Source organism: Ruegeria sp. YTSA105, from assembly GCF_059610225.1.
This window is the reverse complement of record NZ_JBXWNE010000021.1, coordinates 1-57671: the sequence shown is the minus strand read 5'-3', so window position 1 is coordinate 57671 and position 57671 is coordinate 1. Positions and strand designations below refer to the sequence as shown.

Annotated in this window: 52 protein-coding genes (1 of these 52 running past the window's edge); 39 read left to right on the top strand and 13 right to left on the bottom strand. The window is 58.4% G+C overall.

Going from position 1 to position 57671, the window contains the following annotated elements; genetic code table 11:
* Both fdhF and AC2FH2_RS19070 read left to right on the top strand, forming a co-directional pair.
* Positions 1–2122 carry the 3' portion of a formate dehydrogenase subunit alpha gene (gene fdhF, locus AC2FH2_RS19075; protein WP_496824858.1) on the top strand. 662 nt of this gene lie to the left of the window's left edge, so 2122 of the gene's 2784 nt are visible here — the last part of the coding sequence; its start codon lies beyond the left edge, outside the window; its stop codon occupies positions 2120–2122.
* A gap of 311 nt (positions 2123–2433) precedes the next feature.
* Positions 2434–3366: a LytTR family DNA-binding domain-containing protein gene (locus AC2FH2_RS19070; protein ID WP_271952328.1), complete on the top strand. Its 933-nt coding sequence runs from the start codon at positions 2434–2436 to the stop codon at positions 3364–3366.
* 457 nt (positions 3367–3823) lie between these two features.
* On the opposite strand, the gene AC2FH2_RS19065 is transcribed toward AC2FH2_RS19070, so the two are convergent.
* From AC2FH2_RS19065 to AC2FH2_RS19055, 3 genes are all read right to left on the bottom strand, one after another.
* Positions 3824–7897 carry a translocation/assembly module TamB domain-containing protein gene (locus AC2FH2_RS19065; RefSeq protein ID WP_496824856.1) on the bottom strand — a complete coding sequence of 1358 codons (4074 nt, stop codon included), beginning with the start codon at positions 7895–7897 and terminating at the stop codon, positions 3824–3826.
* Positions 7894–9699, bottom strand: coding sequence for an autotransporter assembly complex protein TamA (locus AC2FH2_RS19060; RefSeq protein WP_271952324.1), 1806 nt, complete (start codon positions 9697–9699; stop codon positions 7894–7896). Before AC2FH2_RS19060 ends, AC2FH2_RS19065 begins: the two co-directional genes overlap by 4 nt.
* A 156-nt stretch (positions 9700–9855) precedes the next feature.
* A complete protein-coding gene (locus AC2FH2_RS19055) occupies positions 9856–11079 on the bottom strand; it encodes a urate hydroxylase PuuD (protein WP_496824854.1) in 1224 nt (407 codons plus the stop codon).
* A 96-nt stretch (positions 11080–11175) separates the two neighbouring features.
* Here AC2FH2_RS19055 and AC2FH2_RS19050 point away from each other — a divergent pair, with 96 nt between their 5' ends.
* Positions 11176–12096, top strand: coding sequence for a LysR family transcriptional regulator (locus AC2FH2_RS19050; protein WP_281973831.1), 921 nt, complete (start codon positions 11176–11178; stop codon positions 12094–12096).
* Between the two features lie 141 nt (positions 12097–12237).
* Here the strand turns inward: AC2FH2_RS19050 and uraH are convergent, their stop codons facing one another.
* Positions 12238–12594: a hydroxyisourate hydrolase gene (uraH, locus tag AC2FH2_RS19045; RefSeq protein ID WP_142640109.1), complete on the bottom strand. Its 357-nt coding sequence runs from the start codon at positions 12592–12594 to the stop codon at positions 12238–12240.
* Positions 12595–12803: 209 nt separating this feature from the next.
* On the opposite strand from uraH, the gene puuE reads away from it, so the two are divergent.
* The 3 genes from puuE (at position 12804) to AC2FH2_RS19030 (ending at position 16192) form a co-directional block, all read left to right on the top strand.
* A complete protein-coding gene (gene puuE, locus AC2FH2_RS19040; RefSeq protein WP_496824852.1) occupies positions 12804–14222 on the top strand; it encodes an allantoinase PuuE in 1419 nt (472 codons plus the stop codon).
* On the top strand, positions 14219–14701 hold the full coding sequence (locus tag AC2FH2_RS19035) for an ureidoglycolate lyase (protein ID WP_496824850.1): 483 nt from the start codon (positions 14219–14221) through the stop codon (positions 14699–14701). Before puuE ends, AC2FH2_RS19035 begins: the two co-directional genes overlap by 4 nt.
* 63 nt (positions 14702–14764) lie before the next feature.
* On the top strand, positions 14765–16192 hold the full coding sequence (locus tag AC2FH2_RS19030; RefSeq protein ID WP_142640116.1) for a nucleobase:cation symporter-2 family protein: 1428 nt from the start codon (positions 14765–14767) through the stop codon (positions 16190–16192).
* A 40-nt stretch (positions 16193–16232) separates the two neighbouring features.
* On the opposite strand, the gene AC2FH2_RS19025 is transcribed toward AC2FH2_RS19030, so the two are convergent.
* From AC2FH2_RS19025 to AC2FH2_RS19015, 3 genes are all read right to left on the bottom strand, one after another.
* A complete protein-coding gene (locus AC2FH2_RS19025) occupies positions 16233–17219 on the bottom strand; it encodes a type I glyceraldehyde-3-phosphate dehydrogenase (protein WP_496714317.1) in 987 nt (328 codons plus the stop codon).
* 54 nt (positions 17220–17273) lie between these two features.
* Positions 17274–17594, bottom strand: a complete 321-nt coding sequence (locus tag AC2FH2_RS19020; RefSeq protein ID WP_142640120.1) for a hypothetical protein — start codon at positions 17592–17594, stop codon at positions 17274–17276.
* Positions 17595–17675: 81 nt separating this feature from the next.
* Positions 17676–18509, bottom strand: coding sequence for a bifunctional allantoicase/(S)-ureidoglycine aminohydrolase (locus AC2FH2_RS19015; protein WP_142640122.1), 834 nt, complete (start codon positions 18507–18509; stop codon positions 17676–17678).
* Between the two features lie 174 nt (positions 18510–18683).
* Here AC2FH2_RS19015 and AC2FH2_RS19010 point away from each other — a divergent pair, with 174 nt between their 5' ends.
* The 5 genes from AC2FH2_RS19010 to AC2FH2_RS18990 all read left to right on the top strand — a co-directional run bounded on the left by AC2FH2_RS19010 (position 18684) and on the right by AC2FH2_RS18990 (position 22888).
* Complete coding sequence (locus tag AC2FH2_RS19010) at positions 18684–19040, top strand: hypothetical protein (protein ID WP_496752551.1); 357 nt, start codon at positions 18684–18686, stop codon at positions 19038–19040.
* Positions 19041–19229: 189 nt separating this feature from the next.
* On the top strand, positions 19230–20465 hold the full coding sequence (locus AC2FH2_RS19005) for an acyl-CoA dehydrogenase family protein (RefSeq protein ID WP_496824847.1): 1236 nt from the start codon (positions 19230–19232) through the stop codon (positions 20463–20465).
* A 26-nt stretch (positions 20466–20491) separates the two neighbouring features.
* Complete coding sequence (locus AC2FH2_RS19000) at positions 20492–21280, top strand: thioesterase family protein (RefSeq protein ID WP_496824845.1); 789 nt, start codon at positions 20492–20494, stop codon at positions 21278–21280.
* A gap of 73 nt (positions 21281–21353) precedes the next feature.
* The gene (locus tag AC2FH2_RS18995; RefSeq protein ID WP_496709655.1) at positions 21354–22001 is read left to right on the top strand and encodes a DUF1007 family protein; all 648 of its coding nucleotides are present in this window, start codon (positions 21354–21356) and stop codon (positions 21999–22001) included.
* A complete protein-coding gene (locus tag AC2FH2_RS18990; protein WP_496709654.1) occupies positions 21986–22888 on the top strand; it encodes a nickel/cobalt transporter in 903 nt (300 codons plus the stop codon). The genes AC2FH2_RS18995 and AC2FH2_RS18990 overlap by 16 nt, the downstream gene beginning before the upstream one ends.
* Here the strand turns inward: AC2FH2_RS18990 and truA are convergent.
* The gene (truA, locus tag AC2FH2_RS18985; RefSeq protein WP_496824842.1) at positions 22885–23652 is read right to left on the bottom strand and encodes a tRNA pseudouridine(38-40) synthase TruA; all 768 of its coding nucleotides are present in this window, start codon (positions 23650–23652) and stop codon (positions 22885–22887) included. The genes AC2FH2_RS18990 and truA overlap by 4 nt on opposite strands.
* A 108-nt stretch (positions 23653–23760) precedes the next feature.
* On the opposite strand from truA, the gene AC2FH2_RS18980 reads away from it, so the two are divergent.
* The 10 genes from AC2FH2_RS18980 (at position 23761) to AC2FH2_RS18935 (ending at position 36247) form a co-directional block, all read left to right on the top strand.
* The gene (locus AC2FH2_RS18980; RefSeq protein ID WP_496824840.1) at positions 23761–25173 is read left to right on the top strand and encodes a YcjX family GTP-binding protein; all 1413 of its coding nucleotides are present in this window, start codon (positions 23761–23763) and stop codon (positions 25171–25173) included.
* Positions 25170–25625, top strand: coding sequence for a GNAT family N-acetyltransferase (locus tag AC2FH2_RS18975; RefSeq protein ID WP_142640138.1), 456 nt, complete (start codon positions 25170–25172; stop codon positions 25623–25625). The genes AC2FH2_RS18980 and AC2FH2_RS18975 overlap by 4 nt, the downstream gene beginning before the upstream one ends.
* Positions 25618–26607, top strand: a complete 990-nt coding sequence (locus tag AC2FH2_RS18970; RefSeq protein WP_496696951.1) for a YcjF family protein — start codon at positions 25618–25620, stop codon at positions 26605–26607. The genes AC2FH2_RS18975 and AC2FH2_RS18970 overlap by 8 nt, the downstream gene beginning before the upstream one ends.
* Positions 26608–26661: 54 nt before the next feature.
* Positions 26662–27372, top strand: coding sequence for a VIT1/CCC1 transporter family protein (locus AC2FH2_RS18965; protein ID WP_281973820.1), 711 nt, complete (start codon positions 26662–26664; stop codon positions 27370–27372).
* Between the two features lie 91 nt (positions 27373–27463).
* Positions 27464–28771 (top strand): SDR family oxidoreductase, encoded by a 1308-nt coding sequence (locus tag AC2FH2_RS18960; RefSeq protein WP_496824838.1) that lies wholly within the window; start codon positions 27464–27466, stop codon positions 28769–28771.
* On the top strand, positions 28771–29250 hold the full coding sequence (locus tag AC2FH2_RS18955; protein ID WP_282027840.1) for a DUF2269 family protein: 480 nt from the start codon (positions 28771–28773) through the stop codon (positions 29248–29250). Before AC2FH2_RS18960 ends, AC2FH2_RS18955 begins: the two co-directional genes overlap by 1 nt.
* A 95-nt stretch (positions 29251–29345) precedes the next feature.
* Positions 29346–32039, top strand: a complete 2694-nt coding sequence (locus AC2FH2_RS18950) for a DUF2339 domain-containing protein (RefSeq protein WP_496824836.1) — start codon at positions 29346–29348, stop codon at positions 32037–32039.
* Positions 32040–32202: 163 nt separating this feature from the next.
* A complete protein-coding gene (gene ileS / locus AC2FH2_RS18945; RefSeq protein WP_496824834.1) occupies positions 32203–35115 on the top strand; it encodes an isoleucine--tRNA ligase in 2913 nt (970 codons plus the stop codon).
* Between the two features lie 132 nt (positions 35116–35247).
* Positions 35248–35703 carry a methylated-DNA--[protein]-cysteine S-methyltransferase gene (locus AC2FH2_RS18940; RefSeq protein WP_281973816.1) on the top strand — a complete coding sequence of 152 codons (456 nt, stop codon included), beginning with the start codon at positions 35248–35250 and terminating at the stop codon, positions 35701–35703.
* 76 nt (positions 35704–35779) lie between these two features.
* Positions 35780–36247, top strand: a complete 468-nt coding sequence (locus tag AC2FH2_RS18935; RefSeq protein WP_496694658.1) for a hypothetical protein — start codon at positions 35780–35782, stop codon at positions 36245–36247.
* A gap of 2 nt (positions 36248–36249) precedes the next feature.
* On the opposite strand, the gene AC2FH2_RS18930 is transcribed toward AC2FH2_RS18935, so the two are convergent.
* From AC2FH2_RS18930 to fsa, 4 genes are all read right to left on the bottom strand, one after another.
* Positions 36250–36945, bottom strand: coding sequence for a CDP-alcohol phosphatidyltransferase family protein (locus AC2FH2_RS18930; protein ID WP_496694659.1), 696 nt, complete (start codon positions 36943–36945; stop codon positions 36250–36252).
* Positions 36946–37012: 67 nt separating this feature from the next.
* Positions 37013–37933, bottom strand: coding sequence for a tyrosine recombinase XerC (locus AC2FH2_RS18925; RefSeq protein ID WP_142640159.1), 921 nt, complete (start codon positions 37931–37933; stop codon positions 37013–37015).
* Positions 37930–38637, bottom strand: coding sequence for a DUF484 family protein (locus tag AC2FH2_RS18920; protein ID WP_142640161.1), 708 nt, complete (start codon positions 38635–38637; stop codon positions 37930–37932). Before AC2FH2_RS18920 ends, AC2FH2_RS18925 begins: the two co-directional genes overlap by 4 nt.
* Before the next feature lie 197 nt (positions 38638–38834).
* On the bottom strand, positions 38835–39488 hold the full coding sequence (gene fsa / locus AC2FH2_RS18915; RefSeq protein WP_142640163.1) for a fructose-6-phosphate aldolase: 654 nt from the start codon (positions 39486–39488) through the stop codon (positions 38835–38837).
* 88 nt (positions 39489–39576) lie between these two features.
* Here fsa and AC2FH2_RS18910 point away from each other — a divergent pair, with 88 nt between their 5' ends.
* The 4 genes from AC2FH2_RS18910 (at position 39577) to AC2FH2_RS18895 (ending at position 44476) form a co-directional block, all read left to right on the top strand.
* Positions 39577–41772 carry a primosomal protein N' gene (locus AC2FH2_RS18910; RefSeq protein ID WP_496824831.1) on the top strand — a complete coding sequence of 732 codons (2196 nt, stop codon included), beginning with the start codon at positions 39577–39579 and terminating at the stop codon, positions 41770–41772.
* An 80-nt stretch (positions 41773–41852) separates the two neighbouring features.
* On the top strand, positions 41853–43085 hold the full coding sequence (locus AC2FH2_RS18905; protein WP_271952281.1) for an MFS transporter: 1233 nt from the start codon (positions 41853–41855) through the stop codon (positions 43083–43085).
* A gap of 66 nt (positions 43086–43151) precedes the next feature.
* Entirely contained in the window at positions 43152–44024 is an 873-nt protein-coding gene (locus AC2FH2_RS18900) for a 50S ribosomal protein L11 methyltransferase (protein ID WP_142640169.1), read from the top strand.
* 107 nt (positions 44025–44131) lie between these two features.
* Complete coding sequence (locus AC2FH2_RS18895) at positions 44132–44476, top strand: hypothetical protein (protein ID WP_496824829.1); 345 nt, start codon at positions 44132–44134, stop codon at positions 44474–44476.
* A gap of 102 nt (positions 44477–44578) precedes the next feature.
* On the opposite strand, the gene AC2FH2_RS18890 is transcribed toward AC2FH2_RS18895, so the two are convergent.
* A complete protein-coding gene (locus tag AC2FH2_RS18890) occupies positions 44579–44791 on the bottom strand; it encodes a DUF1127 domain-containing protein (RefSeq protein ID WP_142640173.1) in 213 nt (70 codons plus the stop codon).
* Positions 44792–45124: 333 nt separating this feature from the next.
* On the opposite strand from AC2FH2_RS18890, the gene ruvC reads away from it, so the two are divergent.
* From ruvC to AC2FH2_RS18820, 14 genes are all read left to right on the top strand, one after another.
* Positions 45125–45622: a crossover junction endodeoxyribonuclease RuvC gene (gene ruvC / locus AC2FH2_RS18885; protein ID WP_496824827.1), complete on the top strand. Its 498-nt coding sequence runs from the start codon at positions 45125–45127 to the stop codon at positions 45620–45622.
* Positions 45619–46296: a Holliday junction branch migration protein RuvA gene (ruvA, locus tag AC2FH2_RS18880; protein WP_142640177.1), complete on the top strand. Its 678-nt coding sequence runs from the start codon at positions 45619–45621 to the stop codon at positions 46294–46296. The genes ruvC and ruvA overlap by 4 nt, the downstream gene beginning before the upstream one ends.
* A gap of 4 nt (positions 46297–46300) precedes the next feature.
* A complete protein-coding gene (gene ruvB / locus AC2FH2_RS18875; protein ID WP_142640179.1) occupies positions 46301–47320 on the top strand; it encodes a Holliday junction branch migration DNA helicase RuvB in 1020 nt (339 codons plus the stop codon).
* Positions 47321–47381: 61 nt separating this feature from the next.
* Positions 47382–48005 carry a hypothetical protein gene (locus AC2FH2_RS18870; RefSeq protein WP_142640181.1) on the top strand — a complete coding sequence of 208 codons (624 nt, stop codon included), beginning with the start codon at positions 47382–47384 and terminating at the stop codon, positions 48003–48005.
* On the top strand, positions 48002–48385 hold the full coding sequence (ybgC, locus tag AC2FH2_RS18865; protein ID WP_142640183.1) for a tol-pal system-associated acyl-CoA thioesterase: 384 nt from the start codon (positions 48002–48004) through the stop codon (positions 48383–48385). The genes AC2FH2_RS18870 and ybgC overlap by 4 nt, the downstream gene beginning before the upstream one ends.
* Positions 48386–48490: 105 nt before the next feature.
* Positions 48491–49186 (top strand): protein TolQ, encoded by a 696-nt coding sequence (tolQ, locus tag AC2FH2_RS18860; RefSeq protein WP_142640185.1) that lies wholly within the window; start codon positions 48491–48493, stop codon positions 49184–49186.
* 1 nt (position 49187) lies between these two features.
* Entirely contained in the window at positions 49188–49664 is a 477-nt protein-coding gene (gene tolR / locus AC2FH2_RS18855) for a protein TolR (protein ID WP_142640204.1), read from the top strand.
* Between the two features lie 9 nt (positions 49665–49673).
* Positions 49674–50777 carry a cell envelope integrity protein TolA gene (tolA, locus tag AC2FH2_RS18850; protein WP_496824825.1) on the top strand — a complete coding sequence of 368 codons (1104 nt, stop codon included), beginning with the start codon at positions 49674–49676 and terminating at the stop codon, positions 50775–50777.
* Positions 50774–52093, top strand: a complete 1320-nt coding sequence (gene tolB / locus AC2FH2_RS18845; RefSeq protein ID WP_281996068.1) for a Tol-Pal system beta propeller repeat protein TolB — start codon at positions 50774–50776, stop codon at positions 52091–52093. Before tolA ends, tolB begins: the two co-directional genes overlap by 4 nt.
* Before the next feature lie 88 nt (positions 52094–52181).
* On the top strand, positions 52182–52691 hold the full coding sequence (pal, locus tag AC2FH2_RS18840) for a peptidoglycan-associated lipoprotein Pal (protein ID WP_281973807.1): 510 nt from the start codon (positions 52182–52184) through the stop codon (positions 52689–52691).
* 4 nt (positions 52692–52695) lie between these two features.
* Positions 52696–53520, top strand: coding sequence for a tol-pal system protein YbgF (ybgF, locus tag AC2FH2_RS18835; RefSeq protein ID WP_496824822.1), 825 nt, complete (start codon positions 52696–52698; stop codon positions 53518–53520).
* 41 nt (positions 53521–53561) lie between these two features.
* On the top strand, positions 53562–54770 hold the full coding sequence (tilS, locus tag AC2FH2_RS18830; RefSeq protein ID WP_496824820.1) for a tRNA lysidine(34) synthetase TilS: 1209 nt from the start codon (positions 53562–53564) through the stop codon (positions 54768–54770).
* A gap of 76 nt (positions 54771–54846) precedes the next feature.
* Positions 54847–56763: an ATP-dependent zinc metalloprotease FtsH gene (ftsH, locus tag AC2FH2_RS18825; protein WP_142640196.1), complete on the top strand. Its 1917-nt coding sequence runs from the start codon at positions 54847–54849 to the stop codon at positions 56761–56763.
* Positions 56764–56864: 101 nt separating this feature from the next.
* Entirely contained in the window at positions 56865–57440 is a 576-nt protein-coding gene (locus AC2FH2_RS18820) for an MOSC domain-containing protein (protein WP_281973804.1), read from the top strand.
* The last annotated feature ends 231 nt before the right edge of the window (positions 57441–57671 follow it).

Below are 57671 nucleotides of genomic sequence, written 5' to 3'. Positions count from 1 at the left end.
GCAGGTTGGCGACAGCAAGGACTATGACAGCGAAACCGAAAGCGTCTGCCCGTTCTGTGGCGTTGGCTGTAAGGTCTCGCTAAAGGTCAAAGACGGCAAGGTGAAATATGTCGAGGGGATCAACGGCCCTGCCAATGAAGGCCGCCTGTGTGTTAAAGGCCGGTTTGGGTTCGACTATATCCACCATCCCCACCGCCTGACCAAGCCGCTGATCCGGCGCGAGGATGCGCCTGCCAAGGGGTTGAACGTCGATCCGTCAGACCTGTCGACCCATTTCCGCGAAGCGACCTGGGAAGAGGCGATGGACCTGGCGTCCTCCAGACTGAAGGCGCTGCGCGACCAGGACCCACGCAATGTCGCGGGCTTTGGCTCGGCCAAGTGTACCAACGAAGAAGCATATCTGTTCCAGAAGTTCATTCGTCAGGGATTTGGGCACAACAATGTCGACCACTGCACGCGTCTGTGCCATGCCTCATCGGTGGCGGCGCTGATTGAAAACGTCGGTTCGGGTGCTGTGACCGCAACCTTTAACGAGATCGAAAACGCGGATGTGGCTATCATCATCGGGGCCAACCCGATTGAGAATCACCCCGTTGCGGCGACCTATTTCAAGCAGTTCACCAAGCGCGGCGGCAAGCTGATCGTGATGGACCCGCGCGGCGTCGGTATGCGCAAGTTCGCAGACGAAATGCTGCAGTTCCGTCCGGGTGCTGATGTCTCGATGCTCAACGCGATCATGAACGTGATCGTCGAAGAGGAACTGTACGACAGCCAGTACATCCACCGCTGGACCGAGAACTGGGAAGCCGAAAAAGAGCATCTGCGCGCCTTCACACCCGAGGCGATGGCGCCGATCTGCGGCATTGAACCGGATCAACTGCGCCGTGTCGCGCGTACCTTCGCGCAGGCCAAGGCTGGTCTGATCTTCTGGGGTATGGGCGTCAGCCAGCACATTCACGGCACCGATAATTCCCGCTGCCTGATCTCGCTGGCATTGATGACCGGCAATGTTGGTAAACCCGGCGCGGGTCTGCACCCGCTGCGTGGCCAGAACAACGTGCAAGGCGCGTCTGACGCGGGTCTGATCCCGATGTTCCTGCCGGATTATCAGTCGGTTATGGATGACGGCATTCGGGCCAAGTTCAACAATGTCTGGGACTCGGACGACTTCTCTAACGAGAAGGGCCTGACCGTCACCGAGATCATCGATCAGGCCTATGCGGGCAACATCAAGGGCATGTATATTCAGGGCGAAAACCCGGCCATGTCCGACCCGGATGTTGGTCACGCACGGGAAGCATTGGCCAAGCTGGAGCTGATGATCGTGCAGGATATCTTCCTGACCGAAACGGCCAACTATGCCGACATCATCCTGCCCGCCTCGGCGCTGTATGAAAAGAACGGCACCGTGTCGAACACCAACCGTCAGGTTCAGCGTGTGCGTCCGGCTGTGGCACCTCCGGGTGAGGCGCGTGAGGACTGGAAAATCACCGTCGAGCTTGCGCAGCGCATCGGGCTGAACTGGGACTACACGGATGTGTCTCAGGTCTTTGCCGAGATGAAGCTGACCATGGCGTCACTCGACAACATCACCTGGGAGCGGCTTGAGACCGAGACGATCACCTATCCATCGCTCAGTGAGACCGATCCGGGTCAGGCGATCGTGTTCGGTGACGGCTTCCCGCGGACAGACGGACGGGCCAAGTTCACCCCGGCCAGTGTCATCCCGCCGGATGAAGCGCCGGATGAGGAATACCCGATGATTGCCACAACCGGCCGTCAGCTGGAACACTGGCACACCGGGTCGATGACTCGCCGGTCCAACGTTCTGGATGCTGTGGAACCGGAAGCAAACTGTTCGATGAACCCTCGTCAGCTGAAACTGATGGGGATCGAGCCGGGCGAAATGATCCGTCTCACCACCCGTCGTGGCTCGATCGAGATCATGGTTCGAGCCGACCGGGCGATCGCCGAAGATATGGTGTTCATTCCGTTCGCCTATGTCGAGGCGGCGGCGAACATTCTGACCAACTCGGCCATCGACCCTTATGGTAAAATCCCTGAGTTCAAATTCTCGGCCATTCGCGTTGAAAAGATCGAAGGCGTAATCGCGGCTGTGTAAGAGTGTCGGAGTAGAGTTTTTGAGGGCGGCCTTGCGAGGCCGCCCTTTTAGGTTTCCGCGACGTCAACGGGGAAATAGGCATTTCCCACTCAGCTTTGCGCCATTTGCGCCATATTTCTCTGGTTTCAGCAATTTTAAACCTAAGAAAACGCCACCAAGCGCCCATTTTGCGGTCGTGAGGTTAGGTCTTGATTGGGTTTGGAAACGAAATTGGGGAACCGATTGCGCAGGGCCCGAACCTGTGGGCAGTCGGGCCTAGGCGCCGAAGCCGAAATAGATGGTAGTAGTGCGATCAGAGCAACAAGGGCTGAATGAAACCGCAAGACGTGTATAACGATTTGAAACAGGCTGAGCTTTCGTTTGTCGTATTGCCGGGTATGTCGGTTGATGCGATCCTGAGCGAAGTCCTTAGTTTTTTCCTGTCCAGAAACTTCCTGATGTTTCTGCCCGCTTTGATGCTGTTGCTCCTTGGTGCGACGCCGTCATTGTTTGCTGAACCGCTAAACGGGCTGGGGCGATCGATCTATTGGATGTTCGGATTGCTGGGGTATATGGGTTCGGTGGTTCTGATGTTGCTTTTTGAAGCAGTCTGCAGCCGATATCTGGGCATCAAACGGTTTTTCACCCCGCTGACATGTTTTCCCGTTGCGTATGGGGCGATGAAGTTTGCCCAATTCGCAACGACAATGGTTTTCAGTACGTTTCTGTCTTTCAGCTTTGAAAACTCGCCGCTTTTGCTGCCTCAGTACTTTCTCGTCGTTGGAATTGAAGTGATCGTAATCGTTTGGGTTTTTCCACCTTATCTGGCCCGCCTGCGCGCCGGCGATCCGCAACCCGAGGACGAGCCGGATAGCAGAGTGGAATCCCGTGTTCCTGTGGCCAATGGTTTAGTGTCCGCCAATGGGCAAAATTTTTTGGCCAAGGATATCTTGTTCGTTCAGGCTCAGCAGCACTATGTCACCCTGCGTGTAGATGAAAAAGAAGTGCTGGTGCGTTCAACGTTCAAAGGCATCCTATCGCAAATGCCAGAATGCTATGGCCTACAGGTGCATCGGTCCTTTTGGGTTGCTAATCGGTGTGTGGATATTGCTAAAAGCCTGAATGAAGTCGGATATCTGGTTCTGGGCTGCGGCAAAAAGATCGCGATCGCCCGTAGCCGGCACGGCGCCGTGCGTGATTGGCTGTCCGAGATGGCGTCAGCGGAAAGCCCGGCAACAGTTAAAGCTTCACAACAACAAACCTGACATCGTTCGGCGGAAACATCCGGCTTATCGGTTCGTTTAGATAATCCACCTTCCCATCGCTGCTGGGTACAGAATACGCAGTGGATGGGAAGGTGGGCAGTTCAATATTTTTAGTAATGAAAAGACTTGAATTTTGATCTTTTGCTTTCCCCGATTTTGAGTTTTTCCCCCTCTATAATCAGGTCGTACTGGTCAACAAGTCACTCGATAAAGACGCCGCAAAACCAGGCGCTGCCTTCTTTTCCTGCATAGGCACGGACCTGGCAATGAAATTGGTACGAAACGTCAAAAATTCGAAACGAACGGCAATGAAAATTCGTGTCGCACGAAATGAATAGAGCGACTTGTGCATTCGCTGTCATGTTAAGAAATTGATAGTAAAGGGGTTAATGAAATTCCCTGCCTTCCTGTGATTTGGCCCGAAACTGTTGTCACAGATGCAGAGTTTCGCGCAGGATTAGTAGTCGCGCTCGAAAAAGACACCCAATCCCGTTTCCCCCCGCCCGTCAACGGTTCCGCGCATTGTGATATTATCGGTGACGTCCAGATTGAGGTTCACTTCGGTATTTCCTTCGGTGTTCACGTTGAAATCGGTATAGAGATTGTCACCCAGATACGCCCCGGCGCCCAAAATTCCGCCGCTTGACGTTGCTCCGATATCGACTGTGTCGACACCGGTCGACTCCCTCAGACCCTTGGTCGCATCCCCTCCTGCACCGCTGAGCTGCGCCAGCGAAGCCGCCATCTGGGCAATGACAAAGGGGGACAGCTCAGAGAAACGGTTGCCAAACAACAGCATGGCCAGCGCCTCTTCTGCTGGCCGTTCCGGATCCGAGAACACGTTGACCTCGGGGGCGTCCAGCGGCCCGGCGATTTCGATTGTAGCGGTCCCGTCCGAGGTGCTGTTTGAGGATTCAAATTCGATATAGGGTGTCAAGTCGCCTTGTAGGGTCACGATCCCTTTTGTCAGGGCCAGCCTGCGGCCCAGAATGTCGAAATTGCCTCGGATTAGAGCGATCTGGCCCGAAGGAATGATCGAGGTTGTTGTTCCGCCTATGTACAGCTGTCCGCCGAGTTCGGCATTCACGCCTCGACCTCGGACAAACACGGCCTTGGGGGCGAGCAGAGCGATGTCCAGCGCAATACGGGAATCGCTTTGGGTGGCATCGTCCTGTTTTACCAAACGGGCACGTTCCCGAGTCCTATAGCTGGCCGCGTTTTCGTTGATATGTTCGATCTCTGGTATGGGTGCAGCGCCGACCGCACCCGAGGCGGCGGCGAGATTAATATTGGTTTCCTCGAATGTAATTTGCCCGACTATTGTGCTGTTGCCGGCCAAAGCTCCGGTCATTGCGATTTGCCCGTTCAGGATCGTCTCGTACAAAAGCTGATCCGTCAGCACGAGACGATTGAGCGTGGTCGTAATTTGCGCATTGAACGGAGGCGTCAGGTCAATCGGGCCCGCGACGGTGAAATTACCCCCGGCGCGGGTTCCACCATTTAGGGAGATGTTGGCGCGGTTGTTGGCCAACTCGACCGCGCCACTGATGCCGGTAATGGTCTGACCGGCTCCCGGTATCGCCAACGAGGTTCCAGAGGTCGTGATCGACCCGCTGAGCGCCTCAAGCGAGGGTTGGCCATTCAAGCTAAGGTCGTACCGCGCAGTCCCGTCGATTTGGTTGGGGGTGATGAACAGGTTTGCGATACCGATATTAACCCCGCCTTGCGCCTGCAGATCGGCGTTTCCTGTGGTTTCATCGAAGGTGCCCGAGATTTTGCCGGTGATCTGTGCCGGGCCCTGCGCCGAAGAGTTGATAGTCCAGACGCCTGCCTTGCGCTTTGCGGTCCCATTGGCGGTGATTGTACCAGGAAAATCTGGGGCGAAACGCTCGACCTTGTTTAGCTCGGCGTCAAAGTCCAAGTCTGCCGATCCGTCAGAGCCGACCGACCCCGTCAGCGACGCGTATGAACTGTCCGGCCCACGCAAGCTGACTCTTCCTTCAAGGCCCGAAGCTGTTGGCGCGGCGTTGCCTTCCAGCGTCAGTGGTCCTGACAACGTCTTGGAAATCCGCGCCAGATCGTCCAGCTCTACCGAATAGCTCAGCCCTCCGGTCTCTTTGCTGACCTGACCCGAAGCGTCTGCGGTCAAGGCCGTGCCCCGCAGTTTGAAGTTTTGGACATTCAGACCCTGATCACTGTTCTCGGCATCGACACGCAGCGTCGTTCGACCTTCGATCAGTTTGTCGACGAGACTGATGCCAATCTGGACGTCCTGCGCATCGACATCGCCGGCTATGTCGAAGGTCTGGCTGGACAAAGCTCCGTTGCCATTGATATCCGCGGTAACCGACCCGGCAAGATCCCGGCCCGCGAGATCCGAAAATAGCGAAAGATCAGGGACTGTCACCTGTGCCTGACCATCAAGAACTAGATTGCCGGTTGGGTCATTGATCGACGCGCTTACTTGTGCTGTCACGGCCCGTCCGTTGATGGTGGCTTTGCGTATGTCGATAAGGTCTCCCGTTTTCGCACCATCCCAGGTGATCACGGTTTTGCCTGCAAGCAGAGGATCGACTTCGGACATACCTGTCTGCAGATCCTGCGTCGTAATGCTGGCCGTGCCATCAAACTCTTGCGTCTGCAGGGTGCCTTTGCCGTCCATTTGCGCGCTGAGCGACCCGCCAAGCTGCCGCTGGGCCAGCCCGGAAAAGACCGAGAGGTCGGGCGCGTTGAGGCTGGCCTGACCGTCGATTGTCAGATTGCCATCAGGCGTGGTCACTTCGCCACTGGCCTGTGCCTGCGCGGCCTGACCGTTCAGTTTGAACTCGCGTATGGATATTCCATCCGCCCCACGACGAGCATCCAGAGCGATGGTGGTCTGGCCGGTGATTACGGGGTCGATATCGTCGCGACCGGTCGATAGGTTGTTGCCCTGAACAACCACTTTGCCATCAAAGCTGCCCTCAAGCGGAGAGCCCTTGCCCTGAACCTCTGCCGACGCCGACCCTGCCAGTTCCAACTGGGCAAGGCCAGAGAACCGGGACAGGTCGGTAGCGTCCAGCGTAGCCTTGCCATCAACAGCCAATCCGCTGGTCAATCCACTGATCAGCGTGTCCAGCGCCAGAGTGTAATCCGACCCGACCAGTTCGAAACCGGACAATGTCAGCGACTGGTCATCACCATACTCAAACTGCCCGTCCAGCGTGATGCGATCTCCGACGGCTGTATTCAGGTTCGGATCGGTCAGATCAATGCCCGTGACGCTGGCTTGCAGATCGCCGTTCACAGTAAATCCAAGGGTCTGATCGAGCACGCCTTGCGCGATAATTTGCATGCTCTCAAGTTCGGCTTGGGGGGATTTGAACTTATCTGCTGTCAGGCTAAGATCCCAGAGATTGCCGTTTTTCTGATCAAACAAGGTCGAGATATGCGCGGACTTGATCGTTTTGTCACCACCGCCAACCGGAAGCGTGACCGCCTGTCCCTGCGGCGGGGTAATGCGTCCCTGCAAGGCGGCAAACTGCAATGTGCCACCTTCGGCAAGGGCCAACTTCCCTTCAAGGTTCAGGGCCTGCGTTGCAAGCTGAAGATCGGACAGGTCCAGCGCCCCTTCGGGCAGGGTCTGGCCCTGCACGAACAGCCGCGAGTCCGTCCCGAAAAACGGGTCGATTGCAGGGCCGACGAAGGGTGTCAGGTCTCCGTTCAGATCGGCGGTAAATGCTATGCCTTCCGCAGTGTCGTCAGGGGCCGAACCAAGCCGAACCTGCCCGGCCAGACGCTGCTGCCCGTCACTGCTCAGCCCGATATCGGCGGTGAAATCCGTCAGCGGTCCGGCACCTTTTGCCGTCAGCTCGATCGTTGGGCTGTCGGGAATGTTCAAAGCGGTCGAAATAAGCCCGCCGGATGCCTCGGCCACGTTCAGGTCCAGATTGATCTCGCTTGTCGAGTTGTCGAACCCGGCGGTCAGTGTGATCTCATCTCCGGCACGATCCAGCCGCACCACGTCGAGATTGGTGTCCAGCGTTCCATCAGCAAGCGACAGATTGCCGGTGACGGATAAGTCGGCGGCTACCCCAATCAGCGGCTGCCCCAGCGACAGCTGATCCACGCGGATTTCGCCGATTTCAACTGCGACAGGCAGCTCGGGCAGCTGGAATGTCTGGGTTTCCGCAGAGGGAGGAGGGGCATCTTTGGTTGTGGTGCCCGGCGCACGGGCTACGTCGATCTCTTGCGCTGTCAGCGCATTGACCGAGAACCGCCCACGTATCAGGGCCAGTCTGTTCCAATCCAGTTCGGCATCTTTGATGGTCAGCCAGACGCCCTCATCATCCGATACCGTGATCTCTGCGATTGTGGCCCGTGCGCTGAGGGCGCCTTGCAAGCCTTTGACGGTTACGTTCTGATCATCACCGGACAGGGTATCCTGCAGAAACTGCTCTAGCATACTGCCGCCTTCGTCCTGCGCCAGAACGGGGTAGGGCACCCACAGCAGAACAGCCGCCAAAACTGGATATGAGAAACGATGTGTCAAAATGCCTGACCAATTCCGATGTAAAACTGCAATCCGTCCCCGGTGCCGCCCTGAACGGGAAGGGCGAGATCAAGACGCAGGGGGCCAAAACCACCGAGGTCATATCTGATACCAAGCCCGGCGCCGGAATGGCTCTCTGCAGCGCTGCTGACAAAAGAGGACGTGTCGACAACACCATAATCATAAAACCCGACCAGCGATATTGTCTCGGTGATTTTGCCGCGAACTTCGCCAGATAGACCGAGGAAAGACTTGCCGCCAGCAACCTCATTGCCAACAGGAATGCCGAGGCTTTCATAGGGCTGACCGCGCACAGTGCCCGCACCGCCCGAAAAGAACAGGAAATCGGGTGTGACCCCGTCCAAGGCGGGTCCTACAATCGACCCAATCTGGACCCGTCCGGCCAGCACGAGACGACCTTGCGTCCGCAGACTGGTATAGGCACGCGCGTCCGCAAACATCCTGAGGCCTGTTTCTGTGTCGGACAGGCCGACAAATGGCATCACACGGGCATCCAGGTAATAGCCATTGGCGGCGCTGACCTTGCTGTCCCTTTCATCCCATTCGGAGCGGAACGGCAGGATGAAATAGCGGAACTTACGCCCGTCGCCATAGGCGTCATCTGCATCCGACCACTGAAACCCGGCGGATGCCTCGGCGTATAGGCGGTCTGAAAATGTGCGTCTTGCACCATAGGCCAGAGACGTCACCGTCACGTTGTAATTGTCGGTGTTGCGACGTTCCAGAAGGGCGCTCCAGAACGTACTGTCATCGGGGCCCAGCCGGTCGGGCTGATCCAGCCGCAGCCCGATGCGCCCGTCCAGATCCTCGGCCCCGCCAATATTGCGCAACGATGCCTCAAACCGCAGGCGTTGGGCGCGGCGGAACACGTTGCGATGCGTCCAGGTCGTCGACAGCTCCATCCCATCGCGCGAGGCCACTTCCAAACCGAAGGTCAGGCGGCGTTTGGGCATGTCTTCAAGATAGACATCGAAATCCAGGGAGCCATCAGGGTTGGGAGTGTCGTGCTCTTCGATCGAGACAATATTAAACGTGCCGGTGCGGCGAAGCCGGGTTCCGACCTTTTGCACCTGCTGGGGGGAATACACCTCTCCGGTTGGGAAGCCGGCGATTTGTTCGACGGACCTGTGGCGAACATCGCTGTCGCCTTTGATGTACATTTTTCCAAAGCTCAGACGCGGTCCCGGGGCGAGGTCAATGCGGGAATCCAGCTTTGCCTGGGCGTGGCGGGCAATGACTTTCTGGCCGCTGACCTCGGCCTTGGCATGACCAGCGTCACGCCATCCCTGCACGCCTGCTGACGCGGCTTGCTGAATGGCGCCGGTGGTGGCCAGTTTGCCCGACGCATAGTCTTCGGGAAGAACCGTTTCGGTCGCGATCGGCCGGACCACCGCCTGGCCAAATGTGAAGGTTGGGCCGGTTTTAACAGCAATCACGATTTTGTTGATCTGATTGGGCACGTTGAGTGAACTGAGTTCCGCCGCCTCTTTCCCGTCCAGTTTAATGCTGACGACGGGACTGAAATAGCCTTCGTCATAAAGGATCTGTACAATGGTGGTATAGTCCGACAGGGCCGCTGACAAAAGTTCAAGCGGCGTGTCCAGCCCGCGGGATTCTGCGGTTGTCACCGATGCGGTATCTTCGATCCGTTCAACCAGCGCTTTCGGAGCGCCCGGTGCCGTGAGGACGGTTTCCAATGCGGCCAGCGATGTGGGCAATGTGGCGACGACTATTCCGAACAGACAATTTCTCACAAAGCTGCATTGTCTTATTCGCTGCATCTATTGGCTCCAGCTGCCCCAACTAGAAATTAATTTCGGCGCCTTTTCGGATGTGGCGGCCCCTTAAGGATAGTTAGAACATCTGTAATCGTGTAGGGGAAGCGTTTATCGTTTGGCCAAGAAAATTAACGGAACAAGTGATGGCTCAGTGCCAGTTCAAAGGCCAGCATTGCGGAACCAGCGAATGATCGCCGCGCGATCTTCCGGTTCCATATAGGTGACATTTGCGGGTGGCATGGCGTGACTGACACCGGCCTGCAGGTAAATCTGTTTCGCATTGCGGGCGATGTCACCTTGGGTTTCCAGAAGAATGCCCTTTGGCGCCCACAGGATGCCGTCCCAAACCGGTTCGCGCGCATGGCACATGGAACAGCGCCCCAGAACGACATCATGTGCCTGTTCGAACCCGTCTGCTTCAGCGTATTTCTGCTCAAAAGCGGTGAGCGGCTGCGCCTCGGCCTCCTCCAGAGGTTTGTACATAGGCGCGGTGGACAGCCACATGATGGCGATGAATAGCAGAGCGGTCACCAGCCACGTCCAGGTCGGATCACCGGCGCGGGCGTGGCGTGTATTGAAGTAGTGACGGATTGTGACACCCATCAGAAATACCAGCGCCGCAATGATCCAGTTGTATTGGGTGGCAAAGGCCAGCGGGTAGTGGTTCGAAAGCATCAGGAAAACCACAGGCAAGGTCAGATAGTTGTTATGAGTCGAACGCAACTTGGCGATCTTGCCGTATTTCGGGTCCGGGGTGCGGCCATTCTTAAGGTCGTCTACGACGATGCGCTGGTTCGGCATGATGATGAAGAATACATTCGCTGTCATGATCGTGGCGGTGAATGCGCCCAGATGCAGCATCATCGCGCGCCCGGTGAATATCTGGTTGTACCCCCAGCCCATCACCACCAGCAGGACAAACAGCAGCACCATCAGTAATGTTGGGCGCTCACCCAGACCGGATTTGCACAGGAAGTCGTAGATAAGCCAGCCCATAGTCAACGAGGCAGCCGAGATCAGAATGCCCTGCCACAGCGCCAGATCGACCTTTTGGGCATCAATCAGATAAAGCTCTCCACCAACCCAGTAGACGATCATCAACAGCGCAGCTCCGCTAAGCCAGGTGGCATAGCTTTCCCATTTGAACCAGGTCAGATGATCCGGCATCCGCTCGGGTGCGACGAGGTATTTCTGAATATGGTAAAAGCCGCCGCCATGTACCTGCCATTCTTCCCCGTCGGCGGGGCCGGGGATATCCCGGTTCAGGCCAAGGTCCAGAGCGATGAAGTAAAAGGATGATCCGATCCAGGCGATAGCAGTGATTACGTGCAGCCAGCGCACAGCAAATGCCATCCAATCCCAGAACACGGCGAATTCAAACATGAGAGTTCTCTCCAGTAGGTTATAGTCACCCTAGGCAAACTGGCTTTTCTTCGGTATTCCCGTATATTGTCAAACTGTATCAAAAAAAACGATAAGATGTCCTATCTCGACAATATTCGCACCTTCGTTCGTGTCTATGATCTGGGCAGCATGTCTGCTGCCGGGAGGGATTTGCGTGTTTCACCGGCGGTGACTTCGGCGCGAATATCACAGCTTGAGGATCATTTGGGCGTGCGTCTGTTTCAGCGGACTACACGTAACCTCAGCCCGACCGAGCAGGGACGTGCGTTTTACCCCGGAGCGGTTGCGGTCCTGGATGCCGTAGATGAAGCCGAGGCGCAGGTTGTTCACCTGACCGAAGCCCCCCGCGGGTCACTATTCGTAGCCGCGCCTTTGGGCGTCGGGCGCAGGTTATTAGCCCCACATGTGCCGGATTTTCTCTCGGAATACCCCGAAATTGATGTGCGATTGCGCCTGACCGACAGGTCAGTGGACCTGACGACCGAAGGATTGGATCTGGCCTTTTTCATTGGCCAGCCCGAGGACAGCACCCTGCGTATTCGCAAGATCGCGGATTGCGCGCGGGTTCTGTGTGCTGCACCGGACTATGTAAAACGCAGAGGGATGCCGCAAAACGGAGCCGATCTTGTGTCCGACAAGCACGAGTGTCTTAACCTGCGGTATCCCGGCGCTGCAGAGTTTCAGTGGATGCTGGAAACTCCAGACGGGCCAAGACGTTATGCCGTGTCGGGCCGGTTTGAATGCGATGACGGAGATGTTTTGACCGATTGGGCGTTGTCAGGGCAGGGGATCGCGATGAAACCTGTGTTTGAGGCAGCGGAACATCTCAAGGCTGGACGTCTTGTGGTGGTTGCAAAGGAGACACCTCCTGTCTCTGTTCAGATGGCGTGTCTCTATACCCATCGACGTCACCAGGATCCCAAGGCGCGTTTGTTCATGGATTTCATGATCGCGCGAATTGGCAAGGTTGTGCAAAACTCGGACATCAACGGTTAGCAAAGGCTCCCGGCCGCGCGTAAATTTTCTCGAAGGGCTGTAACCGTCACTATCCGCGCCGCGCCCAACGGGTGCGGCGCCCGGCTCAACAGGAGGAGGCCCGGCAGGGGCGATCGACGGGCGGAAGGTTCGCCCGGTCAGTTAGCTGCCACGATACGTGGAGTAGCTGTATGGCGAAAGCAAGAGCGGCACATGATAGTGGGCGTCTGCTTCAGACATACCAAACCTGATTGGAATCTCATCCAGGAACAGCGGTTCGTCATCCGCCTGGCCAGAGGCGCGCAGATAGTCACCCGCGCTGAAAACAAGCTCATATTCCCCGGTTTCAAAGTTTGCTTGCGGTAGTATTGGGCTGTCTGTTCGCCCGTCTGCATTGGTCAGCATCTCAGCCAGTTTGTGGCGTCCGTCCTGGGTAATCGCGTACAGAGCAATTTTCAGCCCCTCTGCGGGACAGCCTTTGGCGGTGTCCAGAACATGGGTTGTCAGGTATCCTGCCACGCGTTTCTCCTCATATTCCGATCACCGCAACGAGTGGCTGTTGAAAACCGCAAACTGCAATCGAGTATTGTTTGACGCAGTCTGGGGCGAAACCCGAGACTTTGGGAATGCCGAAAGAAAAGGAAACAGCGTTCGGATTGATTTGATAATACTGCTCCCAATTCTGCGGTAAAGCGTAGGTAGTGTAACACAACTGAGACGGAACATTCATGCAGCCCCCTCGCTATCCCCGTGACATGATCGGATACGGAGCCAACCCGCCAAACGCCCAGTGGCCTGGCGGAGCAAATCTGGCCGTTCAGATTGTGCTGAACTACGAAGAGGGTGGCGAGAACTGCGTGCTTCACGGTGATGCCGCGTCCGAGGCCTTTCTGTCCGAGATTGTCGGCGCAGCGCAATGGCCAGACCAGCGTCATTGGAACATGGAATCGATCTATGAATACGGGTCGCGGGCAGGGTTCTGGCGTCTGCACCGCTTGATGCAGGACTTGCCCATAACCGTTTACGGTGTCGCTTCGGCGCTGGCACGGTCGCCCGATCAGGTTGCCGCCATGAAAGACGCAGGTTGGGAGATCGCAAGTCACGGCCTGAAATGGGTCGAACATAAGGATATGTCTGAAGCGGAAGAGCGCGCTCAAATAGAAGAGGCCATCCGCCTGCATACCGAGGTCGTGGGGGAACGTCCCTATGGTTGGTATACCGGCCGGTGTTCCGAGAACACCGTGCGTCTGGTGGCCGAAGAGGGGGGCTTTGCCTATGTGGCGGACACCTATGCGGATGATCTGCCCTATTGGATGCAGGCCTCTGGCCGGGACCAGTTGATCGTACCATATACTCTAGATTGTAACGATATGCGCTTTGCAACGCCGCAAGGTTTCAATTCAGGCGATCAGTTCTATTCCTATCTCAAAGACAGTTTCGACGCGCTTTATTCCGAGGGTGAAGCCGGTGCGCCCAAGATGTTGTCGATCGGTCTGCATTGCCGCCTTATCGGTCGTCCAGGTCGGGTCATGGCGCTGAAACGGTTTCTGGATTATGCGCGTGGGCACTCGGATGTCTGGTTCGCGACCCGTCTGCAGATCGCCCAGCATTGGGCAGCGCAGCACCCGCCTGTATCAGGTCCAAAGCCGTCAGAAATGGCGCGGGACGCTTTCGTAGCCGCTTATGGCGGGATCTTCGAACATTCGGCGTGGATTGCAGAGCGCGCCCATGGGCTGGAACTCGGCGCGGCTCACGATACTGCCGGCGGGTTGCACAACGCACTGACGCGCATGTTCCGTTCGGCCTCGGATGAGGAGCGGTTGGGCGTGCTGACCGCGCACCCGGATCTGGCAGGCAAGCTGGCACAGGCCAAGCGACTGACGCAGGAAAGCACGGCGGAACAATCCTCGGCGGGGCTGGATGCGTTGACGGATGCCGAACGCGATGCCTTCACCGATCTGAATAGGCGCTATACCGACAAGTTCGGATTTCCCTTCATTATTGCTGTGCGTGATCATGACAAAGCCTCTATCCAGCAGGCGTTTCAGCGGCGGATAGATCAGGACCGGGAAACCGAATTCGCCGAGGCCTGCCGACAGGTCGAGCGTATTGCCGAATTCCGCCTGAGGGATGTGCTGCCTTCATGAAACAGATCCGGACTGTTCCTTTAACGCCTGACGCTTTTGCCCCGTTCGGAGATGTGATCGAGGCATCGGGCGACCCGGACAAGATCATCAACCAGGGCCAGTGCGGGCGTTTTCATGACCGGGCGGCCCTTGATTTCGCGGGCGGCCGCGCCGGGATCAGCCTGTTCAACGCCAACCCCCGAACCCTGCCGTACCAGTTGGATATGGTTGAACGGCATCCTGATGGCAGTCAGGCCTTTGTTCCCATGACCCATCAAACCTTTCTGGTCGTTGTAGCACCAGATGTTGACGGGCAGCCGGGCGAGCCGTGTGCCTTTGTCACCCGGCCCGGTCAGGCGGTGAATTATCATCGTGGGACGTGGCACGGCGTTTTGACACCATTGCATGGCCCTGGATTGTTCGCCGTTGTTGATCGGATCGGCGATGGGCCCAACCTGGAAGAATACTGGTTCGATACCCCTTTTCAGGTGGTGTCGTAGCCAAATGAAGCCGCAGCATAAGCGGTGAGACCCCCGTGAATCTGACAGAGAGGACAGTAACTCATGGCTGACACTTCAATAGGGACACCCGAACAGCTTCGGGATCCAAATTATACCCCGGCGCTGCACAAGGCAGTTCCGCTGGGCATTCAACATGTTCTGGCGATGTTCGTTTCGAACGTGACGCCTGCGATCATCGTTGCAGGGGCCGCCGGGTTCGGGTTCGGTTCGAACTCCCCCGATTTTCCCGAACTGCTGTACCTGATCCAGATGTCGATGCTGTTTGCCGGCGTCGCGACCTTGCTGCAAACGGTGACGATTGGCCCGGTAGGAGCGGCTTTGCCTATTGTTCAGGGCACCAGCTTTGCGTTTCTGCCGATCATGATCCCGCTGGTTGCTGGCAAAGGCGTCGATGGTCTGGCCGCATTGTTTGGCGGTGTCATTATCGGTGGGGTGTTCCATGCCCTGCTGGGCACGGTGATTGGCAAGATCCGTTTTGCCTTGCCACCTCTGGTCACAGGCCTTGTGGTGACAATGATTGGTCTGGCGTTGGTCAAGGTCGGCATTCAATACGCCGCCGGAGGGGTTCCGGCCATTGGAACGCCTGAATACGGCTCGGCGCTGAACTGGTCGGCTGCTTTGGTCGTGGTTGTGGTAACGCTGGGGCTGAAGTTCTTTACCCGCGGAATGCTTTCGGTTTCTGCCGTTCTGATTGGTCTTGCGGTTGGGTATGTCTATGCCCTGATGGTTGGCATGATCACGTTTGAGGCAATCGGAACAAGCTGGAGCCGCGCTGCAACTTTCGCCCTGCCTGTGCCCTTCAAGTATGGGTTCGAGTTCTCATTCGCCGCCATAATCGGGTTCTGTCTGATGGCCTTTGTTTCGGCAGTTGAGACGGTGGGGGATGTGTCGGGTGTGACCAAAGGCGGAGCCGGGCGCGAAGCCACGGACAAGGAAATCACCGGTGCAACCTATGCTGACGGCTTCGGCTCGGCCCTGGCGGGCGTGTTCGGCGGCTTACCCAACACGTCGTTCAGCCAGAATGTCGGGCTGATCGCGATGACCGGCGTCATGAGCCGAAATGTCGTCACCATCGGCGCCTTGTTTCTAATCCTGTGCGGCCTGGTGCCCAAGGTTGGCGCGATCATCCGTACCGTTCCGATCGAAGTACTGGGCGGTGGCGTCATCGTCATGTTCGGGATGGTTGTCGCCGCGGGTGTTTCGATGTTGTCCGATGTGGATTGGAATCGGCGCAACATGGTGATCTTTGCCATCGCGCTGTCAATCGGGTTCGGCCTCCAGCTCGAGCCGGGTGCGGTGCAACACTTGCCCGATACTCTGGGCATCCTGATGAAAAGCGGGCTGCTGCCTGCGGCTCTGATCGCCATCGTGCTGAATCTGATCCTGCCGGATGAGTTGGCCGATGAGGCAACCGAAGAAGTTTCGGGCGGCATGTCGGGGCACGGGTCGGGCAGCCTTCCCGGCAAGTAACCAAATGAAAATCGGCGGATCGCGTTAGGTCGCGGTCCGCCTATGTGTCGGCCATCATACGAGCGACATCCAGCATGCGGGCTGAAAACCCCCATTCATTGTCATACCAGCCAAAAACACGAACCTGAGTTTCGCCGATCTGCCGGGTTTCTGGCCCTGCGATGATCAGAGATTCCGGCCGCGTCCGCAAATCGGACGACACCAGCGGCTCATCCGTCCAACCCAGAACGGGAGACTCTGCAACGGCTGCACGCAGGGCGGTTTCAAAATCGCAGGCGCTCAGGCCGCGCTTCAGCGTCACAATCAGATCAACCGCGGAAACGCTTGCCGTAGGCACCCTGACCGCCGCGCCCGAGATGCGCCCGGCCAGATGGGGCAGGACTTCGTCTATCAGGTGCATAGCGCTGGTGGTGGTCGGGACCATCGACAGCGCTCCGGCGCGTGACCGTGCCAGATCACCACGCGGAGCGTCGATCATCGGCTGGCTGTTGGTGTAGCAGTGAATGGTGGTCATATGGCCCGACGCGACACCAGCGATCCCGTCCAGAACCTTGACCAGCGGAGCCAGCCCGTTGGTGGTGCAAGAGGCATTTGACACGATCCGCGCATTGCCCAGCTGATCCTCATTTGCACCCAGAACGATTGTGGCCTCGGTCGCAGGCGAGGGGCCGGAAATCAGTACTTTCCTTGCCCCTGCGGTCAGGCCTTGACTGGCAACATCCGATGTCCGGGCAACGCCGGTGCAGTCCATCAGGACATCTACACCGGACAGATCAACCCGGCTGAGGTTGGGGCTGTGTGTAACAGGAATAGCGTGCCCATCGACAACCAGTTGCGCAGTTCCCTGTTCCACTTTGCCCGGATAGGGCCCAAAAGTGCTGTCGTACTTGAACAGATAGGCGCAGGTCTCTAGCGGTGCGATGTCGTTGATCAGCACCAGTTCGATGTCGTGACCGAGCGGCATGGCCAGAAGCTGCCGCAAAATCGTGCGGCCGATGCGGCCGAATCCGTTAATTGCGAGTTTCATGCGCAAGCTATGGCAGTGGCTTGGATTAACCTCAATGCCAGTTTCCTGTCCGGGTCAGTTACAGCTGACCTGTGAAAAGAACTGGCCCGAGATGTTCTGGTACATGCTGGCCACAATCGGCTTGCACCCGGTTGCCTGCTGAATAGCCGCGATGGCCTGAATAGTGCGCAGCCGGGGCGGGGGGCCGAATGGGTTGAGATTGTTGTTATCACGTGTGGCACGGTATACGACCGGAGCTTCCGAAACCTGGGTAATGGCCCAGGTGCGGCTCATGACGTTGACGGTATTTGTCTCTTTGGCGGTTGCAGGGGTCACATCCAGGGCCGTCAGGCCGATTGCAGCCGCCAGTGCCAGCGTTACATTGCGCAGTGCCATCGTACAATCTCCTGAACTAAAACCGTTTGTTATTCCACCAGATTACCGCGCTTGCCCAGTCCCGCCAAGGCCGAATTTATCCTAGCGCCCGCCTGGTGAAAGAGGCATCTGGCGGTTCACATCTTTGTATAGCAGATATCGGAACCGCCCGGGACCGCCCGCATAACAGGCCTGAGGGCAAAAGGCCCGCAGCCACATAAAGTCTCCGGCTTCGACCTCGACCCAGTCCTGATTCAGCCGGTAGACGGCTTTTCCTTCCAGCACGTACAGCCCGTGCTCCATCACATGCGTTTCGGCAAATGGGATCACGCCACCGGGTTCAAAAGTCACGATGTTGACATGCATATCGTGGCGCAGGTCTTGCGGATCCGCGAAACGTGTTGTGGCCCAGCGACCCTCGGTGCCCGGCATTTCGATCGGGGCGACCTCTTGTTCATTGGTGATGATCGGGTCCGGCTTGGGCAGGCCGGGCACTGCCTCATAAGCCTTTCGAACCCAATGAAACCGCGCTGGCTGCTCCGTATGGTTGCGCAACGCCCATTTGGAACCAGCGGGGATATAGGCATATCCACCAGTTTCCAAAACGTGAATACTTCCCTCAAGCGTCAATGTGACCGCCCCTTCGACAACGAACAACACCGCCTGCGCTGCGGGGTCCGTTTCGGGCGTATCGCTACCGCCACCGGGCTGGACCTCCATGATGTATTGCGAAAAGGTTTCGGCGAACCCGCTAAGGGGACGTGCCAGAACCCACAGGCGGGTGTCTTCCCAGAAGGGCAGATAGCTGGTGACGATGTCGCGCATCGTACCCTTGGGTATAACGGCATAGGCCTCGGTGAACATGGCGCGATCAGTTAACAGGGTGTCCTGTCCGGGGTGTCCGCCATGGGGCGCATAATAAGTCGGGTGTGCCATCAAATGCCTCTGGTTCGTGTTTCGTGCACTATGCGAGGGACGCTCGGCATGGCCTAGCGTCAGAGTTGCAATAGGTTTCTTCGGGATAATTTGAAGGTTGCAGACTAGGGCTTGGCCCTGTGCCTTCCCGGGTATATCCTTGAATGTAAATTGGTTGCAGAATTGCGAGGCGGTATGAGAATTTGGGGATCACTATTAGTTGCAGGTGTTCTGGTACTGAGCATTGGTGTTGCCGGCAGCGCGAAACCGCTGTCTCGCATCATCGCAGAGTCGGGGTTGAGCCCGGATGATTTCACATTGCTGAGTGCAACCACAGACACCATGCTGGGCAGTGGTTTGCCGCAGGTTGGTGCCGAAAGTGAATGGATCAGCACCGAGACCGGGGCCAAGGGCACCGTCCGTGTGCGCGAGGTCCGCGATAATTGCGTGCATCTGCAGCATTTTATCCGACCTCCGAGTTCCGAGCAGACCCGTGAGATCAGAACCCGCAGGTGCCAGGATGCCAATGGTAACTGGATTTTCACACCCTAATTGGGTTGCTACACCCGCGCGCGACGCAGGTTATTGACGGCTCTACGGTCGCCAGTCTCCGGTTACTGCACCCGTTTAATCTCATATGGGGTGGGTGACGTCCCGTCACCCAACTGGACATCATGACGGTGGCTAAGTCATTCTCGGCCCAAAGGTAATGCCCGCGTGTCGGGGCGGAGGAGAAAACTCATGAACATGTCATTCGGCCTGCGCGAGGAAAACCGCGAACTGCTGACCCGCGTAACAGAGATGATCCGAAATGAAGTCATGCCGCTGGAAGAAGAGTTCCATGCTGAAATCAACAAAGGTGACCGCTGGCAATATACCCACCGGCAGGCGGATATCCTTGAAGGGTTGAAGGCCAAGGCCAAGGCGGCGGGATTGTGGAACTTCTGGCTGACCGACAGTGAAAAAGGGCTGGGTTTGACAACTGTGGAATACGCCTTTTTTGCTGAAGAAATGGGTAAGACCCCGCTGGGTGCCGAAATCTTCAACTGTTCGGCCCCAGATACGGGCAACATGGAAGTATTCGAGCGGTACGGGTCCGAAAAGATGAAGCAAGAGTGGCTCAAGCCGCTGCTCGATGGGCAAATCCGTTCGGCCTATCTGATGACCGAACCGGATGTCGCCTCGTCCGATGCCACCAATGTTTCGATGTCCTGTGTGCTGGACGGCGATTCCTACGTTCTGAATGGCGAGAAATGGTGGGCCTCAGGCGCCGGTGATCCGCGGTGCAAGGTCTATATCGTCATGGTCCGAACTGGTGGTGATGACCTGCCTGTTCACAAACGCCAGTCGATGATCGTGGTGCCGGCGGGAACACCGGGGATCGAAGTGCTGCGCCCGATGGAAGTCTACGGCCATGATGATGCGCCGCACGGGCATATGCATATTCGCTTTACCAATGTCCGGGTGCCTGCCGAGAATATCCTGCTGGGCGAAGGGCGCGGGTTCGAGATCGCTCAGGGTCGATTGGGGCCGGGACGTATTCACCACTGTATGCGCGCTATTGGGCAAGCAGAGATGGCCCTGGAGCAGATGTGCAAACGGTCGCTGCAACGCGAAGCATTTGGCAAGAAGCTGGCGCAGCTTGGGGCGAATTTCGATATCATAGCCGAATGCCGGATGGAGATCGAAATGGCCCGGCTACTTTGCCTCAAGGCTGCTTGGTACATGGATCAGGGCGATGCGCGCGCGGCGGCCCCGTGGATCAGCCAGATCAAGGTCGTGGCCCCGCGGGTCGCATTGAAGGTGATTGATGAGGCGGTGCAGATGTATGGCGGGCAAGGGGTAAGTCAGGACACGCCGCTGGCGACCGCGTGGACGCATGTACGGACCCTGCGGCTGGCCGATGGGCCGGACGCGGTGCATCGTCGTCAGGTCGCACGGACCGAGCTGAAAAAGCATACACAGGAAAAGGTCTGAGGTCCCAAGTGGTCTTGAAATCTGACATGTCCAGGTTGCCTTATTTCAGACTTCGCGCGGATGGGGATTTTGTCGGCAATGATCCGGCGCGGGGCCCGTGGTCTGCCGAACATTGCCATGCTGGTCCGGTCAGCGGTCTGATCGTGCGCGCCGCGGAATCTGAAATTGGTCCCGGTAAGATGCTGACCCGGCTGACGGTCGATCTGCTGCGCCCGCTGCCCCTGTCCGGGTTGCGGGTTGCGGCCGAGACGACGCGGCACACCAGAACGCTAGCGACCACTCGGGTTACTGTGCACGATCTGGACAACACTTTATGCGCCGTAGCCACAACTATGCACCTTGCCCGCCGCGACCTTGGCCAGGTTCCCAATGTCGCTCTCTCATCTCCGCAACTGGCGGACACGGTGGACGGCCCATTTCCCATCGGCGAAATTCGGCACGATCTTCCGGGGTTCGCGACCTATTCCGATGTCCTCTATCCCAAGGGTGGAAATCAGGGCGTCGGTCCCAAAACGATCTGGATGCGCACGCCTCCGTTGCTTGGGGACGAGGTGCAATCTCCGATTCAGGCGCTGTGTCCACTGGCTGATTGCGGCAATGGCATTTCGTGGAATGCCCCCACAACCGAGATGGGGTTCATGAATACCGATCTGACGATTCAGGTGCACCGCGAGCCGGTCTCGGATTGGCTGGCCTCCGAGTCTGTCTGCCATTGGCAGCCCTCGGGTATCGGCATGTCGCAATCGGTTTTGTATGACACCGAAGGGCCGGTTGGAACAGCCCTGCAGACCCTTGTGTTGTTCCCACCTGCCTGAGCCATCGGCCAGCTTCTGCGCGCCCGGCCCAAATGGGATTGCCGGGCGCAGGCCGACACCCTATCTTTCGCCCATGCGCTGGCTTGTGACCCTAGTGACCTGCTGTTTGCCGATCCCGGCGATGACGCACCCGCATGTCTTTATCGACACGGGGCTGGAATTCATTGTGGACGATTCCGGGCAGCTGACCCATGTCCGTGTGACCTGGGCCTATGACGAGTTCTACTCATTGCTTGTCCTCGAAGACATGAAGCTGGATCAGGATGGCGACGGTCTTCTAAGTGAAAGCGAACAGGATTTCCTGTCCGGGTTCGATGCACAGTGGGATCAAGGCTATAACGGCGATCTGGTCGTCTGGTCCGAGGCTGAGGTATTGCCGCTTTCTGGCCCACTTGAGCCGAAAGCATTGATGGAGGACGGGCGCATCGTGACCTCGCATCTGCGCAGTGTCGAAGGGGGGCCTGTACCGGCCACCGCCTTATCGGTGAAGGCGTTTGATGAGACATATTACACCGCATATGACCTGACGCGCCCGGTGACGGTTTCGGGGAGTAAGACCTGCCAGATTGACCGCTTCGAGCCGGATGTCGACGGACAGCTTGCCCAAATGCAGGCGTTTCTGCTGACGCTGGATGCCAATTACGACCTTGAGGAAAATGACATCCCGATGGTGGGCGAAAACTTTGCAACCGAGATCCGTATTTCATGTCCAAATACCTAATTGTCCCGTTTGTTCTGGCGGTCGGAGTTCTGCTCTGGTTCTGGTTCAGCGGCGGGTTTGACCAACTTGCGGCATGGGCTGCCGGTGAACAGCGTGCATTTCAGAACCAGATTGCGCGGTCTCTGCGCGCTGCCCGCGCCGAACAACCTCAGGCGGTCATGACTTTGTTGACGGTGTGCTTCGCTTACGGGTTCTTCCACGCCATCGGTCCTGGGCATGGCAAAGTCCTGATCGGTGGCTATGGGCTTGGTCGGCGTGTGGCGTTCTGGCGGCTTTCAGCGATCAGTGTGTTGTCCAGCCTTGGACAGGCCGTAACCGCGATTGTTCTGGTCTATGCCGGTGTGCTGGTGTTCCAGATGTCTCGGGAAAGACTGGTCGACACAACGGAGCAAATCATGGCCCCAGTCAGCTATGGGGCGATCACTGCGATCGGGCTTTGGCTAGTGTTTCGCGCCTTGCGGAGCTTTGCCAAACGCAGCCGGGATCACGGCGCAGATCATCATCACCACGATCACGAAACCTGTTCGGATTGCGGCCACCGGCATGGTCCGTCTGCGGATGAGGTGGCGCAGGTCGGTAGCCTGCGCGAGGCGGCGTTGCTGATCGCTGGAATCGCCGCACGCCCCTGTACCGGGGCGCTGTTTGTGTTGATCCTGACCTGGCAGATGGGCATCGCCATCGTTGGCATCGCCGGGGCGTTCTGCATGGCGCTGGGCACTGCGACTGTCACCACTCTGGTAGGGTGGACCTCATTCGGTCTGCGCGGGGGGATGCTGGCCTCGGCCTCAGCGACGCGGTTTGCACAGGTGCTGGCCCCAACCATCGAGCTGGTCGCTGGGTTGTTGATAGCGGTGATAGCTGGCGGGTTGTTGCTGAGCGCGCTTTAGTCGAACACCGGGTTCGGATAGCCGACCCGCGCAAGATACAGCCCCTGCGGCGGGCAAACCGGCCCACATGCCGCACGATCCGCAGCTTGCAGCGCGTCGCGCACATCTTCGGGCGTCCAGGACCCGGCGCCGACACGTTCCAGAGTGCCGACAAAGCTGCGCACCTGATTGTGCAGGAACGACCGTGCCCGGACGTGGAAATGAACCTCGGGGCCTGAAAAGCCCTGCACCTGTTCCACCCGCAACTCATCCAGCGTTTTGACCGGGCTGGCCGCCTGACAGATCGTGGACCGGAACGTGGTGAAATCATGCCGTCCGATCAGCATGTCCGCCGCGGCCTGCATCGCATCAATATCCAACGGGTGACTGACTTGCCAAACCTGCCCCGCGTCATGGGTTGCAGGCGCGCGGCGCATCAGGATGCGAAACAGATATTGCCGTTCAAGCGCCGAGAACCGTGCATGCCAGTCATCGTCCACCCGTGCGGCTTTCACGATGGCCACTGGTTGCGGCTTGAGGTGATAGTTCAACGCTTCGGACAGTCGGAAAGGGTCCCATTCCTTGATCAGGTCGCAATGGGCGACCTGTCCTAGCGCGTGGACACCGGCATCGGTGCGACCCGCCGCAGCGATCGTGTGATCTCCCGGTTGTATCCGCGACAAAGCCTCTTCGATCGCCCCCTGAACCGAGGGCTGATCTTTCTGCCTCTGCCACCCGGCAAACGGCTTTCCGTGATATTCGACTTTCAACGCGTATCTGGGCATGGGCTGCTGGTACCGTGCTGCGCGACGGCGGGCAAGGGGCCGGAAAGCGCTGGCATGTCGGACGGTGGCTACCTATCTTGAGCGAAACGATAAAAGCGGGGCGACGGCTTGGTCATCTCATCTATGGCAGACAGTCTTGTGCGCGGCATGGAATCCGTGGGCGACAGCGTTTCCGAAGCTCTGTTCGAGCCGGTCATCCGCCTTGGTGTCACCGGGTTGGCGCGTTCGGGCAAAACGGTGTTCATCACCTCGCTTGTTGCAAACCTGCTGGACCGTGGGCGAATGCCGGGCCTTGTTGCGCAGCATGAGGGACGGATCAACGCAGCTTACCTTCAGCCGCAGCCTGATGATACCGTGCCCCGGTTCGACTATGAAAACCATCTTGCTGCGCTGACCGGGCCAAACCCGCATTGGCCCGAAAGCACCCGCGCCGTGTCCGAGCTGCGCCTGTCGTTCAGGGTTCGCCCTGCCGGTCTGCTGTCTGGCATGAAGGGGCCGCGAACCGTGCATCTGGATATTGTGGATTATCCGGGCGAATGGTTGCTGGACTTGGCCCTGCTGGACAAATCATATGACGACTGGTCAATCGAAACGCTGAACCGCATCACAGAGCGGGCCGAGGCACAAGAGTTTCTGGCGCAGGCCAAAGCGGTCGCGCCAGAGGCAAAACATGATGAGCCGGTGGCGCAATCTTTGGCGCAGGCGTTCTCGGGCTATCTGAACACGGCGCGCGATGCCGGGTTTTACGATTGTACGCCGGGGCGGTTCCTGTTGCCGGGTGATCTGGCGGGATCACCGGTTCTGACCTTCGCGCCGCTGCCAGTCGAAGGGGTCGCCACCCGTAACAGCCTGCACCGTGAAATGGCGCGGCGCTACGAAGCCTATAAATTGCGCGTGGTCAAACCGTTCTTTCGCGAACATTTTGCCCGGATCGATCGACAGGTTGTTCTGGTCGACGCGCTGGGTGCGATTCACAAAGGGCCGAAAGCGGTTGAGGATATGCGCCGGGCGATGGGAGATATCCTGTCGGCCTTCCGTCCGGGGCGCAACGCGTGGCTCAGCCAGTATCTTCTGGGCAAACGGGTCGAGCGCATTTTGTTTGCCGCCACCAAGGCCGATCATTTGCACCACCTGCAGCATCCACGTCTGACCAGCATCATGGAGGCGTTGACACGCGACGCCCGTGACCGCGCCAGTTTTGCCGGGGCCGAGACCTCGGCTGTGTCACTGGCGGCTTTGCGGGCAACAACCGAAGAGATGCGAACCCATGAAGGAGTGCCGCTTGCCTGCGTGCGGGGCACTTTGCTTGATGGCAAGCAGGCGGCCTTCTACCCCGGTGAGTTGCCCGAAGACCCGGCTCATTTGTTGGGGGCAGCCCGCAGCGGAGCAGTAAGCTGGCTAGGCGAAGACTATGGGTTCATGAGTTTTGCGCCTGCGAACCTGACCCTGCGATCGGGTGACGGCCCGCCCCATATCCGGCTTGATCGCGCGGCCCAGTTCCTGATCGGAGACCGGCTATGACCGTAACGCTCCGCCCTGCGCGCAGCACCGATGCTGGCGCGACGGGGAAAATCCTGCATGGTTTTGCTTGTGAAAATGAGTGGATGCCAGAGCTGCATTCCTGTGCCGAAACCATCGCCTTTTGCGGCGTGATGATTGATCGCGACTGGATCACCGTTGCTGAAAACGAGGATGGTGTAGTTGGTTTTCTGGCATTGAATGGTTCAGAGGTCCATTCGCTTTACCTGCGTGCGTCAGCGCGCAATCAGGGGATCGGGCAGCGCCTGTTGGATCAGGCGAAATCTGGCCGACAAAAGCTGTCCCTGTTCGCCTTTCAGGCCAACCATGGCGCGCGAAGATTTTACGAGCGCAACGGATTTGCCGAGATTGCCCGCGGTGACGGGGCCGATAATGACGAAAACCTGCCGGACATAAAGTTTGTCTGGAACAGAGAAAGGGCTGCTGATGGCTAAGGGTCCGGTTCTGATCGATCTTGATCCCGAGGAACCTGTTGCGGATGTCGCTTTGGCACCGCCCGTTCCGGATGCGGGCGAACCACAGGGGAAGGCGATGCAGGCCGCCGCGCGTCTGGCTGCACGGAAACCGTCGGCCCTGTCACGCTGGTTTTGGGGACTGGCGGCAGCGGTCATCGGCGCGGTTGTCTCGGTGGCGGCATGGGATTTTGTGACCGCTTTGCTGTTGCGCGCGCCGGTTTTGGGATGGGTTGTAACTGGTCTGATTGGCGCGTTGCTGCTGGTTGCCCTGATCATCGCTTTGCGGGAACTTGCTGCGATCGGGCGGCTTTCGCGTGTGGATGGCATCCGTCGCGCCGCTGACACCGCGTTGGCAGAGGCGGATCTGACGCAAGCCCGCGCTGTAACCAACCGGTTGTTGGCATTTTACAACGGGCGCGAGGACGTTCGATGGGGCCGCGATAGGCTGGCCGAACGTATCGCCGAGCCTTTCGATGCCTCGGATCTGATGGCTCTGGCCGAGGACGAGCTGCTGGCCCCTCTGGATGCCGCGGCCAGTCGAGAAGTCGAGGCCGCTGCGCGTCAGGTCGCGACGGTGACCGCTCTGGTTCCTTTGGCTCTTGCGGATGTGGCGACGGCTTTGGCCGCTTCGCTGAGGATGATCCGCCGCGTTGCCGAGATCTATGGTGGGCGGGCCGGTTTTCTGGGCAGTTGGCGCCTGACCCGGGCGGTCTTTGTGCATCTGGTCGCAACCGGCGCGGTGGCAATGGGCGACGACTTGCTTGAACCGGTGCTGGGCGGCTCTGTCCTAAGCAAACTGTCGCGGCGGTTTGGCGAAGGCCTGGTTAACGGGGCGCTTAGCGCGCGCGTCGGCGTGGCCGCGATGGAGGTATGCCGTCCTTTACCGTTCTCGGACCGTCACAAGCCCTCGACCCGGTCGATGATCAAGCGTGCGCTGGCGGGGCTGTTTTCGAAAACTTGACCTGAGACAAAGCGTTCCTGCCAGCCGCGCATCATAACAAAGCAGGAGGCACCCATGACAGACCATGGACACAGCCAGCAAGAGATCGCGGCACGTATCAACGCGCCGCCGGGGCGTGGCGTTTTGCGTGATGTGGTTTACGGCGGGATCGATGGATCAGTCACCACTTTTGCCATCGTTGCGGGCGTTGCCGGGGCGGGGCTGTCACCGTTCATCATCATAGCGCTGGGGCTGGCCAATGTGCTGGCTGACGGGTTTTCGATGGCGGCGGGGAATTACTCGGGCACCAAGGCTGAACTGGATAACATCCGGCGCATTCGCGCGATCGAGGAGCGTCATATACATCTTTACCCCGATGGTGAACGGAACGAGGTGCGCGAGATTTTAGCCCAGAAAGGACTGTCGGGCCGTGTGCTGGACGAAGCCACCGATGCGATCACGGAAAACCATGACAACTGGATCGACCTGATGATCGAGGGAGAATATGGCCTGGGCAGCGTCGATCCGCATCCGCGCAAAGCTGCGGTGGCGACGTTTTTTGCCTTTCTTGTGGCCGGCATGGTCCCGCTTTTGCCGTTTCTGTTTTCGGTGGACCGGGCATTTGCTGCTTCGGCCTGGATGACGATGGGTGTTTTCTTTGCCATTGGTGCCCTCAAAAGCCGCTGGTCGCTGGCTCCGTGGTGGCGGTCAGGGATCGAAACGCTGCTGATTGGTGGGGCCGCTGCCGCAATCGCCTATTTCGTCGGTTCACTGTTTCACCCCTAGCGGTCGGAATTGTCGCAGTTTGCCCGGTGCCGCAGACGGCTGCCGCTCGACCCGCTAGGTTGGGGCGCAACTTCAGCAGGTAAGGTGCCCGATGCAAGGTTCTGGGAAAAATATACTTGTTCTAGGCGCTTATGGGTTTATCGGCGCGGCGATGATGCGGTCTCTTTCGGATCGAGATGCCAATGTATGCGGCCTTGTGCGCGATACAAACCTGGGTGAGAAAATCCTGCCCGGGATGTCTTTGGCTCAGGGAGATTTGCGCCAGCTCACGCACCCACACGATTGGCTGGAAATTCTGTCAGGTTTTGATTGTATCGTGAACTGCGCCGGGGCGTTGCAGGACGGACCAAAGGACGATCTTGAGGCGGTGCATCACACTGCGATTGCCGCCCTCGGGCAGGCCTGCGCCGCGCGCGAGATTGCTTTGGTTCAGATTTCTGCAACCGGAAGCAGCCCAGAGGCAGACACGGAATTCATGCGCACCAAAGCCTCCGGGGATGCCGCCTTGCAGGCCAGTGGTGTGCCGCTGTGGATTCTAAGGCCGGGCCTTGTGATCGGACAGACTGACTATGGTGGAACGACCTTGTTGCGCATGCTGGCCGCAATTCCGCTTGTGCAACCGATCGCCTATCCGCAGACGCTGGTTCAATGTGTTGGAATGGCCGATTTGTGCAGCGCCGTGGCGGCGGCCGTTGATGAGACGTTGCCACAGGGTACCTATGATCTGGTCGAGGATCAGGCTCATTCGCTGTCCGAGGTTCTGGACGAAACCCGCCATTGGATGGGGTTCCCTAAGGCACGTGTTCGGATAACGGCACCGGCTGTGGTTGCTAAGTTCGCCGCCGGTTGCGCCGATCAACTTGGGCGCTTGGGGTGGCGTTCGCCCCTTCGCAGCAACGCAATGACGGTCATGGCTACCGGAGTTCTTGGCGACCCGGCCCCTTTTCGCAGGGTGACAGGCGAATCCATGGGTTCGATGCCCGAGATTTATCGCAGCATGGCCTGTTCCCGCGAACACAGGTTGGCTGCACGGATGTCGTTGCTGATGCCGTTGACGGTTGCGGTGCTCAGCCTTTTCTGGGTTCTCTCAGGTGTTTTCGGATTGCTGAGCCTGCCGCAAGCCACACAAGTCCTAACCGTCGCAGGCTGGACCAGTGGTGCCGCTGTGGCCAGCGTGCTGTTCTGGTCATGTGTCGATATCTTTCTGGGGCTTGCGATCCTTTGGCGACCATGGGCAGAACGCGCCTGCATCGCTCAACTTTGTGTGGCGGTTTTCTACCTATTGGCGGCCTCAATTACGGCTCCTGCCTTGTGGCTCGACCCGCTTGGACCGCTTGTTAAGGTCATGCCCGCGATCATGTTGTCTCTGGTCGCACTGCCAATGGTGAAAAGCCGATGATGGACCCGGATCTGATCTTGCGCTGGTTTCATGTGATCGGGGCCTGCGTCTTGTTGGGAACCGGGGCCGGAATCGCATTCTTCATGCTGATAGCCCATCGGTCACGCGACCCGCGTTTCATCGCCCAGACGGCGGCAATCGTGGTGCTGGCCGATATGCTGTTCACCACAACCGCCGTTGTTTTGCAGCCAATTTCAGGTGGCTTGCTGGCCTTCAGATTGGGCTGGTCACTGGTCGAAGGGTGGGTGCTGCTGTCACTATTGCTGTATGTCCTGACCGGTGTCTTCTGGCTGCCGGTCGTCTGGATGCAGATAAAGATGCGGAACTTCGCGCAAGAGGCGGCAGATCGCGATGCTGCTTTGCCGCGTTCGTATTTCATATTGTTCCGGCTTTGGTTTGCATGTGGGATCCCCGCATTTCTGGCCGTTTTGGCCATAGTCTGGCTGATGGTTTCCCGCCCTTCAATAGACCTGTTTTGATTTCAGGCCGTGTCGCGGTATGCAGGACGGTATTCCGGACTGTTTCTACCTGATGCATCAGGTTAGCCTGCAGAGAACTTGATAGGAGAAACAGGTTGGAATCCCTTCTGGTCCTTCTTGCGGTGGTTGCGCTGGCTATTCCTTTGACCATTGTGCTGCTGCTTGTCAGTCAGGTTCGGTTGCGGCGGCGGGTCGTCCAGTTAGAGGCGGACATCCTGTCACTGAAACATGGCACCAATACTGAACCAGAACTCGCGACAGAGCCCGAGTCCAAGGCGCAGACTATTCCGGCCAAAGCGCCTCCAGTGTGGCCGATAGCCGACCAACCTGAGACCGAACAGCCAATCCCCCCGCAATCTCCTCAAGAAGCACTGGTTTTCAGCTCTGACCGTTTCGCGTTGCTGCAGGAATGGCTGCAGGAAAACTGGTTCTATGTCGTTTCGGCACTGTCGCTGGCACTGGCGGGAATTTTTTTGGTGCAATACGGCGTCGAGAACGGGTTACTGCCGCCGTCGGCACGTGTCGTTGCCGCATTGCTGTTTGGCGCGGCGCTGATTGTCAGCGGAGAGGTCATTCGCAGGCGCTATGGCGATGGCGTGGACTCCGCGAGCGCCTATTTGCCCTCGGTGTTCTCAGGCGCAGGGCTGGTCACACTGTTTGGCGGCGTTCTGGCGGCGCGGCAACTATATGGCTTGATCGGCCCTGAATTTGCGCTTGTCGCCATGATTGGCGTTGCATCTGTCGGGTTGGTTTTGGGCTGGTTCCATGGTCCGCTATTGGCAGCTGTCGGACTGACAGGTGCCTTTGCCTCCCCATTCTTGGTCGGTGGCTCTTCGGATGATCCGACCTGGTTATATGGCTACTTCCTGACCATAACGGTTCTGGGCCTGGGCATAGACACCGTCCGCCGATGGGCGTGGATTTCGGTTCTGACACTGGTCGGAGGTTATTCTTCGTGTCTGCTGCTGGTCCTGTCGGAACCGATGACAGAGCCGGGCTATCTGACCTGCATCACCGCCTTTGCGCTCATCACTATTGCGATTCCGGTCCGGCGAATTTGGCCTGATCACACCGGCCCGATGGTCAGCGAAATGACCCGACGCCAAAGCGGCGAGGCATGGCCCGAGTTTCCGACGCGTCTGGCATTTGGTGCAGTTGCGGTCAGCTCGGCCATCCTGGCGCTGCACTGGCCGGATTCCGCCGGTGAGTTCTGGTTGAGCCTGACGCTTTTGGCTGGTCTGGCCTTTGCGATGATCGTTTGGACAAGCGGGGCGAGGGCACTTCAGGACATCAGTGTTTTCCCGATTGTTGGCCTTGTCTGGCTCGTATTTCTCCAGGGGTGGGATCGGGGCAAAGTCGCACAGCGTTTTGCTGAGACCTATGCCGAAACCCCCGAGGCGGATTTTCCCTTTGTCGTGACATTGCTTGTGGCACTGAGTGCAGCCCTTTCGGTTGCGGCGGCGTGGCGGTCGATGCAGCAGGGGCGCCATGGCGTGGTCTGGGCGGCTGGGGCGGTAATAACCGCACCTATACTTGCCATCGCTCTTGAGATCGCTTGGCGCCCGGCCGAGGTTTTGGGCGCGTATTTCTGGGGGCTGCACGCAATGGCTCTGGGTGCCTTGATGGTGGTCTTTGCCGAACGCTATGCGCGCGTGGATGGTGAACAACGTATACGTCCTGCGCTGGCCACGTTATCCGCGCTGTCCTGTCTTGCATTTGCCTGTGTCATCGTGCTGAGTTCTGGCGCCTTGACGATTGCGTTGGTTGTGACCGTTGTAGCCGCTGCCGCGCTGGATCGTCGGTTCAACCTGCCTCAGCTCAGTTGGTTTATCTGGGCCGGGGTCTTCACGGTGACTGTGCGGCTGATCCTGAACCCGGGCCTGTACTGGGCCAATACGGTGCCGGTCGGTGAAATGACGTTGGTCTATGGCGCCGCCACCCTTGGATATGTTCTCGCCTGGGGCCTGATCCGGGGATTGAACCGCCCCGTTGCAATCTTGCTGCTGGAAAGCGCAGCCTGGGCAACCGCGGGGATATTGCTGTCATTGCTGCTGCTGCGCTGGCTGGAAGGGTTCGGTCAAGGCGGGATGGAGGATAGCCATTGGGGGTTGGGCCTGATGGCGGTGATCTGGCTGCTGTTGGCGGCGGCACAGATACGGCGGTTCGATTTGGGCGGGCCGTTGAACTATGTCCGCTATGGGCTGGCGGCGTTCTTTGCCGCCCATGCCCTGTTCCGACTTGCGCAAGCGCTGACCGAGGCAAATCCCGTTCTTTATGTGCACAGTGATCCCGTGTTGGGGCCTGCGCTGATGAACACGCTTGCCATAGCCTACCTTCTTCCTGCCGGGGTCCTTGCCATGTCAGCCTGGCGCATTGAACAGATGCCGGTTTGGTTGCGGCAGGGCTGTTTCGGTCTTGCGGGTGCGCTTGCAGCATATTGGCTGGGTGCTTCTATTCGTCATTTCTGGCAGGGTCCCGGTGGCATGTATGTCGGGGCTGGGGTCAGCCAACCAGAGCTTTACACCTATACCTTGGCCCTTTTGATTGCAGGCGCGGCGCTGTTTTATCAATCTTTGGCCCGTCGGTCCGACCTGTTGCGCAAAGTGGGGCTGGTTGTGATCGGACTGGCCGTGGCTAAGGTATTTCTGATCGACATCGCCGGGCTGGGCGGCCTGATCCGGGTCTTTTCGCTGCTGGCGCTGGGACTTGCACTGGCCGGTTTGGCGTGGCTGAATCGCTGGGCAAAGCTGCGCCAATCGCCACAAGAGGCGGAACCACTGGACCATTAGCTGTGAGCGTCCTATAAGCGCGGCCATGTATGCCCGTCTGGCCATCATTATTCGAATTATTTCCCCGGCGCTCTGACCACTGAGACGCCGGGCAAAGGTGTTTGAGAACTCGCACCGACCGCTTCGATCCCAATACGACCAGATCATCCAAAGGACGCCCCCAATGTGCGCCGACACGACCCAAACACCTGATTACAAAGACACGCTGAACCTGCCGAAAACCGATTTCCCCATGCGCGCAGGCCTGCCCAAGCGCGAACCCGCATGGCTGGAACGCTGGGAAGAGATCGGTGTCTATGACCGCCTGCGTGAAAAACAGGGCCGCACGCCTTTTACCCTGCACGATGGCCCTCCCTATGCGAACGGTCACCTTCACATCGGTCACGCGCTGAACAAGACGATCAAAGACATGATCGTGCGCAGCCATCAGATGATGGGCCACGACGCGCGCTATGTGCCAGGATGGGATTGTCACGGTCTGCCGATCGAATGGAAGATCGAGGAACAGTACCGCAAGAAGGGCAAGAACAAGGACGAGGTGAACGTTGTCGACTTCCGTCAGGAATGCCGCAAGTTCGCCGAGGGCTGGATCGACATCCAGCGTGAAGAGTTCAAGCGTCTGGGCATCACCGGCAACTGGGCCGATCCCTACATCACCATGGACTATCACGCCGAGGCTGTGATCGCGGATGAGTTCATGAAGTTCCTGATGAACGGAACGCTCTATCAGGGGTCCAAGCCAGTCATGTGGTCGCCGGTTGAAAAAACCGCGCTAGCCGAAGCCGAGGTCGAGTATCACGACAAGGAAAGCTTCACCATCTGGGTGAAGTTCAAGGTTGTGAATGCGGGCGATCTGGATGACGCGTTTGTTGTGATCTGGACGACGACACCTTGGACCATGCCGTCGAACAAGGCTGTGGTCTATGGCAAGGACATCTCCTACGGGCTGTACGAAGTCACTGATGCGCCAGAGGAATGCTGGGCTGCTGTTGGCGACAAGTTTCTGCTGGCGGACAATCTGGCCGCTGACGTGCTGGGCCGCGCCCGCTTGAACGACGACCAGTGGACCCGCGTCCGTGATGTCACAGCCGATGTGCTGTCATCTGTCCAACTGACCCACCCGCTGGCCGGTGCCGAGGGCGGCAATGGCGAATGGGACGACATCCGTGACTTCCGCGCGGCTGAGTTCGTGACCGACACCGAAGGAACGGGGTTTGTTCACTGCGCGCCGTCGCACGGGATGGAGGAATTTGAGCTCTACCGTGATCTTGGCATGCTGGAGCAGGTCATCACCTATAACGTGATGGACGATGGTTCGTTCCGCGCTGATCTGCCGTTCTTTGGCGGCAAATACATCCTGTCCCGCAAGGGCGGTGAGGGTGATGCCAACAAGTCCGTGATCGATAAGCTGGTTGAGGTTGGCGGGTTGCTGGCGCGCGGAAAGATCAAGCACAGCTATCCGCATTCCTGGCGCTCGAAGGCTCCGATCATCTATCGCAACACGCCGCAATGGTTTGCCTCGGTCGACCGCAAACTGGACGACGGCATGGGCGAAATGGGCGATAGCATCCGCGAACGCGCCCTGCGTTCGATCGACGAGTTGGTGAAATGGACCCCGCAGACCGGCCGGAACCGTCTGTATTCCATGATCGAGGCCCGGCCAGACTGGGTTCTGTCGCGCCAGCGCGCCTGGGGCGTACCGTTGACCTGCTTTACCAAGAAGGGCGCTTTGCCGACCGATCCCGATTTTCTGCTGCGCGACCCTGGCGTGAATGCGCGCGTCAAAGAAGCGTTTGAACAGGACGGGGCCGATTGCTGGTATCTTGACGGCGCGAAAGAGCGCTTCCTGGGCAATGACTATAACCCGGATGACTGGGATCAGGTGTTCGACGTTCTGGATGTTTGGTTCGACTCGGGCTCGACCCATGCCTTTGTGCTGCGCGACCGTGAGGACGGCACCGAGGACGGCATCGCCGATGTATATATGGAAGGCACCGACCAGCATCGTGGGTGGTTCCATTCGTCCATGCTGCAGGCCTGCGGCACCAAGGGCCGCGCGCCCTATCGCAACGTGGTGACCCATGGCTTTACGCTCGATGCCAAGGGCAACAAGATGTCCAAATCGCTGGGAAACACCATCGTGCCCGAAGAGGTCATCAAGCAATACGGTGCCGATATCCTGCGCCTGTGGGTGGCTCAGACCGATTACACCGCTGACCAGCGGATCGGACCTGAAATCCTGAAGGGCACCGCCGACAGCTATCGTCGGTTGCGCAACACCATGCGGTTCATGCTGGGCTCGCTGGCTGATTTTTCTGAGGCTGACCGGGTGCACCCTGCGGATATGCCGCGCCTGGAACGCTGGGTGCTCAGCCGTCTGGCCGATTTGGATGAACAGGTGCGAAAAGGATATGCGTCTTTCGACTTCCAGGGCGTGTTCAGTGCGGTGTTCACCTTTGCAACCGTTGATCTGTCGTCCTTCTATTTCGACGTCCGCAAGGATGCGCTGTATTGCGACGGCGACAATCTGCGCCGTCGTGCCGCGCGCACCGTGCTGGATATACTGTTCCACCGTCTGACCACATGGCTGGCCCCAGTTCTGGTCTTCACTATGGAAGAGGTCTGGCTGGAGCGTTTCCCGGGTGACGACAGCTCGGTCCATCTGGTGGACTTCCCGCAGACGCCTGCCGACTGGCGCAATACCGAGCTTGAGGCTGGCATGGCCAAGATCCGCCGGGTCCGCCGCGCTGTGACTGCCGCGCTCGAAGTTCAGAGACAGGACAAGGTCATCGGTTCCAGCCTTGAGGCCGCACCGATCGTGCATGTCGAAGATGGTGAAACCCGCAATCTTCTGGCAACGTTTGACGTCGATGACATGTGCATCACGTCCGGTTTGACCGTCACCGGAGATCCGGCCCCGGCCGAGGCGTTCCGCGTGCCGGAAATCGAGGGCGTGGCCGTGGTGTTCGAAAAGGCTGAGGGCGAGAAATGTCAGCGCTGCTGGAAAATCCTGCCTGATGTTGGGCGCCATGCGCATGACGGCGTGTGCGGGCGTTGTAACGACGCGCTGAGCTAATCAGTGTTCTGCGGCTGAGGCGGAGTCTTTTGCGAGGCTCTGCCTCGCGCTCCGAGGTATTTTTGGCCAGATGAAGATCCGGATTCGCAGAATTCGGGTTGTGATGCGCGCGGTTTCTGTCAGCCTGTTCGCATGGGAATGATTGCGGTTGAGACCCGTTTCGGGACTTTGGGTGTTGAAGAAACAGATGGCGCGGTGACGCGCCTGATCTGGAATGGCGGCAATCAGGGCGAAGTCACGCCCCTGTTGCAGGAGGCCGCGGCGCAGCTGCGCGCCTATGATCAGGGGCGGTTGGACAGGTTCGATCTGCCTTACCGTATCGAGGGGTCGGAATTCCTGCGTCAGGTTTGCGACCTGATGTTTGCCATTCCGCTGGGCGAAACCAGAACTTATGGTGATCTCGCGAAGGAACTCGGTCAGCCCCCGCAACCTGTGGGGCAGGCCTGTGGCGCCAATCCCATTCCGGTGATTATCCCTTGCCACCGGGTGCTGGCCGCAAACGGGCTGGGCGGGTTTTCAGGTGATGGCGGGATTGAAACCAAAGTCGCGCTGTTGCGCCATGAACGCGCCGCCGGTCTGCTGATCTAGAAAGCGGAATTCTGTTGCAATCCCGCTGGTTGATGCCCAATTTGTTTCAAATAGAGATTTCAAAGGATCGCATGGTATGACCGATCAACCAGACTTGGCAGTTCGTAAAAAGGCTATCATCGACCGCCTTATGTCGCTTGAGGAGCAAGAGCTTGCGACCGCACTGGCGCATTACGACGCTTTCCTGAAAGATTCGCAGCTTGATGACCGGGAAGGGCATGACAAGGATGACATCGCAGCCTCGCGCGAGAATGCCGATCTGGCAGCAGCCTTCGATGCGCCGGTGCATGCGCATCATGCCAAGATCGATGTAATCGAGAATACGGATTTTGATCTGACCGACAGGGTGCAACCGGGTGCGGTGGTCAAGTTCAACAACCGGCGCTTTGTGGTCTGCGTCTCGACCACGCGGTTCGAAGTGGACGGCAAAACCTATATGGGCATCTCAACCCAAAGCCCGATTTACCTGGCGATGGCTGGCCTGCAACAGGGTGATGTGTTCGCCCATAACGGAACCGAGTTCGAGGTGCAGGAGGTCCTGTGACCTTATGCTTTGCGTGGCGGGATCACCTGCTGGGCAATTCCTGCGAACACCAGATACAAGCTGGTGATCACCAGACCCCAATGGGCCCAGCTTTCGGGGTGGAAATCGACCCAGGCAGCCCATCCGGCGAAGAAGGTCCAGGCAAATGCCATCGGCAATGACACATTGCGCCAACGTTCAGTGCGCACCGGGTGGATGAACTTCAATGGCAGGAACATTGCCAGCGAAAGCAGCGTCACCAGCAGCAGGATAACCCAGAAACTGGGCTCGAGCGCGAAGATCACAATGACGAACATGTTCCAGCAGCCCGGAAAGCCGGAAAAGGAATTGTCCTTCGTTTTCATCCGCGTGTCGGCGAAATACATGGCGCTGGCAAAGGTGATGACGATGATGGCGAACCAGCCGGTCCAGCCGTCCATCAAGCCCGATTTGAACAGGGCAAAGGCCGGGATGAACACATAGGTCAGGTAATCAATGATCAGATCCAGAAGCACCCCGTCAAATTCCGGGGCGTTCTTTTTGACGTGATAGTGCCGCGCCAAGGGGCCGTCGATACCGTCCACAATAAACGAGACGACCAGCCACAGATACATCAGGCTCCACTTCTCTTCGACGGCGGCCAGCATGGCGAGCATTGCAAATACGGCGCCGGTCGCGGTGAATAGATGTACGGAAAGAGCTTTGAATCTGTGTGTCATGGTGTCTCTTGAATGATGCGCGGGCCAGATGCAAACCAAAAGCCCGGTCAATGTGGATAGCGTTTGCTTAGGCTTTTGGGTGGGTGCGGTTGTAAACTTCCATCAGGCGCGCCGTGTCGACCGCAGTATATGCTTGGGTGGTGGACAGCGATGCGTGGCCCAGCAATTCCTGAATGGTGCGTAGATCACCGCCCGCAGACAGCAGGTGAGTCGCGAAACTGTGGCGCATGGCATGGGGTGTTACAGTGGAGGGCAGCCCAAGCTGCTGGCGCGCTTTGGCCATCACCCCCTGAATGGCTCGGGGGTTCAGGGGGCCTCCGCGAACCCCGCGAAACAGTGCCTTCTCCCTGGATTGGGGGTGGGGGCACAGCTTTACATATTGATCTACAGCTGTTTGCGCGACCGGCAGGACCGGGACGACCCTTTCTTTGTTGCCCTTGCCGGTGATCCGCAGCGAGTTGGGCAAAGGGGTATCCGCTCCGGTCAGTGAGAGAGCCTCGGAAATACGCAAACCGCAGCCATATAAAAGAGTAACGACCGCAACGTCGCGGGCAGAAACCCAGTCGCTGGCTGATTGCATCTCGACCGTTTCAATCATCGCACGTGCGGCATCCTCGGCCATGGGACGAGGGAGTTTTTGGGTAAATTTGGGGGCGCGGGTCGACAGAACTGCGGTCGGCTCAAACCCTTCACGCTCCGAAAGCCAACGGTAGAAGGTTTTTACGGCGGAAAGTTTGCGCGCAAGCGAGCGCGAGCCAACGCCGGATGCGCGCTGATCGGCCATCCATGCCCGCATGTCCGAGATCGTAATCCGTGCAATCGCCGCCATCCCCTGGCTTTCGCTATGGTGCAGTGTCATGAAGGACAGAAATTCGGACACATCCCCCCGATAGGCGGTCAGCGTGTTTTCGGACCGGCCTGACAAGGCCCCCAGGCCATCAAGCCAGTTTTGCAGTGCGTCACGACAAGCTGGAGAAATAAGGCTCACGACAGCCAATGGCGCATCGACCGTTCGAAGACACCAGCAAAGAAAGTCAGAAGATCCGTGCCCAGCTTTGGCGTAAAGTGCCTGGGGTCTTTTGCGCTCATGATGATCATGCCAGGCAGGCGGCCTTCGCCCAAATCCAGCCTCAGACAAGCTTCAGAGCGCAGGTGATCCGCATCACTGCCGAATATCCTGTGCGCGGGGTGGATGATTTCACGCAAGACGACCTCGCGTGCAGGGCCGCTGTGGTCAAAGGTCAGATAGTTGTCGACGAAACCGGGTTCGACGATGGCCAGCACGCCTGCCAGTCTTGAGATAGCCGGGTCTTTCTGGACTGCCGTCGTTTCAAGAACCAGCGTAATGCGTTCGACACGCAGTATGTCAGCCACATCTGCACCAAGTATTTGCAGGAATTCCTCAAATCCGACCGGTTCAAGTAGCCGAAGAATGGCCCGATGAACCTGATTTGTGCCTGCCAGATTTTCATAGGCTGCCGCAATGACCGAGCGGTGCGTATCCTCCAGCCGGTCCAGCCGGGCCTCGAGCCGTTGCATGGCTATGCCGCGCAGGTCGATGACGTTATTCCCGCGCGCCTGCTCATTTGCGGTGACGAGGGCCTGCATCAGGTCCTTGTCATCCAGAATGGCATCTGGTTCGGCCAGAATCGCCTCGCGCAAGGTGTCCTTGAGTATGGTGTTGCTGCTCATGTCCTGTCCGGTCTTTTTTATTTTTCGGCGTTATAGCACGGCTTGCCGGAACTGCCTCGGGAAAAATGAGCGTCAATTTGAATTTCGCGGGGAATGTGGTCGGGAAAACTCCAGTCTGCAGAGATCTGATCCGAGATCAGATTCAAAGCAGCTGGGCCGAGCGCGGCGCCAGGGGCGCCGCGCGGGTTCGCGCAGAATCAGAGGATTTTCTGACCCGTTTTGGCCCAATCGGACAGGAAGGTTTCAAGGCCTTTATCGGTCAGCGGATGATCGGCCAGCTTTTTGATCACGGCGGGTGGTGCGGTGATCACGTCGGCACCGATGCGGGCGCTGTCGGTCACGTGGTTCACGGTGCGGATCGAGGCGGCGAGGATTTCGGTCTCATATCCGTAATTGTCGTAGACCTGACGGATATCGGCGATCAGGTCCATGCCATCTAGGTTGATGTCATCCAGACGCCCGATGAAGGGCGAGATGAAAGTTGCGCCGGCTTTGGCGGCCAGAATCGCCTGATTGGTCGAGAAGCAGAGGGTCACATTGACCATCTGGCCTTCGTCACTAAGCGTTTTGCAGGTCTTCAGGCCCGCCCATGTCAGCGGCACTTTGACAGCGATATTCGGGGCGATCTTGGCCAGCTTGCGACCTTCGGCGATCATGTCGTCGGCTTCGGTTGCCACGACTTCGGCCGAGACAGGTCCGTCGACCAGATCGCAGATTTCCTTGGTCACTTCCAGAATATCGCGGCCTGACTTCAGGATCAGCGAAGGGTTTGTGGTCACACCGTCCACCATGCCCAGATCGTTCAGTTCGGCGATTGCGTCGATCTCGGCTGTGTCTACGAAGAATTTCATGCGGGCAGTCCTTTGATGGGTTGGCCTTGGTCGCGGATGGCTTTACCTCAAAGAGACCCATGCTGGAACCCCTTGCCAAGGATATGCATTGAGCACTCAGGAGTTTTTCGACCAAGGTGAGCTGGTGGCGGTGCTGACCGCCCAACCGCTGGACCGGACGCTGGACTATAAGGCGCCCGAGGGCGGGTGCTTTCTGGGCGCTTTTGTCGAGGTGCCGCTGGGCCCGCGCAAGGTCTTGGGCGTGGTCTGGGGGCCGGGGCAGGGTGGCTTTGACCTTGCCAAGGCCCGCTCGGTGATCCGGGTTCTGGAGGTCGCGCCGATGCGCGAAGAGATGCGCCTGTTTCTGGGGCGCGTCGCCGATTACACGCTGACCCCGATGCCTGCGATGTTGCGATTGGCCACGCGCGCGCCCGGATTGGGCGATCCGCCTTCGATGCGCAAGGTCTATCGGCTTGGCGACAGGGACCCTGACAGGGTGACCGACGCGCGGACCCGTGTGTTGGAGGTGCTGCGCGACTACGGCGGGTTGGCCTTTACGCTGAAGGAACTGGCCGAACAGGCGGGTGTGACCTCTTCAGTCGTGAAGGGGTTGGTCAAACTCGGTGCGGTTCGCGAAGAAGACAGCCCGCGCGATCTGCCCTATCCACATCTGGATCCGGATCTGCCGGGCAAGGCGTTGACCGATGATCAGGCCTCTTCAGTGGAAACCCTGCAATCTGGCCTGCGAACGGGTGATTATGGCACGACCTTGCTGAAAGGCGTCACCGGGTCGGGCAAGACCGAGGTTTATCTTGAGGCCGTCGCCGAAGCGTTGCGCCAGGGGCGGCAGGCGCTGGTTCTGCTGCCCGAGATTGCCCTGACCGCCGAATTCCTGACGCGCGTTGAGGCACGATTCGGCGCGCGCCCGGCAGAGTGGCATTCGGGCGCGACGATGACCGAACGCCGCCGAGTCTGGCGCATGGTGGGGCAGGGCGATGCACAGCTGGTTGTCGGCGCGCGCTCGGCCCTGTTTCTGCCGTTTCGCAATCTTGGGTTGGTCGTGGTCGATGAAGAACATGACACCTCGTACAAACAGGAAGACGGCGTGCATTACAGCGCCCGTGACATGGCTGTGCTGCGGTCCGCCATATGCGGCGCGCGCGTTATTCTGGCAAGTGCGACGCCGTCACTGGAAAGCTGGGCCAATGCCGAGGCAGGCAAGTATGAGCGGCTCGATTTGACTTCGCGCTTTGGCGATGCGGTGTTGCCCGAGATGAAGCCCATCGACATGCGGGCCGAGAAGATGCAGCCGGGGACGTGGATTTCTCCATCGCTGCGGCAGGCCGTCCATCAGCGGATCGAGCGGGGTGAACAATCCCTTCTGTTTATTAACCGCCGGGGATATGCGCCGGTCACCCTGTGCCGGGCTTGTGGCGAGCAGATTGCCTGTGATCACTGCGATGCGCGCATGGTTGAACACCGGTTTCTCAAGCGTCTGATGTGCCATCAATGCGGTGAGACCAAACCCATGCCCGAGGTCTGCCCCTCCTGTCAGGTCGAGGGCAAGCTGGCCCCGGTCGGGCCAGGGATCGAACGGCTGGCTGAAGAGGCTGAGGCAACATTTCCCGAGGCAAATATTGCCATGCTGTCATCCGATCTGTTTGGATCGGCGCGCGCATTGAAAGCAAAGATCGAAGAGATTGCTGCCGGTGACGCCGATATCGTCATTGGTACGCAGCTGGTGGCCAAGGGGCACAATTTTCCGAAACTGACACTGGTGGGTGTCATTGACGCCGATCTCAGCCTGCATGGGGCGGATTTGCGTGCGGCCGAGCGCACATTCCAGCTGATGCGGCAGGTGGCTGGCCGCGCCGGGCGCGCGGATAAGCCCGGACAGGCGCTGTTGCAGACGTTCCAGCCGGAACATCCCGTCATTCGCGCCATCCTGTCGGGCGATGAAGAGGGGTTCTGGAAAGCCGAAGCGGCCGGGCGGTTGGCAGCCGGAGTTCCCCCCTATGGACGCATGGCCGGTATCGTTCTGTCTGGCCCCGAGGTCGGTCCCGTTTTTGACATCGGCAACGCCATGGCCCGCAACGACGCCCCGTTGCGGCAGATCGGTGCGCAGGTCTTTGGTCCAGCGCCTGCGCCCATTGCGCGTATCCGCGGGCGACACAGGGTGCGGCTGCTGGTCAAAGCCCCCAAAGGAGCGCCAATTCAGGATGCCATCGCCCGTTGGATAGCACCGCTGCGGCTGAAGGGCGACATAAGGCTGACCGTTGATATTGACCCGCAAAATTTCTACTGACCTCTGCATTCATGCAGAGCCAATGTGCGTGCCCTTCTTCCCACTCGCCAAAACCTGAAAATGGGCGTAGAGGGACTCTCATGCTGAAACCCATGCCACTTTCCGAGGCGCAAAGCCTTCCGTTCTGGCGCCGTCCCATCACGCTTTTATTCGTGATGGCACTGACCATGCCCATTGCTTTCAACGCATGGAGCGCGTTGTTGAATAATTTCGTTATTGAAGTCGCGAATTTCGACGGTGCCGACATCGGCCTGCTGCATACCGTGCGCGAGATCCCAGGCTTTCTGGCTGTAGGCGTAATTGCCGTGATCTTGTTTGTTCGGGAGCAGGTGCTGGCGATGATCTCGCTGATCATGCTGGGTGTTGCGACTGCGGTGACAGCGTGGTTCCCAAGCCTTGGTGGCTTGTTGTTCGTCACACTGCTGAGCTCGATCGGGTTCCACTATTATGAAACCGTGAACCAATCCCTTCAGCTGCAGTGGTTGCCCAAGGACCGAGCGCCGCAATTTCTGGGCTGGATGGTCGCCATGGGATCAGCTTCGACATTGGTTATCTATGGGCTGATTGTCCTGACGTGGGATCGGTTCGATCTGTCCTATAACACTGTATTCATGGCTGCGGGTGGGCTGACGGCTTTGCTGGCGTTGTTCTGTCTGGTCGCCTATCCGCAGTTCGACGCGCCGACTCCGCAAACCAAAAAAATTGTGCTGCGCCGCCGATACTGGCTGTACTATGCGCTTCAGTTCATGGCGGGCGCGCGTCGTCAGATCTTTGTCGTTTTCGCCGGTTTCATGATGGTCGAGAAATTCGGGTTTGAGGTCCACGAACTCACCGGTCTTTTCTTGATCAACCTGGTTATCAACATTTCGGTTGCGCCGATGCTAGGCAAAGCTGTGTCCGTATTCGGTGAACGTCGCACTTTGATTTTCGAATATGCAGGCCTGGCAGTTGTATTTGCAGCCTATGGCGGCATTTATTGGTTCGGTTGGGGCGTTGTTCTGGCGGCTACTCTCTATGTGATTGACCATGTGCTTTTCGCGCTGGCTCTGGCGCTTAAAACCTATTTCCAGAAAATTGCCGATCCGGCAGATATTGCGCCAACCGCAGCGGTTGCCTTTACGATCAACCATATCGCCGCGGTATTCCTACCAGCGCTTCTGGGCCTGCTCTGGGTGTACTCGCCCGGAGCGGTCTTTGCGGTGGCTGCAGCGATGGCGTTGATTTCGTTATCGCTGTCGCTGCTGATCCCGCGCCACCCAGAGCTTGGGAATGAGACGATACTGTCGAAATACGCGCCCGCTCCGGCGGAATAGCTGCCAATGCTTGACCTTCGCGGGCCCGCACCCTAGGCGCTGTGTCAGCTGACACAGGAGGCTCCCATGCCCACATTCACCGCGCTTACCACCCTGACCGGCAAAAAATCAGCCGATGGTCTGGGCGAAGCCATGGAGCGTCTTGATCCCGAACCCACGGGCGTGGGCGTATTCGAAGTCGAAGATGGTTCGGGCCTGTGGGAGATTGGCGGTTACTTCACCGAAGCGCCGGATGAAACGGCACTGGCGGTTCTGGCGGCTGCGTTCGGATCCAAACCCTTTGTAATCTCGGAACTGCCCGAAACCGACTGGGTCGCCCATGTCCGCCGTGAATTGGCGCCTGTCGAGGCTGGCCGCTTTTTCGTCTATGGCTGTCACGATGCCGACAAGCTGCCCGAAGGCCGTATCCCTTTGTTGATTGAGGCTGCAATGGCTTTCGGTACCGGGCATCACGGCACCACCCTTGGGTGTCTCAAGGCTCTGGATTTTCTGCTCGATCAGGGTTTTACCGCGACAAAAGTTGCAGATATCGGCTGCGGCACCGCCGTTCTTGCGATGGCTGCAGCCCGCGTTTGGGATGGCGACATTATCGCCAGCGACATTGATGAGGTCGCCGTCGACGTCGCCGAAGCCAACCTGAAGGCAAACGGCATGTCAGGGAAGGTTCAATGTGTCGAGGCTGCGGGGTTTGATCATCCGGAGCTGAAATCTCTTGCGCCCTATGACCTGATATTCGCCAACATCCTCAAGGGCCCATTGGTGGCCCTGGCGCCCGAAATTTCAGCGAATCTGCGGGTTGGGGGTAAGGCGATTCTATCGGGAATCCTTAACGAGCAAGCCGAGGACGTTGTTTCCGTTTATCTCCAAAATGGCTTCAATGCCTCTAGAAATGACCAAATTGGTGAATGGACGTCGCTAGTCTTAACCAAACAGGGCTAAAATCGGGCCATTTGCAGGAGTTTTGTGGGGTTTCGCCTCTTTTTTGTCGCAATCTGTTTTTACCGTCAATGACGTGGAATTGGGGGGCGGTTGATTTGGAGGCTGCCATGACTGGAAAACAAATTGAATTTGATCAGCGCGTTCATCGGCTGAACAAGAAACATTCGAAGATGACCCGTGGTTATCGTGCGACTATGCGCAAAGATGGCCTGGTTGTTATGAAACCACAGCGGGTTCAGTCCGCGGTGCCTGCAAAGGCTCTGCTGATCTGCTTGGCTGGGCTGTTCGCCTTCAAAACGCTTTTGCTGACCAGCTTGGGGTCGTCGGCCTACCAGTATCGTGTCGATAGCCTTGCGCAAGGGACCGAAGTGGAGAAGGCGGGGGCATGGGTCATGCAGATCGACCCGGTATCACAGGCCCTCTCGTCTCAACTCAGCAAAGTTCTCCGCTAAGTTTCTTCCGTTTTGAATAGAAACGCCGCGTATCCGGGGATACGCGGCGTTCTTCTTTGCCCCGAGGGAGAAGGGGAAAATCAACGGTAGGTTTGCTTTGCCTTAACGGCGGCCTTCAACGACGATTTCAATGTCGCCACGGCACAGGCCGATATCTTCCAGCTCGCGGTCCGACAGACCGCTCAGCGCGTTGCGTGTAACGCGGGCATCATTCCATTCGACAACGGCGTTTACGACCATTGCGAAAGTCGCGCCGATACGGCCGACGAGGCCAAATGAGCCAGTGGTGGTGCGGGTTGTGTCCAGTGCAGCCATATCCTGTTTCCTTCCGGTTTGTGTTAAACTCTGATCTTGCGATCTGACGGGCATGTAGGGATGGTTTTCTGACTGCACAAGCATAGAAATTGCATGTGTCCTATGCGTTTTTTGCAATGCTCGAAAAACATGAAAACGCCTTAATTTATTGACAATTTTGCCTTCACCAAACTGGTCGAAACCCGACATTTTCCGGTCGTAATCAGCTCATTCTGTCGGAGACAGGACGACCGTGTCGCAATCTGACCATCAGTCAATTCACTTGGAAAATGTTCTTGTTTCGTGCTAGTCGGTAAAAAAGAACACACAAACCCGAGCAGGCCGAGGCTATATATGCGAATTCTGGGCATTGATCCGGGGCTACGGACCCTGGGATGGGGCGTCATCGAATCACATGGCAGCCGTCTCAGTCATGTTGCCAATGGGTTATGTAAATCGGACGGGGATGATCTGGGAGAGCGGTTGCTATCGCTCCACAATCAGATCATCGAAGTGATTGCCGAGCATCAGCCCGATCAGGCCGCCATCGAACAGACCTTTGTGAACAAGGACGGGGCCGGTACGCTTAAGCTGGGTCAGGCGCGGGGTGTGGCGTTGTTGACGCTGGCGCAGGCCGGATTGCCAGTGGGAGAATATGCGCCCAATCGAGTCAAGAAAACGGTTGTGGGCGTGGGCCATGCCGAAAAGGAACAGGTTCTTCATATGGTCAAGTTGCAACTGCCGGGCTGTCAGCCCAAGGGCGCGGATGCCGCGGATGCGCTGGCGATAGCGATCTGTCATTCCTTTTACGGGGCAACGCCACAGTCGCGGATGAAACAGGTGCGGGCATGATTGGCAAGCTGACAGGCCGGTTGGATTACCGCGCGCCGGATCACGTGCTGATCGACGTGCGTGGGGTCGGCTATCTGGTCTATTGCTCGGACCGTACGATGGCTGCGCTGCCGGGCGTGGGTGAGGCGATCTCGATCTACACCGACATGGTGGTGCGCGAGGATTTGATGCAGCTTTACGGGTTCCTTTCGCTGGTCGAGAAGGAGTGGCATCGCCTGCTGTGCTCGGTGCAAGGGGTCGGGGCCAAAGTTTCGCTAGCAATCCTCAGCGCCTTGGGCCCCGATGGTGTTAGCCGGGCGATTGCTCTGGGCGATTGGGGGGCGGTCAAGGCAGCCAAGGGCGTGGGCCCAAAAACCGCGCAGCGGATCGTGCTGGACCTCAAAGACAAGGCGCCCGGCGTTATGGCCATGGGCGGCACGGTGACCGAGGCAATGGATGGCCCCGCGCTGGATGTGGTGGAACTGACTGAACCGACACCTGTACCAAAGCGGCCCACCATAAGCGCATCAGGTAATGCAGCAGCATCTGCCGGGGCATTGTCGGCACTCTCCAATCTGGGCTATGGCCCGTCCGAGGCCGCGTCAGCCGTGGCCGAAGCCGCGGCAAGCTTGCCCGAAGCGGGTGAGGCGGACCTGATCCGCGCTGCGTTGAAACTATTGGCTCCGAAAGGGTGATTGAATGGTAGATGCCGATCCCACCCTGCGCCCCGAGCCGTTGCCGGAAGACAATGACCGCGCCTTGCGCCCGCAGGGACTGGACGAATTCATCGGTCAAGCCGAGGCGCGCGCCAATCTGCGTATCTTTATCCAATCCGCTCGCCAAAGGGGTGAGGCAATGGATCATACGCTGTTCCATGGCCCTCCGGGTCTGGGCAAAACCACGCTGGCGCAGATCATCGCGCGTGAGTTGGGGGTGAATTTTCGGATGACATCTGGCCCGGTTCTGGCAAAGGCGGGCGATCTGGCGGCGATCCTGACCAATCTGGAAGCGCGCGATGTGCTGTTCATTGACGAAATCCATCGATTGAATCCAGCGGTCGAAGAGGTCCTGTACCCGGCGATGGAGGATTTCGAGCTGGATCTGGTGATTGGTGAAGGCCCGGCCGCGCGCACGGTGAGGATCGAGTTGCAGCCGTTTACTCTGGTCGGGGCCACCACCCGGATGGGACTGCTGACCACGCCGCTGCGCGACCGCTTTGGCATCCCGACACGCCTGCAGTTCTATACCGTTGATGAATTGCACGAGATTGTCACCCGCAACGCGCGCAAGCTTGGGGCACCGGCTGATGACAGCGGCGCCCGAGAGATCGCGCGCCGGTCACGCGGAACGCCTCGGATCGCCGGGCGCCTGCTGCGGCGGGTGGTGGATTTCGCAATCGTCGAAGGCGATGGACGGATCACCCGCGATTTGGCTGATGGGGCGTTGACGCGGCTGGGGGTCGATCATCTGGGGCTGGACGGCGCGGACCGCCGGTATCTGAAGCTGATCGCCGAGAATTACGCGGGCGGGCCGGTAGGTATCGAAACCTTGTCGGCAGCTCTGTCGGAAAGCCGGGACTCGCTGGAGGAGGTGATCGAACCCTTCCTCTTGCAGCAAGGCCTGATCCAACGCACACCGCGTGGCCGGATGCTGGCGCAGAAGGCGTGGACGCATCTGGGCATGGCCGCACCCAAGGGGCAAAACGATCTGTTTGGTTGAAGCCGAGCCTGCGAGCTTTTAAGGGTTTCGCCAAACATTGTCCGATTGCCGAGGATTGCGCGTGACACCCGACGACATTCAAGCCCTGTTCACCCGCGAAAGCGGAGAGTTCCTGTTTGCGCGCTGGGGCCGCCCCATCGTGCCGATCGTCTTTGGGGTCGAAGATGAAAGTTTGGCCACGGTCAAAGGCGCGTTCGAGGCAGTGGTAACACTGGCAGGGCATCAGATGGCAGAAACCGACCCCGAGCTTGGCGCCAACTGCATGGTCTTTTTCTTCCGCGACTGGAAAGAACTGACAGAAGTGCCCGATCTGGACCGTTTGGTCCCTGATCTGGGGCCGTTGGTTGATCGGTTGATCGCGGCCGATGCCAACCAGTACCGGATATTCCGTTTTGAAGAAGACGGCGCCATTCGTGCGGCCTTTGTGTTTTTGCGGATGGACAATGAATTGTCGCAAGTCCCCGCTGAAACGCTTGCGCTCAGCCAGGTGGTGCAAACGGTGCTGCTCTGGTCCGATACCGCTTTTCGCAACCAGTCGCCCTTGGCAGTGGCGGGTGACGCGACGATATTGCGACCAGACATTGCCGGGTTGATCCGGGCGGCATACGATCCTGTCCTGCCGGGCGCGGCGCAGGATGCCTCTCATGCGCTGAGATTGTTTGCCAGATTGGATCAACCGCAATGAAGCACGTCTATTCCGTTAAAGTTTATTACGAAGACACCGATATGGGCGGCGTGGTCTATCACGCTAACTATTTGAAATACATCGAACGCGCCCGGTCGGACTATGTGCGGCGCCTGGGCAATGACCAGAATGCCATGCGTGACGCAGGTATCGTTTGGGTCGTGCGCCGGATCGAGGCGGAATACCTAGCCCCGGCCAAATTTGACGACGATCTGGAGATCGAGACCGAAATCAAGTCTCTGTCCGGTGTCCGTCTGATCATGGCGCAAGTGGTCAAACGGGGCGAAGAGGAGATTTTTCGCGCCATCGTTACCGCCGTCTGTATGAATGCGCAGGGCAAGCCCGTACGCCTTCCGGCAGAGATTCGCGCATTGTTGTAACAATTTGCAGGGCCCGGGTGGTTCTGTTGGCAATTCGCCCCCATCTGCGTTAGCGTTTGACAAAACAAGGCCGTAAGGCTGTCAGGCAAAACAAAGAGCAGGTTCATGGAAGCTGAAACGCTGGCGCTGGCGCAGGAGATCGATTTCTCCATGTGGGGGCTTTTTGCCCGCGCGACTTTTATCGTTAAACTGGTAATGCTGATGCTGATTGGCGCATCAGTCTGGTCCTGGGGGATCATCATCCAGAAACTGATCAATTACCGTGCTGCAAGGCGTGAAGCTCAGGTTTTTGATGAGGCTTTCTGGTCCGGGAACCCCTTGGATGAACTGTTCGAGCAGATCGGTACCCAACCCGATGGCAGTTCGGAGAAGATATTTGCCTCTGGCATGATCGAATGGCGCCGCTCGCACCGCACTGATGGCGGGCTGATAGCTGGTGCCACCGCACGCATTGATCGGTCGATGGATGTGGCCATCGCGAAAGAGGCCGAGGCGCTGCAAAAGGGCCTGCCCATTCTGGCCACTGTCGGCTCAACTGCACCCTTCATTGGTCTGTTCGGAACGGTTTGGGGTATCATGAATGCGTTCATCGAGATTGCCGAGCAGCAGAACACCAACCTGGCTGTTGTCGCCCCCGGTATTGCCGAGGCGTTGCTGGCCACCGGCCTGGGCCTGTTGGCCGCGATTCCGGCGGTGATTTTCTATAACAAACTCAGCGCAGATAGTGATCGGATCGTTGGAGGCTATGAAGCCTTTGCCGATGAGTTCGCCACCATTCTGTCGCGCCAGCTGGACAGCTGAGATGGGGGCTGCGGTTCAGCAATCCTCGGGCGGGAATGGACGCCGGCGGGGTCGGCGTCGCGGTCGCGCGCAGCCGATGGCTGAGATCAACGTCACACCCTTTGTGGACGTTATGCTGGTGCTGCTGATCATCTTCATGGTGGCCGCGCCCTTGCTGACTGTTGGTGTGCCTGTTGATCTGCCCAAAACGGCGGCCAGTGCGCTGCCCGGCGATAACGAGGAACCTTTGACCGTCACGCTGACCGCGGATGGCAGGGTGCAAATCCAAACCACGGATATTCTGCGCGAAGAGCTGATTGGCAAACTACGCGCCATCGCAGCAGAACGCAGTAGCGACCGAGTGTTTTTGCGCGCGGATGGTGCGATCCCTTATGCGCAGGTGATGCAGGTAATGGGCGCGCTTAATGCGGGTGGGTTCTCCAATGTGGGGCTGGTGACCGATACGGGCGGCCCGACACTGGACGACGGTGGAGAGTGAGGCCGCACGGTGGATACCGGCACCAAGATCTCGGCGATTGCCCATGTCAGTCTGATTGGTTGGGCATTTTTCGGCGGCACCTTCCGGTCCGAACCATTACCTATGGCCGTGCAGGATGTCTCGGTCATTTCGGCTGAGCAATTTGCGGCAATGACCGCTCAGCGGGATGCGCCCGAAGTGCCGACGCCAACAGCGCTGCAGCCGCCTGAGGCCCCAACAGAAGAGGAGCCAGCGCCGGAACCGGTAGTGGAGAAGCAGCCTTCGTTGCAAGAGGCGGAACCTGCTGAACCTGACCCGGACCCGGACCCCGAGCCGGAACCCGTTGAGCCGCCGCCAGAACCGGTGGTGATTGAACAACCTCCGCTGTTGGACACGCCTGACCCCGAGATTGTCGATCTTACGGTGCCTTCCGGGCCTGAGGCACAGCCCAGCCCCGCCGAGAATGTCGCACCGGTGCCTGTTGCGCCGCCTCCGCCCGAGGCCGCGCCTGATGAAATCGAAACCCCGGCCGTATCTTTGGACGAGGGAGCCGAGACCCAGCAGGAACAGCAGGATCAGACCGCCCCCGAGGAAAAGGCTGACGAGATTGTGACCGAAGCGGAAGAGCCCAAAGAAAACGCTCCCCGAACATCGCCGCGCCCGCGGATCCGTCCCAACCGCCCGACGCCACCGGTCGAGCCCGAAGTGGCGGAGACGCCCGAGCCCGAACCCACAGAGCCCGCGCAGACGGAAACAGCCATCAACGATGCGCTGGCCGAGGCGTTGGGACAAGGGAGTGAACCCTCTGGTCCGCCCTTGACCAGCGGCGAAAAGGACGCGATGCGATTGGCCGTTTCCCAATGCTGGAACGTTGGGTCCTTGTCCACGGATGCTCTGCAGACAGTTGTTGTTGTCGGATTTTCGTTGACCCCTGATGGCAAGGTGGTTGGTGGCAGCTTGCGCATGATCGACAGCTCAGGCGGTTCTGACGGCGCAGCCAGACAAGCCTATGAGGCCGCTCGACGTGCCATTTTGCGCTGTGGAGCCAAAGGTTATGACCTGCCAACCGATAAATACGAGCATTGGCAGGATATTGAGATTACATTCAATCCCGAGAGGATGCGGATCAAATGATGAGACTTCTGACCAGCCTGTTGCTTGGCCTGACACTGGTGTCGGCACCTGTTCACGCCCAAAGTGGACCGCTTCGCTTGGAATTGGATCAGGGGATTATCGAACCCTTGCCCTTTTCGGTTCCGAATTTTGTGCCGGACAGCACAGCAGCTGCGCAATATGCCCAGGATATCTCGCGGGTTGTGGCCGCCGATCTAACCGGAACAGGGCTGTTCCGCGAAATTCTGTCTGATGCTTTCATCAGCCAAGTGGCCAGCTTTGAAGATCCCGTTCGGTTCGCGGATTGGAAAGCCATCAATGCCGAGGCTTTGGTGACAGGTGCTGTGAATGTGTCGGGCAATCGCCTGACGGTGCGGTTCAGGGTCTGGGATGTGTTTTCTGGGCAGGAGCTGGGCAACGGTCTGCAGTTTGCCGGGACGACTGAAGGGTGGCGGCGCATGGCCCATAAAGTGGCGGATCAAGTCTATAGCCGTGTAACGGGCGAGGGCGCCTATTTCGATAGTCGTGTTGCCTTTGTCTCTGAAAGTGGTCCCAAGGATCAGCGCCTGAAGCGCCTGGCGATCATGGATTATGACGGCGCGAATGTGCAGTACCTGACCGACAGTGCAGCCATTGTTCTGGCACCACGCTTTTCACCTGCCGGTGATCAACTGCTTTATACCAGTTACGAATCCGGTCAGCCGCGCATCTATGTTCTGGATATCGAGCGGGTCAGGCGGACTGAGTTGAACACCCAGGGCGGCACGATGAGCTTTTCGCCCCGGTTTTCGCCGGATGGACGGTCGATCGTCTATTCGCTTATTCAGGGCGGCAATACGGACCTGTGGAAAATGGATCTGGCTTCCGGGCAAAGCGTGCGGCTGACCAATACGCCTGCGATTGAAACCGCCCCCAGCTATTCGCCGGACGGTTCCCAGATCGTGTTTGAAAGCGACCGTTCGGGCACGCCACAGCTTTACATCATGCCCGCAAACGGGGGCGAGGCGACGCGGATCAGCTTTGGTCAGGGACGTTATGGAACGCCGGTCTGGTCCCCCCGTGGCGATCTGGTTGCGTTTACCAAGCAGAATAAAGGCCGATTTCATATCGGTGTCATGCGAACAGATGGCAGCGAAGAGCGTTTGCTGACCTCGTCGTTTCTGGACGAAGGACCGACATGGTCCCCTAATGGTCGCGTGATCATGTTCACCCGAGAAACCCAGGGCGCAAGTGGCCGGGCGACGCTGTATTCGGTGGATATCTCGGGACGCAACCTGCGCCCGATCCGCACCCCGGATGGGGGCAGCGATCCGTCATGGGGCCCACTGCAGAATTGATCACGGCTGCTGGCAGGAAAAGTTCACAAGGAACCTGCACTGTGCTACAGAGACGGCAATAAAGAGAAAAAACAACGAGGCACCTGAGATGAACGTATTGGGCAAAATCCTAGCACTAGGTGTGTTTGGCGCGTTGGCAGCCTGCACCAATAACGATCCGTCTGCGCTGGGCGGCGGCTTTGGCAATGGCGCAAACGGCGGGCTGGCCGCGGGCTCTCCAAGTGATCCGCGCTCGCCTGCATATTTCCAGCAAACTGTTGGTGACCGGGTTCTGTTTTCGGTCGATCAGTCGACGCTTACTCCGCAGGCGCAGTCAGTGCTGCAGGGGCAGGCCGACTGGCTGATGGCCAACCCCGACTTTGTGGCAACGATCGAAGGCCATGCGGATGAGCAGGGCACGCGTGAGTATAACCTCGCACTGGGTGCGCGCCGGGCAAATGCCGCCCGCGAGTTCCTGATTTCCCGCGGAGTAGCGGGCAACCGGCTGACAACTGTCAGCTTTGGCAAAGAGCGTCCGATCGAGATTTGCAGCACCGAGGACTGCTATTCGAAAAACCGTCGTGCAGTGACGGTGCTGACCGGATCAACTTTGGGATAAGACGATGAAACTAGCAGGATGGGTTCTGGCCGCAGTTTTGGCGACCGCCGGTTTGGCACAAGCACAGGATCAGCAAACCTTGGCGGATATCCGGCAGGAACTGACGGTGCTGCATGTGGAAATTCAGCGGCTCAAGCGCGAGTTTTCAACAACCGGCTCTCCGGCCCCGAACCTGTCCGGCAGTTCGATACTTGAACGCGTTGATGCCATAGAGGCCGAGTTGCAGCGCCTGACGCGCCAGACCGAGCAGTTGAACCAGCGTGTACAGATTATTGTAACCGACGGCACCAACCGCATCGGTGATCTTGAGTTTCGCTTGGTCGAACTGGAAGGCGGCGACCTGAGTACGCTCGGTGATACAACAACTCTGGGCGGAGAAACGGACATCACATCCGCAGCCCCTGCTGCTCCGACAGCGCCAACCGATTCCGACCTGGGTGAGTTGGCAGTAGGCGAGCAAGCGGATTTCAATGCTGCTGCTCAGGCGCTGGCCGATGGAAACTTCCAGGCCGCCGCGGATCAGTTCGCAGTATTCGATACATCATATCCCGGAAGCCCGCTTGCGCCCGAAGCACACCTAAAGCGCGGGCAGGCGTTGGAAGGCATTGGCGACACCCGCGAAGCTGCAAGGGCTTTTCTGGCCAGCTTCACGGGTGATTCCGAAGGCGCCTATGCGCCTGAGGCTTTGTTCGAACTGGGTGCTGCTCTGGGCCGTCTGGGACAGACCGAACAGGCGTGTATCACACTGAGCGAGGTTAGCGTCCGGTTCCCGGCCTCGGCATTGGCCTCCAGCGCCACGCAGGAAATGACGTCACTGGGTTGTACTTGACCACACATGGCACACTCCTGAAATCCGAACTCCGGGCGCGATTGCCGGAAAACCTTCCGCGCCGTCTAGGCGTTGCGGTGTCCGGTGGCGGTGACTCGGTTGCTTTGCTGAGTTTGTTGAAGCACATCGCCCAAGAGGAACAGGTTGAGCTGTTTGTCGCCACGGTGAACCACAATCTGCGCCCCGAAGCGGTGGCGGAGGCAGATTGGGTGGCGCAGCTTGCCCAGGGTCTGGGCCTTCCACATGAGACGTTGCACTGGAAGGGGTGGGACCAGACAGGTAACCTGCAGGATAGGGCGCGGCAGGTCCGGTACCAGTTGCTGTCAGACTGGGCGCGTGACAAGCAGATCGGCGCGATTGCCCTGGGACACACCGCCGATGATCAAGCCGAAACCATGCTGATGCGATTGGCGCGCGCCGCTGGTGTGACGGGATTGTCCGGCATGCCCGCAATGCGGAACTATCAAGGGATCATGCTGCTGCGGCCGATGTTGGGGATCACCCGGCAACAACTGCGCGATTATCTTGCCAAGATTGGGGCAGATTGGATCGAGGATCCATCGAATCACGACCGGCGGTTTGATCGTATCAAGGCGCGCGACGCGTTGACCGGCTTATCCGAAATTGGGATTTCGGTGCATTCTCTGTCCCGCGTTGCTGAAAACCTTGCTCAAGCCCGTGAAGCATTAGAGCAGATTACGCAGGATTCCGCCCGTCAGGTCCTGAGTGTCGATGGCGGCGATATCTGTGTCGATCGCGCGCAATTTTCCACTCTGCCTGCGGAAATTCGACGTCGTCTTCTTACAGGTTGTGTCCGCTGGATTGCGGGCCGCGGATATCCACCGCGTCAGGCTGCAACAGACCGGGCGCTGCTCGCGATTGATCAGGGTGAGGCGGCAACGATTGGTGGATGCCTCTTGATCCCAAAAGCCGATAAAATGTGGATTTGCAGAGAGCTAAATGCCGTTGAGAGCGCACCCGGCGCACCCGGTCAGATTTGGGATGGACGGTGGATCCTGTCTGGCCCAGCGATTCCCGACGCGCAGGTTCACCCGTTAGGTGCGGCTGGTTTGAAGGCCGTGCCAGATTGGCGTGCACTTGGAAAACCGCGCGCCGCGCTTCTGGCGTCTCCGTCCGTCTGGAGCGGAGAGGTCTTGGTATCTGCACCTATGGTGGGTTTCTCAAATGGTTGGCTTGCAGAACTGACGCCAGAAGAGCCCGAGTTTCACTCTTCGGTTTTATCGCATTGAACCTGCTTGAATCATCTCTATTTTAAAGAGCAACCCGGCAGATCCCCATCTGCCGAAATCTTTTGGGAGATTTTTCTTGGGCAACGCTCGTAACATCGCCTTTTGGGTCGTTCTGTTTTTGCTGATCCTTGCACTGTTCAATCTGTTCAGCGGACCAGGTGGAACGCTTCAGAGCAATGAAAGAACCTATTCTGATTTCGTGACCGCTGTTGAAGGCGGCGAAGTCAAAAACGTGACATTGGATGGCGAGCAAATTCGCTATACCACGCAAAGCGGCGCAAGCTATGTCACGATCAAGCCCGGCGATGCCGAGGTGACCAAACTGCTGATCGATGAAAGCATCCCGGTTCAGGCTGTGAAACAACAGCAATCGGGCATTCAGTCTTTCCTGGTCACTCTTCTTCCTTTCCTGCTGCTGATCGGTGTCTGGGTCTACTTCATGAACCGGATGCAGGGTGGCGGCAAAGGTGGCGCGATGGGCTTTGGCAAGTCCAAGGCCAAGATGCTGACCGAAAAGCATGGCCGTGTAACTTTTGATGATGTCGCTGGCATCGACGAGGCCAAGGAAGAACTGGAAGAGATCGTAGAATTCCTGCGCAATCCGCAGAAATTCAGTCGTCTGGGTGGCAAGATTCCAAAAGGCGCTTTGTTGGTGGGCCCTCCGGGGACCGGTAAAACGCTGCTGGCCCGCGCCATTGCGGGTGAGGCGGGTGTGCCCTTCTTCACCATTTCGGGTTCGGACTTTGTTGAGATGTTCGTCGGTGTCGGTGCGTCCCGTGTCCGCGACATGTTCGAACAGGCCAAGAAAAACGCTCCCTGTATCGTTTTTATTGACGAGATTGACGCCGTTGGCCGCCATCGTGGTGCCGGTTATGGCGGGGGTAATGACGAACGTGAACAAACGCTCAACCAGTTGCTCGTCGAGATGGACGGGTTCGAGGCCAATGAGGGCGTGATTATCCTGGCGGCCACCAACCGTAAGGACGTTTTGGACCCTGCGCTGCTGCGTCCAGGCCGTTTCGACCGCAACGTGACTGTCGGTAACCCCGACATCAAAGGCCGCGAGAAGATCCTGGGCGTTCACGCACGCAAGACGCCCCTCGGACCTGATGTCGATCTGCGCATCATCGCGCGCGGGACTCCGGGCTTCTCGGGTGCTGATCTGGCCAACCTCGTGAATGAGGCCGCGCTGATGGCCGCCCGCGTCGGTCGCCGCTTTGTTACCATGGAAGATTTCGAGAATGCCAAGGACAAGGTGATGATGGGTGCCGAGCGCCGCTCGATGGTGCTGACCCAGGACCAGAAGGAAAAGACTGCCTATCACGAATCAGGGCATGCCGTTGTTGGTATGACGCTGCCGTTGTGTGATCCGGTCTATAAGGCAACGATCATTCCGCGTGGTGGTGCGCTGGGCATGGTGGTGTCACTGCCAGAAATGGACCGCCTGAACTATCACCGCGATGAGTGTGAGCAAAAGCTGGCCATGACCATGGCCGGTAAGGCGGCTGAGGTGATCAAATATGGCGAGGACCATGTCTCGAACGGTCCGGCGGGCGATATCATGCAGGCCAGCCAACTGTCGCGCGCGATGGTGATGCGCTGGGGCATGTCGGACAAGGTCGGCAATATCGACTATGCCGAAGCGCATGATGGCTATTCAGGCAACACTGCCGGGTTCTCGGTCTCGGCCCATACCAAGGAACTGATCGAGGAAGAGGTCAAGCGCCTGATCCAGCAAGGATATGAGCGTGCGCATCAGATCCTTTCAGAACAGAACGAGCAATGGGAACGTCTGGCCCAAGGGCTGCTGGAATATGAAACCCTGACCGGTGACGAGATCAAACGCGTCATGAATGGCGAGCCGCCCAGCGAAAGCGATGACGAGGGCGATAAACCTGATGAGGGCAGCGCCCCCAGCGTGACAGCCATTCCGAAAACCAAGGTTAAGAAAACTCCGCCCGATGGCGGGATGGAGCCGGAACCAACGGCTTAAACTTTCAAAGACCCGGGCCTGTCCCGGGTCTTTTTTCTTTTCAATCGCGAAGGTTTGCCCTCTATTCCGCATCAGATGTCAGTTCTGAAAAAGGGATAAATATGCCGGTATTGCGCGAAACCGAATTCACGGGAGAAGTTGTTTGGTTGGGCCACGTACCAGCAGGTGAAACTCTCCGGGCCAATGCCGTGGACAGTCTGGATTTGGGTTTCTCGGGTGATCAAGGCGCGCGTCACGAAGGCGTGAATCGTACCTCTTGCGTGCGAGTCAAAAACCTGTACCCGGTAGGCACCGAAATTCGCAATGTGCGGCAGTTATCGATCCTGTCCGCAGAAGAACTTGATGCCATCGCGCAGGAAATGGGCTTGGGTAAGCTGGACCCGTCCCATCTGGGGGTCAGCATTGTCTTGCGCGGCATTCCGGATTTCACCCATATTCCGCCCTCGTCTCGTTTGCAGGTGGAAAATGGCGTGACGCTGACGATCGACATGGAAAACCGGCCCTGTATCCTGCCGGGGCGCGAGATCGAGGCTGACTTGCCCGGGTATGGTGCGGCCTTCAAGCCTGCAGCGCAGGGACGGCGGGGGGTCACGGCTTGGGTCGAAAGACCCGGAGAGCTGAACCTGGGCGATGAGCTTACACTGTTTGTCCCCGATCAGAGAGCCTGGACACCATAAGGGACCGCAATTTCCGATCGGAAGGTGCCGATGTGACGCTACGACGTTTCAAGGCGCAATTATGTCGGAATCCATAGCCACCAATTTGGTACACAACGGTATGGAGTGAGCAGCGCCGGCGTTCTGCGTCGGGTTTGCACGGAATTCAATCAGGGACCGAAACCCAATGAGCTATAAATCTGACATCGAAATTGCGCGTGAGGCGAAGAAGAAGCCGATTCAGGAGATTGG

Bases quoted from the DNA above. Each gene is read 5' to 3' on its own strand.
- AC2FH2_RS19070 (WP_271952328.1), top strand. From the start codon at position 2,434: ATGAAACCGCAAGACGTGTATAACGATTTGAAACAGGCTGAGCTTTCG.
- AC2FH2_RS19060 (WP_271952324.1), bottom strand. From the start codon at position 9,699: ATGCAGCGAATAAGACAATGCAGCTTTGTGAGAAATTGTCTGTTCGGA.
- AC2FH2_RS19055 (WP_496824854.1), bottom strand. From the start codon at position 11,079: ATGTTTGAATTCGCCGTGTTCTGGGATTGGATGGCATTTGCTGTGCGC.
- AC2FH2_RS19050 (WP_281973831.1), top strand. From the start codon at position 11,176: ATGTCCTATCTCGACAATATTCGCACCTTCGTTCGTGTCTATGATCTG.
- puuE (WP_496824852.1), top strand. From the start codon at position 12,804: ATGCAGCCCCCTCGCTATCCCCGTGACATGATCGGATACGGAGCCAAC.
- AC2FH2_RS19035 (WP_496824850.1), top strand. From the start codon at position 14,219: ATGAAACAGATCCGGACTGTTCCTTTAACGCCTGACGCTTTTGCCCCG.
- AC2FH2_RS19030 (WP_142640116.1), top strand. From the start codon at position 14,765: ATGGCTGACACTTCAATAGGGACACCCGAACAGCTTCGGGATCCAAAT.
- AC2FH2_RS19025 (WP_496714317.1), bottom strand. From the start codon at position 17,219: ATGAAACTCGCAATTAACGGATTCGGCCGCATCGGCCGCACGATTTTG.
- AC2FH2_RS19020 (WP_142640120.1), bottom strand. From the start codon at position 17,594: ATGGCACTGCGCAATGTAACGCTGGCACTGGCGGCTGCAATCGGCCTG.
- AC2FH2_RS19015 (WP_142640122.1), bottom strand. From the start codon at position 18,509: ATGGCACACCCGACTTATTATGCGCCCCATGGCGGACACCCCGGACAG.
- AC2FH2_RS19010 (WP_496752551.1), top strand. From the start codon at position 18,684: ATGAGAATTTGGGGATCACTATTAGTTGCAGGTGTTCTGGTACTGAGC.
- AC2FH2_RS19005 (WP_496824847.1), top strand. From the start codon at position 19,230: ATGAACATGTCATTCGGCCTGCGCGAGGAAAACCGCGAACTGCTGACC.
- AC2FH2_RS19000 (WP_496824845.1), top strand. From the start codon at position 20,492: ATGTCCAGGTTGCCTTATTTCAGACTTCGCGCGGATGGGGATTTTGTC.
- AC2FH2_RS18995 (WP_496709655.1), top strand. From the start codon at position 21,354: ATGCGCTGGCTTGTGACCCTAGTGACCTGCTGTTTGCCGATCCCGGCG.
- AC2FH2_RS18990 (WP_496709654.1), top strand. From the start codon at position 21,986: ATGTCCAAATACCTAATTGTCCCGTTTGTTCTGGCGGTCGGAGTTCTG.
- truA (WP_496824842.1), bottom strand. From the start codon at position 23,652: ATGCCCAGATACGCGTTGAAAGTCGAATATCACGGAAAGCCGTTTGCC.
- AC2FH2_RS18975 (WP_142640138.1), top strand. From the start codon at position 25,170: ATGACCGTAACGCTCCGCCCTGCGCGCAGCACCGATGCTGGCGCGACG.
- AC2FH2_RS18970 (WP_496696951.1), top strand. From the start codon at position 25,618: ATGGCTAAGGGTCCGGTTCTGATCGATCTTGATCCCGAGGAACCTGTT.
- AC2FH2_RS18965 (WP_281973820.1), top strand. From the start codon at position 26,662: ATGACAGACCATGGACACAGCCAGCAAGAGATCGCGGCACGTATCAAC.
- AC2FH2_RS18960 (WP_496824838.1), top strand. From the start codon at position 27,464: ATGCAAGGTTCTGGGAAAAATATACTTGTTCTAGGCGCTTATGGGTTT.
- AC2FH2_RS18955 (WP_282027840.1), top strand. From the start codon at position 28,771: ATGGACCCGGATCTGATCTTGCGCTGGTTTCATGTGATCGGGGCCTGC.
- ileS (WP_496824834.1), top strand. From the start codon at position 32,203: ATGTGCGCCGACACGACCCAAACACCTGATTACAAAGACACGCTGAAC.
- AC2FH2_RS18940 (WP_281973816.1), top strand. From the start codon at position 35,248: ATGGGAATGATTGCGGTTGAGACCCGTTTCGGGACTTTGGGTGTTGAA.
- AC2FH2_RS18935 (WP_496694658.1), top strand. From the start codon at position 35,780: ATGACCGATCAACCAGACTTGGCAGTTCGTAAAAAGGCTATCATCGAC.
- AC2FH2_RS18930 (WP_496694659.1), bottom strand. From the start codon at position 36,945: ATGACACACAGATTCAAAGCTCTTTCCGTACATCTATTCACCGCGACC.
- AC2FH2_RS18920 (WP_142640161.1), bottom strand. From the start codon at position 38,637: ATGAGCAGCAACACCATACTCAAGGACACCTTGCGCGAGGCGATTCTG.
- fsa (WP_142640163.1), bottom strand. From the start codon at position 39,488: ATGAAATTCTTCGTAGACACAGCCGAGATCGACGCAATCGCCGAACTG.
- AC2FH2_RS18905 (WP_271952281.1), top strand. From the start codon at position 41,853: ATGCTGAAACCCATGCCACTTTCCGAGGCGCAAAGCCTTCCGTTCTGG.
- AC2FH2_RS18900 (WP_142640169.1), top strand. From the start codon at position 43,152: ATGCCCACATTCACCGCGCTTACCACCCTGACCGGCAAAAAATCAGCC.
- AC2FH2_RS18895 (WP_496824829.1), top strand. From the start codon at position 44,132: ATGACTGGAAAACAAATTGAATTTGATCAGCGCGTTCATCGGCTGAAC.
- AC2FH2_RS18890 (WP_142640173.1), bottom strand. From the start codon at position 44,791: ATGGCTGCACTGGACACAACCCGCACCACCACTGGCTCATTTGGCCTC.
- ruvC (WP_496824827.1), top strand. From the start codon at position 45,125: ATGCGAATTCTGGGCATTGATCCGGGGCTACGGACCCTGGGATGGGGC.
- ruvA (WP_142640177.1), top strand. From the start codon at position 45,619: ATGATTGGCAAGCTGACAGGCCGGTTGGATTACCGCGCGCCGGATCAC.
- ruvB (WP_142640179.1), top strand. From the start codon at position 46,301: ATGGTAGATGCCGATCCCACCCTGCGCCCCGAGCCGTTGCCGGAAGAC.
- ybgC (WP_142640183.1), top strand. From the start codon at position 48,002: ATGAAGCACGTCTATTCCGTTAAAGTTTATTACGAAGACACCGATATG.
- tolQ (WP_142640185.1), top strand. From the start codon at position 48,491: ATGGAAGCTGAAACGCTGGCGCTGGCGCAGGAGATCGATTTCTCCATG.
- tolR (WP_142640204.1), top strand. From the start codon at position 49,188: ATGGGGGCTGCGGTTCAGCAATCCTCGGGCGGGAATGGACGCCGGCGG.
- tolB (WP_281996068.1), top strand. From the start codon at position 50,774: ATGATGAGACTTCTGACCAGCCTGTTGCTTGGCCTGACACTGGTGTCG.
- pal (WP_281973807.1), top strand. From the start codon at position 52,182: ATGAACGTATTGGGCAAAATCCTAGCACTAGGTGTGTTTGGCGCGTTG.
- ybgF (WP_496824822.1), top strand. From the start codon at position 52,696: ATGAAACTAGCAGGATGGGTTCTGGCCGCAGTTTTGGCGACCGCCGGT.
- AC2FH2_RS18820 (WP_281973804.1), top strand. From the start codon at position 56,865: ATGCCGGTATTGCGCGAAACCGAATTCACGGGAGAAGTTGTTTGGTTG.